The organism is Variovorax sp. 679, assembly GCF_003952185.1.
Lineage (GTDB): Bacteria > Pseudomonadota > Gammaproteobacteria > Burkholderiales > Burkholderiaceae_C > Variovorax.
Genome location: NZ_RXFS01000008.1, coordinates 390,377 through 447,283 on the forward strand (window position 1 = coordinate 390,377; position 56,907 = coordinate 447,283).

The 56,907-nt window shown below is 68.3% G+C and carries 48 protein-coding genes and 1 pseudogene (2 of these 49 only partly in view); 24 read left to right on the top strand and 25 right to left on the bottom strand.

Features of this window, described 5'->3' with window-relative positions; genetic code table 11:
- The 3 genes from EJO71_RS22755 to EJO71_RS22765 form a co-directional block, all read right to left on the bottom strand.
- A protein-coding gene (locus EJO71_RS22755; RefSeq protein ID WP_125950927.1) for an ABC transporter permease subunit crosses the window boundary here: on the bottom strand, positions 1–145 show its start. The gene continues 938 nt to the left of window position 1, outside the view; only the first 145 of its 1,083 coding nucleotides appear in the window; the start codon lies at positions 143–145; its stop codon lies off the left edge, out of view.
- On the bottom strand, positions 142–1,158 hold the full coding sequence (locus EJO71_RS22760; protein WP_125950928.1) for an ABC transporter substrate-binding protein: 1,017 nt from the start codon (positions 1,156–1,158) through the stop codon (positions 142–144). The genes EJO71_RS22755 and EJO71_RS22760 overlap by 4 nt, the downstream gene beginning before the upstream one ends.
- Before the next feature lie 95 nt (positions 1,159–1,253).
- Positions 1,254–2,192 (bottom strand): LysR family transcriptional regulator, encoded by a 939-nt coding sequence (locus EJO71_RS22765; RefSeq protein ID WP_125950929.1) that lies wholly within the window; start codon positions 2,190–2,192, stop codon positions 1,254–1,256.
- Between the two features lie 72 nt (positions 2,193–2,264).
- Here EJO71_RS22765 and EJO71_RS22770 point away from each other — a divergent pair, with 72 nt between their 5' ends.
- The 6 genes from EJO71_RS22770 (at position 2,265) to EJO71_RS22795 (ending at position 7,246) form a co-directional block, all read left to right on the top strand.
- Complete coding sequence (locus tag EJO71_RS22770) at positions 2,265–2,909, top strand: HAD-IA family hydrolase (RefSeq protein ID WP_125950930.1); 645 nt, start codon at positions 2,265–2,267, stop codon at positions 2,907–2,909.
- A 10-nt stretch (positions 2,910–2,919) separates the two neighbouring features.
- Complete coding sequence (locus EJO71_RS22775; RefSeq protein ID WP_125950931.1) at positions 2,920–4,056, top strand: DSD1 family PLP-dependent enzyme; 1,137 nt, start codon at positions 2,920–2,922, stop codon at positions 4,054–4,056.
- A 57-nt stretch (positions 4,057–4,113) separates the two neighbouring features.
- Positions 4,114–4,719: a TetR/AcrR family transcriptional regulator gene (locus EJO71_RS22780; RefSeq protein ID WP_125950932.1), complete on the top strand. Its 606-nt coding sequence runs from the start codon at positions 4,114–4,116 to the stop codon at positions 4,717–4,719.
- A 97-nt stretch (positions 4,720–4,816) separates the two neighbouring features.
- Positions 4,817–5,818, top strand: a complete 1,002-nt coding sequence (locus EJO71_RS22785; protein WP_125950933.1) for an NADP-dependent oxidoreductase — start codon at positions 4,817–4,819, stop codon at positions 5,816–5,818.
- A 39-nt stretch (positions 5,819–5,857) separates the two neighbouring features.
- Complete coding sequence (locus EJO71_RS22790; protein WP_125950934.1) at positions 5,858–6,562, top strand: SDR family oxidoreductase; 705 nt, start codon at positions 5,858–5,860, stop codon at positions 6,560–6,562.
- 402 nt (positions 6,563–6,964) lie between these two features.
- The gene (locus EJO71_RS22795; RefSeq protein WP_206169043.1) at positions 6,965–7,246 is read left to right on the top strand and encodes a hypothetical protein; all 282 of its coding nucleotides are present in this window, start codon (positions 6,965–6,967) and stop codon (positions 7,244–7,246) included.
- Positions 7,247–7,375: 129 nt separating this feature from the next.
- On the opposite strand, the gene EJO71_RS22800 is transcribed toward EJO71_RS22795, so the two are convergent.
- Positions 7,376–8,407, bottom strand: a complete 1,032-nt coding sequence (locus tag EJO71_RS22800; RefSeq protein WP_125950935.1) for a hypothetical protein — start codon at positions 8,405–8,407, stop codon at positions 7,376–7,378.
- Between the two features lie 225 nt (positions 8,408–8,632).
- Between EJO71_RS22800 and EJO71_RS22805 the strand changes: the two are divergent.
- Positions 8,633–8,869 (top strand): annotated as a pseudogene (locus EJO71_RS22805) (EthD family reductase); the annotation flags it as partial.
- Positions 8,870–9,040: 171 nt separating this feature from the next.
- Here the strand turns inward: EJO71_RS22805 and EJO71_RS22810 are convergent.
- The 3 genes from EJO71_RS22810 to EJO71_RS22820 all read right to left on the bottom strand — a co-directional run bounded on the left by EJO71_RS22810 (position 9,041) and on the right by EJO71_RS22820 (position 11,109).
- Positions 9,041–9,310, bottom strand: a complete 270-nt coding sequence (locus EJO71_RS22810) for a hypothetical protein (protein WP_125950937.1) — start codon at positions 9,308–9,310, stop codon at positions 9,041–9,043.
- 16 nt (positions 9,311–9,326) lie between these two features.
- Entirely contained in the window at positions 9,327–9,710 is a 384-nt protein-coding gene (locus EJO71_RS22815; RefSeq protein ID WP_125950938.1) for a DUF4345 domain-containing protein, read from the bottom strand.
- A gap of 61 nt (positions 9,711–9,771) precedes the next feature.
- Complete coding sequence (locus EJO71_RS22820; protein WP_125950939.1) at positions 9,772–11,109, bottom strand: PLP-dependent aminotransferase family protein; 1,338 nt, start codon at positions 11,107–11,109, stop codon at positions 9,772–9,774.
- Between the two features lie 96 nt (positions 11,110–11,205).
- On the opposite strand from EJO71_RS22820, the gene EJO71_RS22825 reads away from it, so the two are divergent.
- Positions 11,206–11,808, top strand: coding sequence for a DJ-1/PfpI family protein (locus EJO71_RS22825; RefSeq protein ID WP_125950940.1), 603 nt, complete (start codon positions 11,206–11,208; stop codon positions 11,806–11,808).
- On the opposite strand, the gene EJO71_RS22830 is transcribed toward EJO71_RS22825, so the two are convergent.
- The 18 genes from EJO71_RS22830 to EJO71_RS22915 form a co-directional block, all read right to left on the bottom strand.
- Positions 11,786–13,234: a mannose-1-phosphate guanylyltransferase/mannose-6-phosphate isomerase gene (locus EJO71_RS22830; protein ID WP_125950941.1), complete on the bottom strand. Its 1,449-nt coding sequence runs from the start codon at positions 13,232–13,234 to the stop codon at positions 11,786–11,788. The two genes, EJO71_RS22825 and EJO71_RS22830, sit on opposite strands and share 23 nt — an antisense overlap.
- A 44-nt stretch (positions 13,235–13,278) precedes the next feature.
- Positions 13,279–14,058 (bottom strand): response regulator transcription factor, encoded by a 780-nt coding sequence (locus EJO71_RS22835; protein WP_125950942.1) that lies wholly within the window; start codon positions 14,056–14,058, stop codon positions 13,279–13,281.
- Positions 14,051–15,172, bottom strand: a complete 1,122-nt coding sequence (galE, locus tag EJO71_RS22840; protein WP_125950943.1) for a UDP-glucose 4-epimerase GalE — start codon at positions 15,170–15,172, stop codon at positions 14,051–14,053. The genes EJO71_RS22835 and galE overlap by 8 nt, the downstream gene beginning before the upstream one ends.
- 18 nt (positions 15,173–15,190) lie before the next feature.
- Positions 15,191–16,438, bottom strand: coding sequence for a glycosyltransferase WbuB (locus EJO71_RS22845; RefSeq protein ID WP_125950944.1), 1,248 nt, complete (start codon positions 16,436–16,438; stop codon positions 15,191–15,193).
- Positions 16,435–17,694 carry a polysaccharide biosynthesis protein gene (locus EJO71_RS22850; protein WP_125950945.1) on the bottom strand — a complete coding sequence of 420 codons (1,260 nt, stop codon included), beginning with the start codon at positions 17,692–17,694 and terminating at the stop codon, positions 16,435–16,437. The genes EJO71_RS22845 and EJO71_RS22850 overlap by 4 nt, the downstream gene beginning before the upstream one ends.
- Before the next feature lie 32 nt (positions 17,695–17,726).
- Positions 17,727–18,659 (bottom strand): hypothetical protein, encoded by a 933-nt coding sequence (locus EJO71_RS22855; protein ID WP_125950946.1) that lies wholly within the window; start codon positions 18,657–18,659, stop codon positions 17,727–17,729.
- Positions 18,660–18,712: 53 nt separating this feature from the next.
- On the bottom strand, positions 18,713–19,666 hold the full coding sequence (locus EJO71_RS22860) for a hypothetical protein (RefSeq protein ID WP_125950947.1): 954 nt from the start codon (positions 19,664–19,666) through the stop codon (positions 18,713–18,715).
- Complete coding sequence (locus tag EJO71_RS22865; protein WP_125950948.1) at positions 19,663–20,739, bottom strand: glycosyltransferase; 1,077 nt, start codon at positions 20,737–20,739, stop codon at positions 19,663–19,665. Before EJO71_RS22865 ends, EJO71_RS22860 begins: the two co-directional genes overlap by 4 nt.
- A gap of 14 nt (positions 20,740–20,753) precedes the next feature.
- Positions 20,754–22,079, bottom strand: coding sequence for a hypothetical protein (locus EJO71_RS22870; RefSeq protein WP_125950949.1), 1,326 nt, complete (start codon positions 22,077–22,079; stop codon positions 20,754–20,756).
- A gap of 25 nt (positions 22,080–22,104) precedes the next feature.
- Positions 22,105–23,100, bottom strand: coding sequence for a GDP-L-fucose synthase (locus tag EJO71_RS22875; RefSeq protein ID WP_125950950.1), 996 nt, complete (start codon positions 23,098–23,100; stop codon positions 22,105–22,107).
- Between the two features lie 68 nt (positions 23,101–23,168).
- Positions 23,169–23,891 carry a sugar transferase gene (locus tag EJO71_RS22880; RefSeq protein ID WP_125950951.1) on the bottom strand — a complete coding sequence of 241 codons (723 nt, stop codon included), beginning with the start codon at positions 23,889–23,891 and terminating at the stop codon, positions 23,169–23,171.
- Positions 23,888–26,215 carry a polysaccharide biosynthesis tyrosine autokinase gene (locus EJO71_RS22885; protein ID WP_125950952.1) on the bottom strand — a complete coding sequence of 776 codons (2,328 nt, stop codon included), beginning with the start codon at positions 26,213–26,215 and terminating at the stop codon, positions 23,888–23,890. The genes EJO71_RS22880 and EJO71_RS22885 overlap by 4 nt, the downstream gene beginning before the upstream one ends.
- A gap of 47 nt (positions 26,216–26,262) precedes the next feature.
- On the bottom strand, positions 26,263–27,477 hold the full coding sequence (locus EJO71_RS22890; protein ID WP_125950953.1) for a polysaccharide biosynthesis/export family protein: 1,215 nt from the start codon (positions 27,475–27,477) through the stop codon (positions 26,263–26,265).
- Positions 27,478–27,541: 64 nt separating this feature from the next.
- Positions 27,542–28,477: a hypothetical protein gene (locus EJO71_RS22895; RefSeq protein WP_125950954.1), complete on the bottom strand. Its 936-nt coding sequence runs from the start codon at positions 28,475–28,477 to the stop codon at positions 27,542–27,544.
- Positions 28,470–29,294, bottom strand: a complete 825-nt coding sequence (locus EJO71_RS22900) for an alpha/beta hydrolase (RefSeq protein WP_125950955.1) — start codon at positions 29,292–29,294, stop codon at positions 28,470–28,472. Before EJO71_RS22900 ends, EJO71_RS22895 begins: the two co-directional genes overlap by 8 nt.
- Positions 29,291–30,070 carry a 4'-phosphopantetheinyl transferase superfamily protein gene (locus EJO71_RS22905; RefSeq protein WP_125950956.1) on the bottom strand — a complete coding sequence of 260 codons (780 nt, stop codon included), beginning with the start codon at positions 30,068–30,070 and terminating at the stop codon, positions 29,291–29,293. The genes EJO71_RS22900 and EJO71_RS22905 overlap by 4 nt, the downstream gene beginning before the upstream one ends.
- A gap of 5 nt (positions 30,071–30,075) precedes the next feature.
- Complete coding sequence (locus EJO71_RS22910; protein ID WP_125950957.1) at positions 30,076–35,073, bottom strand: non-ribosomal peptide synthetase; 4,998 nt, start codon at positions 35,071–35,073, stop codon at positions 30,076–30,078.
- Complete coding sequence (locus tag EJO71_RS22915) at positions 35,070–42,167, bottom strand: polyketide synthase (RefSeq protein ID WP_240651483.1); 7,098 nt, start codon at positions 42,165–42,167, stop codon at positions 35,070–35,072. The genes EJO71_RS22910 and EJO71_RS22915 overlap by 4 nt, the downstream gene beginning before the upstream one ends.
- 657 nt (positions 42,168–42,824) lie before the next feature.
- Between EJO71_RS22915 and EJO71_RS22920 the strand changes: the two genes are divergently transcribed.
- The 16 genes from EJO71_RS22920 to EJO71_RS22990 all read left to right on the top strand — a co-directional run.
- Positions 42,825–43,718 (top strand): class I SAM-dependent methyltransferase, encoded by an 894-nt coding sequence (locus EJO71_RS22920; RefSeq protein ID WP_125950959.1) that lies wholly within the window; start codon positions 42,825–42,827, stop codon positions 43,716–43,718.
- A 97-nt stretch (positions 43,719–43,815) separates the two neighbouring features.
- Positions 43,816–44,556 (top strand): peptidoglycan DD-metalloendopeptidase family protein, encoded by a 741-nt coding sequence (locus EJO71_RS22925; RefSeq protein ID WP_240651484.1) that lies wholly within the window; start codon positions 43,816–43,818, stop codon positions 44,554–44,556.
- A gap of 116 nt (positions 44,557–44,672) precedes the next feature.
- Entirely contained in the window at positions 44,673–44,855 is a 183-nt protein-coding gene (locus EJO71_RS22930) for a hypothetical protein (RefSeq protein WP_125950960.1), read from the top strand.
- Positions 44,856–44,971: 116 nt separating this feature from the next.
- A complete protein-coding gene (locus EJO71_RS22935) occupies positions 44,972–46,102 on the top strand; it encodes a DNA repair exonuclease (protein ID WP_125950961.1) in 1,131 nt (376 codons plus the stop codon).
- A complete protein-coding gene (locus EJO71_RS22940) occupies positions 46,099–48,735 on the top strand; it encodes an AAA family ATPase (RefSeq protein WP_240651485.1) in 2,637 nt (878 codons plus the stop codon). Before EJO71_RS22935 ends, EJO71_RS22940 begins: the two co-directional genes overlap by 4 nt.
- 246 nt (positions 48,736–48,981) lie before the next feature.
- Positions 48,982–49,128 carry a hypothetical protein gene (locus EJO71_RS34405; RefSeq protein WP_164546879.1) on the top strand — a complete coding sequence of 49 codons (147 nt, stop codon included), beginning with the start codon at positions 48,982–48,984 and terminating at the stop codon, positions 49,126–49,128.
- A gap of 16 nt (positions 49,129–49,144) precedes the next feature.
- On the top strand, positions 49,145–49,729 hold the full coding sequence (locus EJO71_RS22945; protein WP_125950990.1) for an A24 family peptidase: 585 nt from the start codon (positions 49,145–49,147) through the stop codon (positions 49,727–49,729).
- A gap of 36 nt (positions 49,730–49,765) precedes the next feature.
- On the top strand, positions 49,766–50,608 hold the full coding sequence (gene cpaB / locus EJO71_RS22950) for a Flp pilus assembly protein CpaB (RefSeq protein WP_125950962.1): 843 nt from the start codon (positions 49,766–49,768) through the stop codon (positions 50,606–50,608).
- A gap of 25 nt (positions 50,609–50,633) precedes the next feature.
- On the top strand, positions 50,634–52,196 hold the full coding sequence (locus EJO71_RS22955; protein WP_125950963.1) for a type II and III secretion system protein family protein: 1,563 nt from the start codon (positions 50,634–50,636) through the stop codon (positions 52,194–52,196).
- An 11-nt stretch (positions 52,197–52,207) separates the two neighbouring features.
- Positions 52,208–52,504 carry a hypothetical protein gene (locus EJO71_RS22960; RefSeq protein WP_125950964.1) on the top strand — a complete coding sequence of 99 codons (297 nt, stop codon included), beginning with the start codon at positions 52,208–52,210 and terminating at the stop codon, positions 52,502–52,504.
- A gap of 146 nt (positions 52,505–52,650) precedes the next feature.
- A complete protein-coding gene (locus EJO71_RS22965) occupies positions 52,651–52,860 on the top strand; it encodes a Flp family type IVb pilin (RefSeq protein ID WP_125950965.1) in 210 nt (69 codons plus the stop codon).
- Positions 52,861–52,951: 91 nt separating this feature from the next.
- Positions 52,952–53,128 (top strand): Flp family type IVb pilin, encoded by a 177-nt coding sequence (locus EJO71_RS22970; RefSeq protein WP_125950966.1) that lies wholly within the window; start codon positions 52,952–52,954, stop codon positions 53,126–53,128.
- An 81-nt stretch (positions 53,129–53,209) separates the two neighbouring features.
- A complete protein-coding gene (locus EJO71_RS22975; RefSeq protein ID WP_240651487.1) occupies positions 53,210–54,112 on the top strand; it encodes a pilus assembly protein TadG-related protein in 903 nt (300 codons plus the stop codon).
- A gap of 24 nt (positions 54,113–54,136) precedes the next feature.
- On the top strand, positions 54,137–55,288 hold the full coding sequence (locus EJO71_RS22980; protein ID WP_125950968.1) for an AAA family ATPase: 1,152 nt from the start codon (positions 54,137–54,139) through the stop codon (positions 55,286–55,288).
- A 43-nt stretch (positions 55,289–55,331) separates the two neighbouring features.
- A complete protein-coding gene (locus EJO71_RS22985) occupies positions 55,332–56,702 on the top strand; it encodes a CpaF family protein (RefSeq protein WP_125950969.1) in 1,371 nt (456 codons plus the stop codon).
- Between the two features lie 24 nt (positions 56,703–56,726).
- Positions 56,727–56,907 carry the 5' portion of a type II secretion system F family protein gene (locus tag EJO71_RS22990; protein WP_125950970.1) on the top strand. The gene runs 812 nt beyond the window's last position, so 181 of the gene's 993 nt are visible here — the first part of the coding sequence; its start codon is at positions 56,727–56,729; the stop codon falls past the right edge of the window.

Genomic DNA, 56,907 nt, shown 5'->3' on the forward strand with positions numbered 1-56,907 from the left:
CGGTGGGCCAGATGCCCGTGGGGGCGGCGGGGCGCAGCGTCGCCGCCTGCGGTGCGGCCGGTGCCTTCGGTACGCGAGGAGCCGGCGAGCGGACGTTGCCCTGCAGTCCGAGCGGTGCGTCCAGAGTCTGTTCAGCCGCGCTCATGCCAGGACGTCCAGCGATACGTGGTTGGCGAAGCGGACCACGTCGGTGCTCTTCTTCAGGATGCCCGCGTTGCGGAAGTCGGAAGCAAAGGCCTCGACCTCGTTGCGCAGCGCCTTGCCGGCCGGGTGGTGCTTGTAAGTGAGTTCGGCCAGCAGCTTCTGCAGGTCTTCGAGCGGCACCTTGGGCGCGTACTTCGAATAGATGCGCGCAGCCTCGTTCGGGTTTTCCGCCACGTAGTCGGAGGCTTGCGCCAGCGCGCGCACCACGGCGGCGGCGCGCGGCTTGTCGTTGCGCGCCAGTTCGCCGCGAGCGCCGACGATGCAGCACAGGCGCTCGGCGTATTCGCCCTTGGCGCTGTTGGCGATTTCGGTGAAGACGCCGGGGTTGCGCTTCTCGATGAGGAACACGTTGGGGTCGCCGTCGGCAATCGCGTGGATCTCGCCCTTCTTCACCGCCACGTCGAGCAGGTCGGCCGGGTAGACGCGCCAGTCGACGTCCTTGTCGATGTCGATGCCCTTCTTCGCGAGGTGAATGGCGTAGAACTGCCTGGCCGGGCTGTTCTGGTCCGACACGCCGATGGTCTTGCCCTTGAGGCTGGCCAGGTCGGTCGTCACGCCCGAAGCCCTGGCGCCCACCAGCCGCAGGCAGCCGCCGTGCACGCTGCCCACCACCTTGACGTCGAAGCCGGCTTCGAGCGGCTTCACCCAGCGGTGGATCAGACCCACGCCCAGGTCGGCCTTGCCGGTGGCCAGCGCCTCCAGCATCTGGTCGGACGAGCCGGCCCAGTTGAGCAGCTCGACGTCGAGCCCGTTCTTCTCGAAGAAACCGCGCTCCAGCGCCACCGGCACCGGCGCAAGGCAGAAGCCCGCCTGGCTCCACGCGAAGGTCAGCTTGCGCGGCTGCGACCAGGCCGAGGCGCCGAGCAGGCCCGCGGAACCGACCATGGCGGCAGCCGCCCCGGCCTGCAGCACGCTGCGGCGCGAGGGCGGTAAGTGATCGAGGGGAACGGTCATCGCAGGCTTCTCCACCGGAAATTTGGAAGCTGCGAGTGTTGGCGCGCGAGGCGTGCGCGGCCAACGAATGAATGCGGCTATGGATATGCGCGCAGCTACTTTCCCTTGGCGCTCTTGGTTCCCTTGGTGCCGAAGCTCTCGACGAGGAATTCGACGATGGCCTGCACGCGTGCCGTGCGCCCCTTGCGGCTGGGCACCAGCAGCGTGACCGGGGCGCTTTCGAACTGCCAGTCGGCCAGCACGCGCACCAGCGTGCCGCGCGCCACGGCGTCGGCCGCGTCCCATTCGGAGCGCAGCACGAGGCCCATGCCCTGTTCAGCCCACTGGCGGGCCACGCCGCCGTCGTTGGTGACGTAGGCGGGCGAGATGCGCAGCGTCTCCCGCCTGGCCTTTGCGGTAGCCGCCCGGCCGGCCGGGCGCAGGTGCCACAGGGTCACGTCCTCGTCGTTCTCACGGATGCAGATGCAGTCGTGCTGCATCACGTCGCGCGGCACTCGGGGCGTGCCGCGCTGGCGCAGGTAGTCGGGGCTGGCGCAAAGCCAGCGCTCGTTGGCGCTCAGGGTGCGCGCCACCCACGACGAATCGCGCACCGTGCCGATGTGGATCACCGCGTCGGCATCGTGCCGGTCGGGCCACGGGGTCTCGCGCAGGTCGAGCTGCACACCCAGCCCCGGATGCAGCCGGGCGAAGCGAGCCAGCATCGGCGCGATGTACTGCCGGCCGTAGCCGAAGGGCGCCGCGATGCGCAGCGTGCCGGTGAGCCGCTTGTCGTCGCGCTGCATCGACTCGCGCAGCCCCTCGATCTGGCCGAGCAGCGCGGCCGCCTCGCGCGCGAAGCGTTCGCCCTCTGGCGTGAGGCTCAGCTTGCGTGCGGTGCGGGTAGCGAGCGACAGGCCCAGCGCAGCCTCGAGCTTGCGCAGCCGCATCGAAAGCGCGGGCGGCGTCACGTCGAGCGCTCGTGCCGCCGCACTCAGAGAGGGCTCGCGCAGCAGGGCGGCGGCGAGCTGCATGTCTTCGATCTGGATCGTCGTCATTAACTTGTGCTTAACGATTGATGACGCTGCATTGAAGCACAGGCGTTGCTTTGAAACGTACAGTCGTCGTCCATGCAATCCCCGAACGCTTATCCCCGTGCCGTGCTGTTCGACCTGCTCACGGCGCTGCTCGACTCCTGGACCGTGTGGAACACGGCAGCCGGCTCCGAAGAAAAAGGCCGCACCTGGCGCGCCGAATATCTGAGGCTCACCTACGGCTGCGGCGCCTACGTGCCCTACGAACAACTGGTGAAAGACGCCGCGCGCAATACCGGCATGGCCGATTCCGCTCCCGATGTGCTCGAGGCGCAATGGGACACGCTGCCCGTATGGAGCGGCGCCCGCGAACTGCTGCTTGCGCTGAAGCCGCACTGCAGGCTGGCCGTCGTCACCAACTGCTCCAGGCGCCTCGGCCATCGCGCAGCGGCCCGGCTGGGCATCGACTGGGACGTGATCGTCACTTCGGAAGAAGCCGGCTTCTACAAGCCCGACCCGCGCCCGTACCGCATGGCGCTCGACCGGCTGGGCGTGAAGGCGGAAGACGCAGCCTTCGTCGCCGGCTCAGGCTACGACATGTTCGGCACCTCGGCGGTCGGGCTGCGCACGTTCTGGCACAACCGTGTCGGCCTTGCACTGCCGCAGGGTGCGCCGTCGCCCGAACTGCAGGCGGCGACGCTGGAGCCCGCGCTGCCATGGCTGCAATCCTTCGCCAAATGAAAGTCCGCTCATGAACGAAACCCTCGCCACCATCGACACGCCCGCGGCCTTGATCGAACGCACGCGCATGCAGCGCAACATCGGGCGCATGCAGCGGCACATGAACGAACTCGGCGTGCGCTTTCGCCCGCACGTGAAGACCAGCAAGTGCATCGAGGTCGCCAAGGCGCAGCGCGAGGCTGGCGCCCAGGGCATCACCGTCTCCACGCTGAAGGAGGCCGAGCAGTTCTTCGCCGAAGGCTTCACCGACATCCTCTACGCCGTCGGCATGGCGCCGCACCGGCTGCAGCACGCGCTGGAGCTGCGCCGGCGCGGCTGCGCGCTGGGCATCCTCACGGACAGCGCCGAATCGGCGCGCGCGATCGTCGCGTTCGGCAAGGCGAATGCAGAAGCCTTCGACGTGCTCATCGAGGTCGACACCGACGGCCACCGCAGCGGCATCCGGCCCGACGAAGACAGCCTGCTCGAAGTGGCCCGCGTGCTGCATGAGGGCGGGATGCGCCTCGGCGGCGTGATGACGCATGCCGGCTCCAGCTACGAACTCGATACCCCCGAAGCCCTGCGAGCCATGGCCGAGCAGGAACGCTCGGGTTGCGTGCGCGCCGCGCAGCGGTTGCGCGATGCGGGCCTGCCGTGCCCCGTGGTCAGCGTGGGCTCCACGCCGACTGCGCTGATGGCCGAAGCACTCGAAGGTGTGACGGAGGTGCGCGCCGGCGTGTACGTGTTCTTCGACCTCGTGATGCGCAACATCGGCGTGTGCAGCGAAGACGACATCGCCCTCAGCGTGCTCACCACGGTGATCGGCCACCAGGCGGAGAAGGGCTGGGCCATAGTCGACGCAGGCTGGATGGCGATGAGCCGCGACCGTGGCACGCAGAAGCAGAAGCGGGACTTCGGCTACGGGCAGGTCTGCGACGTCGGCGGCCGGGTGCTGGGCGGTTACGTGCTCGGCGGTGCCAACCAGGAGCACGGCATCCTCGCGCGCGAGGGCGAGCCGGATACGGACATCGTGGCGCGCTTTCCCATCGGCACGCGGCTGCGCGTCCTGCCGAACCATGCGTGTGCGACTGGAGCGCAGTTCCCCGAATATCACGCGCTGTCGGAAGACGGCGTGCTGCAGCCCTGGGGTCGATTCCACGGCTGGTGAGCTGCACGACGGAGAAGGGCGAAGGAGCCCAGGCGGCACGCCGTCTTCAAAATATGTATGATGCACGTCATGCGAAACATGAAGACAGGTGCCCGAGCTGCCGCCAAGGATGCCACGCACGATCGCATCGTGTCCGTGGCGGCCCGGGCCATCCGCCGCAGCGGCTACGACGGCACCGGGGTATCGGACATCATGAAGGAGGCAGGCCTGACGCACGGTGCCTTCTATGCCCACTTCGCGTCGCGTGAAGCCATGCTGGCCGAGGCAGCGGGGAGGGCGTGCGCGGAGTCCGCTGCTGCCGTAGCCAACGTGGTGGCCGACGTACCTCCCGGCGCCGCTCTGGCGGCCATGCTGGGCGCCTATCTCTCGAAGGAGCATCTGGAGCACGTCGACATTGGCTGTCCGTTGGTCGCTCTGGGCTGCGAAACCTCCCGCCAGGTTCCGGAAGTGCGCCGGGTCGCGACCCGGCACATCAAGGAAATGATCGACCTCATCGCCCGCCAGTTGCCTGACTGGGGACAGCCCGGCGCCCACGAACAGGCGCTCGTGACCATCTCCACGATGGTGGGCGCCTTGCTGCTGGCGCGTGCGGTCGATGAACCCGCGCTGTCCGACAGCCTGCGCGAGGCTGCGCTCAAGCACCTGACCTCTACCGGCGGTTGAAATCCTCGATGGACGGCCGCCGCTTTTTTTGGCCTTTATATATGACGATCATCATGCGATATGACAGGCCCAGATGCTTCAGGAACAGGGAAGCGTCATGAAAGCCTTCGTGCTGGAGCGCTACGGCAAAAAGCGCGCGTTGCGTTCAACCGAAGTGCCGACCCCGGAACTGCGCGACGACGAGGTTCTTGTCGAGGTCCATGCCGCCGGCGTGAACCTGCTCGACGCGAAGATCAGGAACGGGGAGTTCAAACTCATCCTTCCTTACCGGCTGCCCCTTGTGCTGGGTCACGACGTGGCCGGCGTCGTGGTCGAGGTGGGGCGGCGTGTACGGCAGTTCAGGCCGGGCGACGAGGTCTACGCGCGGCCGGACGATTTCCGTATCGGCACCTTTGCCGAATTCGTACCGGTCAAGGAAGCGTCGTTGGCGCTCAAGCCCAGGAACCTCACGATGGCGGAAGCCGCCTCCATTCCCCTGGTGGGCCTGACGGCGTGGCAGGCGCTCGTCGAGAAGGCTGATCTGAAGAAGGGGCAGAAGGTCTTCATTCAGGCCGGCTCCGGCGGCGTCGGCACCTTCGCCATCCAGCTGGCCAGGCACCTGGGCGCCACCGTCGCCACGACGACGAGCGCGGGCAACGCCGCGTTCGTGAAGAACCTGGGCGCGGACATCGTCGTCGACTACAGGTCGCAGGACTTCGAGGAAGTCCTGAGCGACTGCGACGTGGTGCTCAACAGCCAGGACGGCAAGACGCTCGACAAGTCGCTTCGCGTGCTCAGGCGCGGCGGAAAGCTCATTTCCATCTCCGGACCGCCAGACCCTGAATTCGGCAAGGAGATCGCAGCGCCCGGATTCGTGAAGCTGGTCATGCGGCTGCTGAGCTCTGGCATCAGGCGAAAGGCCCGTGGCCTGGGCATCGGCTACTCGTTCCTCTTCATGAAGGCGAACGGAAGCCAGTTGCGCGAGATCACCCGGCTCATCGAGGCCGGGGCCATCCGTCCCGTGATTGACAGCGTTTTTCCGTTCGAGTCCACCAACGAGGCCCTGGCTCATGTCGAAGCCGGCCGCGCGAAGGGCAAGGTCGTCATCAGCGTCAAGTGAACCCGTTTCCCACCCACTCGCACTTTTTTGGAGAGTCCTATGAAGATCGAAAACTCTGTCGCCCTCGTCACGGGGGCCAATCGCGGCATCGGCCTGGCATTCGCCCGCGAGCTGCTCGCCCGTGGTGCGCGCAAGGTCTACGCCGGTGCTCGCGACCCGGTCGCCGTCACGCAATCCGGCGTTCAGCCCATCCGGCTCGACGTCAACAAGCCGGACGACGTGGCGGCCGCTGCGGAGCTGGCGTCCGATGTCACGCTGGTCATCAACAACGCCGGCATCGCCCAGCCGGGAGGCTTTCTCGCAGCCGACAGCGAAGAAGTCGCGCGACGCATCTTCGAGACCAACTTCTTCGCCGTGCTGCGCACGAGCAAGGCCTTTGCGCCGATCCTCAAGGCCAACGGCGGCGGCGCCTTGCTCAACGTGCTGTCGGTCGCTTCATGGGTGAACGGCGGCGAGCTGGCGGCCTACTCGGCGAGCAAGTCGGCCGCATGGTCGCTCACCAATGGCCTGCGCAACGAACTGGCGGCGCAGAAGACGCAGGTGCTGGGGCTGCACATGGCTTACGTCGACACCGACCTGACGCGCGGGTTCGAAGTGCCGAAGTCCAGCGCCGAGGAGATCGTCAGGCGCGCACTCGACGGACTCGAATCGGGCCTCGACGAGGTGTTGGCCGACCAGGTCACCCAGCAAGTGAAGCAGGGCATGACCGCGGCGAGGCCGAGCTACCTGCCGCAGGCCTCCTGAAAGAACGCCGGGAGTGCGGACAGCCTCCGCGCTCGCAGCTTCTTTCGCGTTGATCGGGAGCCGAAAGCCGGCCTGCAGCGGCGCGATCGGCACATCGGCACGCAAGTGCCGAATGCTGCATTTGTTCGCAGAATCGAGACTTCCTCGCACATCAGGCGCCGCGCAGCGCCGCTCTTCTCTACAGTGAATGCCCCTGTCACTCAGCGCCCCACCCAGCGGGCAAGGACGGCATCACCAACAAGCAGCAACCAGAAACGAACAGACCGCCGCGCCTCGCGGCGGTCCATCGACGCACGCGCATCGATGCGAATGCGAGGCACAAAAGGCGACGGCCGGGGCGCGCAAACACCCCAGCCGTCTGACCAAGTGAAGTGCACTACCTCAGAAAGGACGCACGACAAAATGGCTGATCGAATTATGGCCCGGCCCAACACGCCGGTATCTCCCGAAGCCGCGGCTGCCACAGCACCCGCCGCCCCGGACCTCCTCGAAAACAAGCTGGAGCAACTGAAGTCCCTGCTATGGGCCTGCCACGGCGACGGCGCCCGATGGAGCGAAGACGAGGGGCTGCAGAACCTCGACAACGTCTTCTGGCTCGCGTGGGAGATGGCGCGGGATGCGACTGCGCTGCTTCAGCAATGCGCAGGGGCGCTGGGCAAGGAGTGGGTGGCGCCGGATCGATAGGCGTTGAGGGGGAGGGCTGGTGCATCGCGTTGCGGTGTGCCAGCGCCTTTGGGGTGTGCAGGGTAGCGATCCGCGTGTCAGCTATCTCTTTGTTAGCCACATAAACATCGAGCGGGCACAAAGGGCAAGTCATTTAGAACTGAGCCAAGGCAAGACCAACTCCTTTGTTTTGTAACCCAGCAAAGTCAGGATCAGGATGGTCACAGCAAGATGCGTGGTCGCACGAGTTGCGCGCAGCAGGTAGCCGCTAAGCGGTCTGCTGGTCCCTGGATAGAGCTGAGGCATGAGAATCGACGCCTCCGGTCCCGCGACTGGGTTCTCTTCGGAGATATAGATGTGATTCCCCAAGGCAGTGGGCCCCAAGAACACGTTCCCTACGATGGTCGTGGTTGGAGGTCCTCGGCGACCACCACCAGTCCGAACTAGCGGGTATGTCGTAAAGTTTTCACCCCACACACTGCTGACGATGGATGTCTCCACAGACAGAGTTGGCTGAGCGAAATTGTGCCCATTCAGCCAGCCAATGAAGTAGGCGATCAGATCGAATTGTCCGCGCTGAAGTCGAGGCGCCAGTGCCCGCCCGAGTTTGTTGTCTGTTGCTCCATGTCCGACGCGCAAGTTGGACACGGAGTTGGAAAGCAGAGTGGCCAGCCTCGTTCCGTGTACAGCTTGCGCTGCGGGCAATTGCGCACGAGCCTGAGAGGTCAGAACAATGAACGCGGCAATAAGAGCTCTGCCCCACTGCGCATAGATCGTAAAGATGCGCGGTGTCAAAAGAACATCGATCCAGCTGGTGAGGTAGAGCGAGCCGATGCGATCCATCAGCATCGGCAGGGAAATGTATTCGTTCATGTAGTCGCAAACCATCTGCTGAATGCGACTGTCTGCGACGTGATGCGCGCGCATCGTTCCTTGGCCGCCAGCTCCTTGATGCGGCCGGCTCGCGTCGTAGCCACGCTCGACCGGACCAAGAGGATCCCGGCCTACCGCGGCAAAGCCACGGGTGACAAGCTGCAAGGCACTCGTTCCCCGGTCGACGGCCATTCTGGTGAACGGCGCGAATGGGTCACGATCGTCAACGATGAATCTAGGGGTTGCCCTGCCGTGTGCCGCGGCTTGGTGGCCTGGTTGACCAAAAGGTGGGTTGACGATGATAGGCATGAAAGGATGCTTTCGATGTACACGTCGATCGTTGACAAGCCTGGAAGGTCAGCTTGCCCTTGAAGAGCGATCAAGTTACTGGCAGCACCCTCCGCATGCAACCACATGAACTCGGGATGTGCTCGGCCGACATGCCCAGTCAATAAGGCAGTTCCATATGCATTTCTGTTGCCCTGGCGCCAGGTTGCGACGTTGCGGAACTCACTGGCAAAAGAGGTGAATCCGCGACTGCTCGGCGCTGCGTGTCTCTACTACATGGTGGACAAGGGCATATCAGGACGTGGTCTGGGCACTGACCCTGTTTACGCAGCCAAGTGCGAATTCGTCTGCACTTCTGTCGAAGCCTACCGGGCAGCCTCTGGCCAGCACCAGCAGGAGATCAGGGGCGACATCGCCAATTACACGGACATTCAACCCATGGTGAAGATCAATGAGGTGGTAGTGGAGCGTTCAGAAGTCTGACCAAGGTGCGAATGTCGCTAAGCGCCGCATCTGCGCATGGCGAATGCCTGGGGCAATGCGGCGTTACTGCGAATGCTCCAGCGCTCCGTCATTTCAACGACTCAAGCAATTGCAGGTGGCAAGACCAAGCGGCGCAATGTCTGCCTCTGGCCGCTTGAGGTCCATTGCTGATCAAGCGTCTTCAAGGGCCGCGATGTACGGCAAGACTCGGGGATGGGCTTGAACCCACTGCTCACCCAAAAACGTCGATACGGAACCCGAGCCGATAACGCCAGCAATGGACCCTGACTTGGCTGCGGCCTGTAGCAAGCCGTGCGCCGCATGCATCACCTTCTCGCTCTCGGCAGACCCCGGCTCGCCGGCTTCGATTCCCCACTCCTTTTGAATCGCCGCGATGAGCTTGCCAGCGGCGGCTTCGAGAGGTGTTCGTGAACGTGTCATTGCTTCGATCCAACTCCTACGCACGCCCCCGCCGCTGCCCAGCCCAATGAGCAAGCACGATGACGACGGGAAACACCAGCTCCGAAACAAGGTACGCCACCCAAAGCCCCGCAGGCTCAGGCAGCCCGACCTTGCCCATCGACACAAGCCGCCCGACCGCCGCCATGAAGATGGAGAGGGCGATCAGATAGACGAGGGTTCCCTGTTGCCTGATGGTCACCGCAGCCCAGAAGCTGATGACTCCCATCGACAGATACACGCCGCCCATGAAGCGGTGCAGGTTGTCCAGCCGTGGCGTGGTCTCGGGCTGCCCGAGGATCAGTTGGACCGTGCCGCCGAACAGCGCGATTGCGGCGACGAGAAAAAGGCAGGCTTGCACGATGCGCTGGGTTGCGGGCATGGACGTACCTCGTTGCGGAACGGCTTTCGCGAGGCCGCGATTGTCGCCTGCGCAGGCGCTTTCAGATTGCCTGTTCTTCGACCACCCGCCGCACCGTCCGCAACGCACTGCGCAATCCGTCCAGTCCCACGGACCCCAGCGCCAGCCGCAGCGCATGCGGTACGTGCTTCGACGTGGCGAAGGGCTCGGCGGTGGACACGGAGACGCCTTCGCGCATGAGCGCCGTGGCAACGCGGTCGGCGCGCGTCTCCTCGGGCAGGGGCAGCCAGGCGAAGTACGACGACGGGTGCCGCACGCATCGCAGGCCGGCGAGCGCTTCGCCGGCAATGATCTGCCTCGCTGCCGCGTCCTGTCGCTTCTCCGACTCGAGGCGGTCGACCGTGCCGTCTTCGAGCCAGGTGCAGGCAATGGCCGTGGTCACGCCCGGCGTGCACCAGGTGGTGGCGCGTATCGCCCGTTCGAGCTTCGGCACGCAGTCTTCCGGCGCGACGACGAAGCCGACGCGAAGCCCGGTCGCCACGCTCTTGGAGAGGCCCGAGACGTACACCGTGCTCTCGGGCGCCAGCGAAGCCAGCGGCGGAGGCGGGTCGGCGGCCAGGAAGGCATAGGCCGCGTCCTCGATGATGAGCAGGCCATGTCGCCTCGCGATGGCCGCGAGGCGTCGACGGCGGCTCGCGCTCATCACCCAGCCCAGCGGGTTGTGCATCGTCGGCATGGCGTAGACGGCGCGCACCCGGCGCCGCGCGCACAGGCGCTCCAGCGCGTCAAGGTCCGGGCCCTGGCCTGACGCGGGAATTGGTGCCAGCTCCAGCCGATGCGCCTCGGCGAGCACCTTGAATCCGGGATAGGTGAGGGCGTCGACCGCGACCACCTCGCCCGGCTGCAGCAGCGCCATCACCGTCACCGCGAGGCCGTGCTGCGCGCCGTCGACCAGCAGCACTCTCGACGGCTCGACCGCCAGTTCGCGCGACGCGGCGAGATGCCGGGCGAAGCAGGCGCGCTCGTGCATGCGTCCGCCATGCGGTGCATAGCGCAGCATCGCTTCCAGCTCGCCGCCGGATGCAAGTTGTCGCAGCGCGCCGCGCAGCAGTTCGGCCTGTCCGGGCAGGGCGGGATGGTTGAAGTTCAGGTCGACCATGTCGGCGGGCAGCGCCCGCTGGTCGGCTGCCGTGCCGATGGGCATGGCGGCCTCGCGTACGAAGGTGCCGCGGCCGACTTCCCCGCTGACAAGGCCCATGGCCTCCAGCTCCGCATAGACACGCGAGGCCGTGACCAGGGCCAGCCCGTGGCGCTCGGCCAGCCGCCGGTGCGTGGGCAGGCGGGTGCCCGGCAGCAGGCGCCCTGTGCGGATCTCGGCGGCGAGTTCATCGACCAGTTGCTTGTAGCGTGCTTCGGCCATAGGGGTCCGGATGTATGCATGACAATTTTTTGATTGTATTGGTCATCCTGACTACGATGAGCGCATCCATCCCCGCATCCCCACGAACCCGACACCATGCACATCGCGATCCTCACCTTCGACGGCTTCAACGAACTCGACTCGCTCATCGCGCTGGGCGTGCTCAACCGCATCAAGAAGCCGGACTGGCGCGTCACCCTCTGCTGCCCGACACCGGAGGTCACCTCTATGAACGGCGTGACCGTGCGCGCGCAGTCGTTGCTGGAAGAAGCGCGCCTTGCCCATGCCGTCATCGTCGGCAGCGGTGTGAAGACGCGGGATGTCGTCGCCAGCCCCGAGCTGATGGGGCGCCTGTCTCTCGACCCGGCACGGCAGCTGATCGCGGCGCAGTGCTCCGGCACGCTGGTTCTCGCGAAGCTCGGCCTCGTGGGCGACGTGCCGGCCTGCACCGACCTGACCACCAAGCCCTGGGTGCAGGAGGCCGGCGTGGAGGTGCTGAACCAGCCCTTCTTCGCGCGAGGCAACGTTGCCACGGCGGGTGGCTGCTTTGCCTCGCCGTATCTCGCGGGCTGGATCATCGCCCGCACCGAAGGCATCGAGGCGGCGACAGCGGCGCTGCACTATGTGGCGCCGGTGGGCGAGAAGGAGGCCTACGTGGCCAACGCGCTGAAGAACATCACGCCGTATCTGCCGCAATGACCTGCTGTCCCGCGGACGGGCAGCGCCCGTAGGTGTCGTCGAAGCGCACGATGTCGTCCTCGCCGAGGTAGCCGCCGGTCTGCACCTCGATCACTTCGAGCACCGTCCGGCCAGGGTTCTCGAGCCGGTGAATGGCGCCGGAGGGCAGGTAGATCGATTCGTTCTCGTGCACCAGCGTGACTTCGCCGTTGCAAGTAGCGCGTGCCGTGCCTTTCACGACCACCCAGTGCTCGGCGCGGTGGTGATGCATCTGCAGCGACAGCTTGGCGCCGGGCTTGACGGTCAGCCGCTTCACCTGGAAGCGCTCGCCCAGGTCGATGCTGTCGTAGGCGCCCCATGGCCGCACCACGCGGCGGTGCTCGGTGGCCTGGGCACAGCCTTCCTGGGAGAGCTTGCGCACTACGTCCGCCACCTGCTCGGCGCAGCCCACGCCGGCCACCAGCACCGCGTCGGGCGTGTCCACGATGATGAGGTTCTCGGTGCCCAGCGCCACCACCGGCCGGTGCGGTGCATGCACGAAGGTGTTGCGCGAATTCAGCGCACTGGCCTTGCCGCTGAGCCGGTTGCCGGCGGCGTCCGCCGGAAGCAGGCTGGCCACCGCGTTCCAGCTGCCGACGTCGCTCCACAGGCCCTCGAACTTCACGACGGCGATGTGCTTGTGTTTCTCGAGCACGGCGTAGTCGATGCTTTCGGCGCGGCACGCGGCGAAGGCGGCATTGTCCAGCCGCATGAAGCTGCCGTCGCGCGTCGCGCCGACGGTGGCCCGCTCGCAGGCCTGCAGGATTTCGGGAGCATGCTCACGCAGCGCGGCGATCAGCGTGCGAGCCTGCACGAGGAAGATGCCCGCGTTCCAGCTGTAGCCGCCCTGCAGGATCAGCATCTCGGCCACGGGCGCCGTCGGTTTTTCCACGAAGCGCACCACGGCCTGGCTGTGCCCGTCGGGAAGCGGCGCCCCGGCCTCGATGTAGCCGTAGGCCGTGCTCGGAAAGCTCGGCGCCACGCCGAAGGTGACGATCTTGCCGGCCAGCGCGGCATCGATGCCCGAGCGCACCGTGCGGGCGAACAGCGGGGCATCGGGAATGTGATGGTCGGAGGGCGCGAACAGCAGCAGGTCGTCGGCGTCGGCCACCAGCGCGGCCGATGCCATGGCGGCGGCCGTGTTGCGCGCCACCGGTTCCAGGATCTGCAGGCCCGTGGCGCAGGCGTTGTCCACCGTTTCCTTCACCAGGAAGCGATGGTCCTCCGAGGTGACGCAGGTGATTTCGGAGTTCAGCAGCGCCAGCCGTTCGAGCGTGAGATGCAGCAGGCTCTTTCCGCCGACCAGCGGCGCGAACTGCTTGGGCAGGGCCTTGCGCGACAGCGGCCACAGCCGCGTACCACTGCCGCCGCACAGGACCACGGGATGGATGGGAAGAAGGTTGTTCATGATCGCCAGCGTTGGGTGTGGAGAAACCGTGTGTGGAGCAGGGCTCAGATCAGCCCCGAGTACGCCGCGTAGCTCACGGCCTGGGCGCGCGAATGCACGTGCAATTTCTTGTAGATGTTCTTGATGTGGGCGTTGACGGTCTGCCCCGAGATGCCCAGCTTGTTGCCGATCTCCTCGGTGACGTGGCCGCGCGCCACGAAGCGCAGGATCTCGCACTCGCGCGCAGTGAGCGTCGCTTCGCGCGGCAGCGTTTCCGCCGGCGGCAGCGCACCGAGAGGACGGTGGCTCAGCCGCGAAAGCAGCCTGCGCGCCAGCCGGGGCGTGATGGCCGCGCCGCCGTTCACCACCTGCAGCACGGCTTGGGCAAAGCTCTGCAGCCATGCATCCTTCAGCAGGTAGCCGGTGGCGCCCAGCTCGAAGGCGTGCAGCACGTGCGACTCGTCTTCCAGTGCCGAGATCACGATGATCTCGCCGGCTCGGTGATGCTCGCGCGCTTCCTGGATCAGGTCGAAGCCGGAGCCGTCGCCCAGCCGCAGGTCGACCATCAGCACGTCGAACTCGTGCGTGGCCAGCAGCCGCCTGCCGTCGCGCAGGCTGCCCGCCTGGCCTTCGAGCTGTATGCGCAGGTCCGACAGCAGCTCCTGGGCGATCACGCGGCGCATGAACTCGTCGTCTTCCACGAGCAGCACGCGCACCGGCGAATCTTCCTGCCCGGTCAGGAAGCCGGGCCACAGCGGCGTGGCGGGTGCGCAGACGCCAGGTGGTGGATACCCCGGTCGGCCGGCGCCCTGCTCGCCGGGCGGGGGAGAAGCGTTGTCAGGCATGGCTGTGTCCCAGGTTGGAGTTGATGTTGGCGGCGATGTCGACATCGTTGTTGTTCTGGAAACGCGGGAGATTCGCGGCGAAGGCCGGCGCCGGGTCGTCGAAGCCGTGCGGGTTGGCAGCCTGCCAGCGCCAGCTGTCGGCGCACATCTGGTCGAGGTCGCGGCGCGCGCGCCAGCCGAGCGCGAGGAATGCGCCGTGCGCGTCGGCCCAGTAGGCAGGTGCGTCGCCGGGGCGGCGCGGCCCGATGCGCAGCGCGATGCGGCGGCCGCTCGCGCGCTCGAAGGCAGCCACTACCTCCAGCACCGAGGCGCCATGGCCGGTGCCGAGGTTGGTCATGAGAATGCCCGGCCGGCGCGCCGCATGTCGCAGCGCCGCCACATGGCCCTCGGCCACGTCCATCACGTGCACGTAGTCGCGCACGCCGGTGCCGTCGGCGGTGTCGTAGTCGGCTCCGTGCACCACCAGGCACTCGCGCTCGCCGGCCGCGACCTGCGCGACGTAGGGCATGAGGTTGTTGGGCGGCCCGTGCGGCCGCTCGCCGAGCAGGCCGCTCTCGTGCGCGCCCACGGGGTTGAAGTAGCGCAGGCAGGCGATGCCCCAGCGCCCGTCGGAGTGCGAGAGGTCGGCCAGCATGCTCTCCACCATCGCCTTGGTGCGGCCGTAGGGGTTGACCGCGCTGCAGGGCGCCGTCTCCGCGATGGGCGAGGGCTGCGAGTCGCCGTACACCGTGGCCGACGACGAGAACACCAGCGTGCGCACCCCGGCGCGCCCCATCGCCTGCACCAGCGAGAGGGTGCCGCCCATGTTGACGTCGTAGTAGCCCAGCGGATCGGCCACCGACTCGCCGACCGCCTTCAGCCCCGCCAGGTGCACCACCGCGCGGATCCGGTGCGCGGCGAACGTGCGGTCGAGCGCCGCCGCGTCGCGCACGTCGGCGCGCACGAGTACGGGCTCGACGCCCGTGATGCAGGCCACCCGTTTCAGCGAGCGCGCGTCACTGTTGACCAGCGTGTCGAGCACCACGGGAAGATAGCCCGCGGCGATCAGCGCCACGCAGGTGTGGCTGCCGATGAAACCGGCGCCGCCTGTGACGAGGATCCTGGGGGCGGGCATGGTGGAGCGTCCTTTCGGCTATGCAACGGCGCAGCGCTGCAGTTCCTTTTCGAGGCGCTGCAGGATCACGTTGCGGTCCAGCTCGGCCTCGGCGAAGCGCCGGCCGATCGACCCCATCAGCTCGCGCGTGGCGGGTGACATGGAAAGCTGCTCGATGGCATCGGCCAGCGCGGCGGCGTCGCCGGGCTCGACCACCACGCCACGGCCCCACACGGCCTCGCTGAGCGCGGTGCCTGCGTGCGCGGTCACGATCACCGCGCGCCCGCTGGCGAGCATGCCGCCCAGTTTCGACGGCATGACCAGGTCGGCCGCATCGGCGCGCTGCGGCAGCACATGGATGTCGGCCATGCCCAGCAGTTCGCTCAGCCGCCCGGCTGGCTGCAGGTCGAGGAAATGCGCGTTGTCGAGCCGCAGGCAGGCATCCATCAGCGAGGCGCGGCTCGGGCCGTTGCCGCAGAACACGAAGTGGATGTTGTGGGAGCACACCAGCAGTCGCGCCGCATCGGCCAGCAGCTCGATGCCCTGCTTGCTGCCGAGGCTGCCGGCATAGAGCACCACCACCGCGTCGGCCGGAATGCCGAGTTCGGCCCGGTAGCCCTGCGCGGACGCGCCCGCGGCCAGCGCACCGCGCTTGACGGGCCGGATGGCTTCCACGTCGACCCAGTTCGGGAACAGCACCAGCCGGGACTCGTCCACGCCCTTGTCCCTGGCCTTGGCGAGCATCGTGGAGGAAATGGTCGATACGCGGTCGAACTTGCGCATCAGCCAGCGCTCGGCCGCCAGCGCGAAGCGGCGCACCCGTTCGCCGCGCACCCAACCAAGGCCGAAGGCCGCGTCCACCTCGTAGTCCTGGATGTGCAGCCACGACCTCGTGCCCAGCAGCTTGGCAAGGCACAACGCGGCCGGCGCGCAGGAAATGGGTGGCTCCACCACGAACACCACGTCGGGCTTCCAGCGCAGCTGCGCCAGCAGCAGCGGAATGCTCGACAGCGTGAACGACAGCAGGTGCCCGATGCGCCCCAGCGCGCGCGGCTTCTGCGGCACCCAGGTGGGCGCGCGCCAGACAGTGATGCCGTTCCAGTCGTCCTTGCGATAGGCCCATGCCGAGTACCCCTCGGACACGGCCCACTGCGGGAAGAAGGGCGGCGACGCGATCACCCGCACCTCGTGCCCGCGCGACTGCAGCCACTCGGCCATCTCGCCCGAATACTTGCCGATGCCGGCCAGCTCTGGCGCGAAGTTCATCGAGTAGACGAGGATCTTCATGACACCCGCCCCCGCGCCAGCAGGCGCACGATGGGGAAGAAACCGAAGTGCAGGCGCATGCGCGTCTCGCACAGCACGAAGTCGGTCACGCAGGCAATGAAGAACACGTAGTGCGGCTTGCCCGGGAAGAGCACCGCCACCACGCCGTAGGACGCGAGCCGCAGCACCACCTCCAACAGCGCCCAGCGGCCGAGCGAGCCCATCGAGGTCTGCAGCGAGAGCACCATCTCGTGGTGGATCGTGTAGGTGCGCAGCAGGAAGTACGGCGCGATGCACAGGAAGATGGCGCGCGCCTCGTTGCCCAGCTTGAGCAGCGGCGCGGCGACCGTGATGAGTGCTGCCAGCCCGACGAAGAGTGCGCAGCCCAGCAGGAAGGAATGCCTTGCGAGGCGCAGCTTCGCCGCGGTGAAGTTGCCGGCGTCGGTCTGCAGCATCGCGGGCGTCTTCGTGACCAGGAAGGACTGGACGAACTGCGAGGGCGCCTCCGCCAGCAGGAAGGCCAGCTTGAAGGCTCCCACATAGCCCAGCGGCATGAAGTACGCCACGATGAGCAGGTCCGACTTGCGCAGCAGGAACATGAGCAGCGAGTACACCGTCGCGCTGGCCTGCGAGCCCAGGCCGAGCGCGGCCCGGCCTACCGGCGGCGCAGCCCCGTTGGCCGGCAGGCCCACCGCCAGGCATACGACCACGACGGCGATCAGGTTGATGAGCAGCAGGTGCGGCAGGCCGAGGTCGAAGCGCACCGCCACGCACAGGCCCACGCCGGCGACCAGGATGGTCGAGCGGATGCCGGCCTCCAGGTTGAGCAGCCCCGCATGGCCCAGGCCCCGGCTGAAGGACAGGCGCAGGCTGTTGAACGCGAACACGGCCAGCGTCGCCACCAGGATGGCGAACGGCGCATCGCCCACGGGCAGGCGCTGCATCGTGAGGATCACGGTGACCAGCACCGTGGCCAGCGGCAGGCCGATGGCCAGCGTGCGCACCACGTCGCCGCGCGTCACGCCCGGCGGCACCGTGGCCGCATGGCGCGAGAACAGCAGCGAGCTGCCCAGCGTGCCCACCACCAGCGCCACTTCCATGACCGATTGATAGATCGAGTATTCGCCGAAGCGCGCCGGCGAGATGCTGGCCGCCATCAGGAAGATGGCCACGAAGCCCGACAGGTACACGTAGAACCGGGAGGCCAGCGCGCCCAGCCCCGACAGCCAGGCCATGCGCCCGCCGGGCAGCGTGAGTGGCGGGCTGAAGTGCTTCATGGCGTCGGCTCGCTTCGCGTTCGCTTGTTCGTCTACTTGCCGGCCGGCACGCGGTGCACGCGGCGCGTATCGAACAGCCGGCGCGTGAACGCACCGGCGCGGAAGGCGTTGTTCTTCGCGCGGCGGGCCATCTGCAGCGCGTAGGTCACGGCCGCCACGGTGAGCATGTGGCCGCGCAGCGCGTAGGGCATGGCCATCTTGGCGCTGCCCTGGAAGTGCAGCGCCACCACGCGCGTCATGTCTCCCGAGGTGCTCGTCAGCCAGGCCTTGCCCTCGCGCCAGGCGATGCGCTTGGCGCCGCCCAGCACCTTGAATTCGTGGCGGTGCAGGTTGTGCATGCCGTTGATGTTGTGGTCGACGACGGTGCCGTCGAGCACCCGGTTGATCGGGTCGTCGTTGCCAGTGGCATTCGCCCAGAGGTAGAGCAGCGTCATGTCGGACACGCCGCCGCGCACGCCCCGCGCGGCGAAGCGCGCCGCGATGTCGCGCAGCTTCCTGCGGCCCGAGGGCGTGGCGTAGCTGTCGAGCACGTAGGCCACGAAGCGGCGCAGGCCGTTCGCAGTCCAGTAGCTCACGTGCGGCGAGACCTGGCAGGGGTTCCAGCCGTCGGCCGACTGCATGCGCGATCCCGAGAAGTCGGCCCTGCCCGCGAGCCGCCTGATGTGGGGCCCGGCGCCCTGGAAGAGCAGCACATCGCTGTCGATCAGCACGAAGTCGCGCACTTCCGGATGGGATTCCAGAAACCGCGCTAGGAGAAAGTAGCGACGAAAACAGATCTTCTCGAACTCCGGCGTATTGCTCGACAGGTGAACGTACGACCGGCAGAAGCGTTCGTAGGCCGGGCCCGCGTCGGTGTCCGACAGCACGAACAGCGACTCGCCGGCCAGCGCCGCCGATTCGCGGCACAGCGCGAGGGTCTTGTTCTGGCGGTCTTCGACCACGATGAAGGGCAGGGAGGAGTTCATGGTGCCTGGTGAAGGGTTGATGGGATGTGACAGCGATTCGTTGGTCCGGTACTTCAGGGCTTGCCGCGCGCCGTGACGCTCTTCATCAGCGTGACGTGCGCGGGAAGAAAGCGGCCGGCGGCATCGATGGGCATGTCCAGCGTGAAAAGGCCGCGCGCGGCGGCGGCTTCGGCGATCCAGCCGCGCAACTGCGCGGCCGTGAAGCGTGCCGGCGCCTCCCGGCCCCACGAGGCGCTCAGCGGCGTCAGCACGTGGAGCGTCAGCTCCGACGGGGAGGCAGTGAGATGCGCAGGCGGCTGCATGTATTCGCCGGCCATCAGGTTCTGGCAGGGCGCCGACTTGGCGCTGAAGCGCTCCGCGCCTTCGCCCGCGTTGAAGGCGAGCAGGCGGCTGGCCGCGCCGGCGCGCGCCGCGGAGCAGAGCATTTCCCAGCCGGCGGGCGTGATGCCCTTGGTGTTGTAGGTGCCGTCGAACCACCAGCCGCTCGCGAGCGCGCCGTAGCGCTCCGACCAGTCCCGGATCACGCTCGACCATGCGGCGACGAAGCGCGCGGGCGGCGGCTCCTGCTCCGACACGTCGCCCAGGCATTCCATCAGCGCCGGGTCGGCCTGCGGCGCGCGGAACGGCAGGTACAGGATCAGCGCGATGCCGCGGCTGCGCAGGGCCCGGCCGATTTCCAGCGGCAGGTCGCGCGGCGGACGATTCGCGGCGCTGGAGGGGCAGAGCACTTCGAGCGCGGCGTTGGGTGCGATGTATTGGCCGCTGTTCTGCCCGAGCGTCAGGATCAGGTGCGAGGCGCGCATTTCCGCCAGTGACGCAGCGAAGGACTCGACGTCGAAGCGCCTGATTTCGCCGATTGACTGCTTGTCGGGCAGGTAATGCACCATCACGCCGAAGCCCGGCACCGGAAGGGGGGCCGGCTGTGCAAGGACCGCCAGCGGCAGCGCCGTCAGCAACAGAAGCGCCGCGAGAAGACGCGCGACTGACGGCAGGCGCTTCGTCGTCATGGCATGGCTCCCGCCAGCGACAGCACGCCGCGCTTGAGCATGAGATAGCGCCCCGCGACGTTGGCGGGCGCGCAGGTGGCGGCGTGCATCCATGCCGGGCGAGTGCGCTCGTGGTGTTCGAGGTACTGGGCGAGCGGATGCGGGTCGCCGTCGTCCGGACCCACGAAGAAGGCGTAGTCGGAAAAGAGCTCCCGGTGCACCGGGATGTCCGACAGCAGCAGCGGCACGCCCAGCGTCGCCGCCTCGGCCGCCGACAGATTGAAGCCCTCGAAGGTGGACAGCGAAATGAACGCGGTGGCGCCCTGGTACAGCCGCAGCAGTTCGTCGCGCGACACCAGCCCCCGGTGCCGGACGCAGTCGCGTATCTCCGGCGCGAGGACCGACACCATGCGCTCGACCGCGTCCGCGCCGTTGCCGGTGATGTCGAGGTAGTCGACCAGGCCGGCGCTCTTCATGCGCTCGAAGAGGGCCAGGATGCCGCCGAAGTTCTTGTGCGGGTAGTAGTGGTAGGCCGCGATGAGGTAGCGTCCGCCGGATGCGGGGACTGGTGTCGTCGTTGGGCGAGGCGCGTCCACCGGGTTGAAGATCACTGTCGAATGCCCGCAGCGGCCGAAGTGGCGCTCGAAGTCCCGCTGGCTGCTGCGGCTGATGAAGACCACGTCCGCCGCGCTGCGCGCCGCGCGCCACAGGTTCCAGTCGAGGAACAGGCGCTTGCCGCGCCCGAAGTACTGCGGATGCGCCTTGTACTGCAGGTCATGGACGATGACGATCGAATCGCGGTGCCGCCCCAGCGGCGTGAGCGGCAGGTAGTAGTTGGGAAACACCGAGAACAGCTGCTCGCCCGCCAGCAGCGCGCGCAGGCGATGGAAGTTGTAGAGCAGCGTGTCGAGCACGAAGCGGCTGATGTTCAGGCGCTGCGCCAGCGCGAACAGGCGCGGATGTCGCTCGCTCACCGGCTCGACCCGGTCGTCGGGCGACAGCCGCATGTGGCGCAGCAGCGCCTCCGACACGTTGAGCACGCCGCCGGCCGCCCTGTTGAGGCGGATGGTGTCGTAGTAGAGGTAGGTGGGCATGTTCGCGTTCTTTCTCAGGCGCTCGGCAGGCCTTGCCGCACGATGCGCGCGGGTGAGCGGCGGGCGCGCGAGCTCAGTGCTCCGGCGACGGCCGCGGCCAGCAGGCCCGAAACCATGAAAGGCCCCCAGCCCAGGATCGGCCCGCGCATGAAAGGTACGTACGCGGCCAGCAGCACCAGCGCCGACAGGTAGGCTCCCGACACCGGGCGGTTCGGATCGACGGCACGGTCGACCACCCGGAACCCGGCCGAGATCGCGAAACCGAAGAGTGCCGGCCCCGCCAGTCCGAAGTCGAAATACGCGGTCGTGAACGGCGGCAGCGACAGGTTGCTCTGCGAGAAGTTGCCGAGGATGGCCGACCAGCCGAGGGGGTCGAACTCGGGAAACATCTTCAGGTCGCGCGGCAGGAAGAAGGAGAACGCCGAGAGCAGGTAGCGGCCCCAGCCCAGGTCCGGAATGGGCGCGCGCTCCAGGATGCCCGCGACCACGAACATGGCGTCGAAGTCCTGGCTGAAGGGGAAGGTCCGCAGTTCTTCTCCCCACATGCTGCCGCGCGACAGCAGGTTCAGCACCGGCCCCAGTCCCGCGATGGCGCCGAAGATCGTCCCCGCGAGCAACCAGCGCCGGCTGCGCCCCAGCGCGTGGATGAGCAGCGGCAGCAGCCCGATCAGCAGGACCTGCCGAGCCGTGTTCACCGGGTTGGCCGCCGCGATCGCCAGGCCGAAGGCCAGGCAGGCCGCGCACCAGGACCATGGCGTCCTGCGGCGCGCCGCGTGGATGGCCAGCGCCACGAAGCACATCAGGACCACGAGCTTGGGCAGCGTGGAATAGAAGATGAAGTCGATCGGCACGTTGTCCTCGCCTCCCGCCATGCCCACGACGCCGCGCGCCACGAAGTTGAGCTCGGGCTTGATGAACAGCGAGGCGAAGGCCGCGAGCGAGCAGCTCAGCAGCAGGAGAAGAGGGTGGGCCACGCCGACCAGCTGCCTGTCGTGGCGCCCCGGCAGGTGCTCGGGAGCGTCGGGCACGCCGAGCCGCGCGGCCTCGATGCCCGCCATGTACAGCAGCAGGAGCATCAGCGCCTGCGTGTGCGACTCCGTGCGCATGACGCCCGCGTCCCAGAACTCCAGGTCGTGCGCGATCTGCATTGCCGGCGCGATCGAGAAGTAGGTGAGGATCGCCGCGTAGTGGATCAGCAGGAACACGCTGCCGCCGGAGCCGCCCAGCATCGAGAGCTGGACCAGCGACAGCACGGCCACCGCCGCGTAGCCCCACACGGGGTCGACGAAGCCGCACAGCATGGCGCAGACGATGCCGGACCAGAAGGAGAGGGGGCGCATGGCGGGCCTGCTTTGCGTGGGCGATTCAGGCGTGAACGTGCGGCTGCACCGGATCTGCTTCCTCGACCGGACGGATCGCCCGCTGGTAGTCGGCGTAGGTGCGGCGCAGTCCTTCGGCCAGCGGAACCGTCGCGTGCCAGCCGAAGCTGTTGGCGCGCGAGACGTCCAGCAGCTTCCGGGGGGCGCCGTCGGGCTGGGCGAGGTCGTAGCGGATGGTGCCGGTGTAGCCCACCACGTCGCGGATCAGTTCGGTGAGCTCGGCGATGGACACGTCCTCGCCGGTGCCGAGGTTGATGTGGCCGCGCATCGCATCGGTCTGGCGGTCGTACTCGGCACGCGACAGGTTCATCACGGCCAGGCAGCCTTCCACCATGTCGTCGACGTAGAGGAACTCGCGCCGCGCGCGGCCGCTGCCCCAGATGAGCACGCTGGGTGAATTGCCGATCTTCGCCAGGTGAAAGCGCTGGATCAGCGCCGGCACCACGTGGCTGTTCTCGATGTGATAGTTGTCGCCGGGGCCGTACAGGTTGGTCGGCATCACGCTGCGGTAGTCGATGCCGTGCGTGGCGCCGTACTGGCGGTTGTAGCTCTCGCACAGCTTGAGCCCCGCGATCTTGGCGATCGCGTAGGGCTCGTTGGTGGGCTCGAGCTTGCCGTTGAGCAGGTATTCCTCGCGGATCGGCTGTTCGGCCATGCGCGGGTAGATGCAGCTGGAGCCGAGGAACAGCAGCCGCTTCACGCCGGAAACAAAGGCCTGGTGCGTCACGTTGGTGGCGATCGCGAGGTTCTCGTAGATGAACTGGGCCGGATAGGTCATGTTGGCGTGGATGCCGCCGACCCTTGCCGCCGCCAGGTAGACCTGGTCGATCTGCTCCGTCGCGAAGAAGCGGGCTACGGCCGCCTGGTCGAGGAGATCGAGCTCGGAGTGGGTTCGCGTCACCACGTCGTGGCCCAGTTCGCGCAGGCGCCGTGCCGTCGCCTGACCCACCATGCCGCGATGACCTGCAACAAAGATTCGCATATGAGCTTTCGGTGAAGAGGTTGATGAAGTCCGAGGAAAACGAAGCCGGAGGAAGAAGAGCGGGTCCGCTAGCGCGACCCGCGCGCGCCCGTCACCACGCCGAAGGTCTTCAGCAGGATCAGGAAGTCCCGCCACAGCGACAGGTGCGCGACGTACTCCGCATCCATCGCGGCGCGGCGGCGGTAGCTGATCTCGTTGCGTCCGCTGATTTGCCACAGGCCGGTGATGCCCGGGCGCACGGCGCAGTAGTGGTCCCAGTAGTCGCCGTACAGCTCCTTCTGCGCGAACATGCAGGGGCGCGGGCCGACCATGCTCATGTCGCCCTTGAGCACGTTCCAGAACTGCGGGAACTCGTCGATGCTGTACTTGCGCAGGAAGGCGCCGAAGCGGGTGATGCGCGGGTCGTGCTCCAGCTTCTGGTAGACGGCCCACTCGCGCCGCGCGGCTTCGTTCTGGCGCAGGTGGCGCGCGAGCACCGCGTCGGCGTCGGCCACCATCGAGCGGAACTTGTAGAACTTGAAGACGCGGCCGTTCCTGCCGTAGCGCGGCTGCATGTAGATGGCCGGTCCGCCCGAGGTGTAGAGCACGCCCAGCCAGATGAGCAGATAGGCCCAGCCGAAGAAGACGAAGAAGGAGCCGGCCATCAGGACGTCGGCAGTGCGCTTGGCGCGGCGCAGCCAGGGCGCGCCGCCCAGCGGCATATACGGGGCCGTGTTGGCGGCGGCGCCGATGCCCGAGTTGCCGGGGCCCCGCCCCGTTCCCGTGGAGGAGGTGGATCGCAGCGTGTTCATGATTCGGCGTGCTCCGGCAGGATGCGCTTGGGCATGACGGTGTCGGCCGTGTCCAGCGCGAATGGCGGTTCGCGGCGCGCCACGGGGGCGTAGCCGTAGTAGCCGTAGCTGTAGCTGCGGTTGTGGCGGCGGGAGGTGTCTACCGCGTTGAACACCACGCCGTGGAAGGCCGCGCCCACATGGGCCAGGCGCTTGCTGGCTTCCAGCAGTTCACCCATCTCGCTGTTGTCGGCGCGGGCCACCATCAGCAGGGTGCCCATGCTCGGCGCCATCGCGGCAGTCTCGGAGGCGAGCAGCGTGGGAGGCGCGTCGACCACCACCACGTCGTAGCGCGCCGAGAGCGTCGACAGCGCATGCGCGAAGGCGTCGCTGGTCATCAGGCCGGCCGGGTCCGGGTGCAGCGTGCCGGCGGACATCACGTCCAGGTAGGGCAGCACGTGGTGGTGAATGGCCTGCTCCAGCGGCACGCCGCCGGCGATGGCGTCGGACAGCCCGTCCTTGCGCTGCAGTCCGAATTCCTCGCTCAGGCTGCCGCGGCGCAGGTCGGCGTCGATCAGCAGCACGCGCTTGCCGGAGGCGGCCAGCAGCGTCGCGAAGTTCGACGACACGAAGGTCTTGCCCGCGCCGGCCGTGGCGCTGGAGATCAGCACGCGGTTGTTGGGCGCGCCCATCATCACGAACTTCAGCGCGGTGCGCAGCCGCCGCAGGCCCTCGAGCGCCGGGTCTTCCACGTGCAGCGCGGCCAGCACCTTGATGCCGGGCTTGCCGTCGCGCACGGCGCGGTCGAGCACGCGCTGCTGCGTGCTCAGCGGGATGGTGGTGTAGACGTTCAGCCCCGTGACGGCCTCGATGTGGTCGGGGCTGCCGATGGAGCGCTTGAGGTTCTTGCGCGCCAGCGCCGCCGCACCGCCGGCGAACAGGCCACCGGCCAGCGCCAGCGCGACCACGATCAGCGACTTCGGCCGCACCGGCTTCTCGGCCACCAGCGCCTGGTCGAGCACGCGCACGTTCGCCACCTTGCCTTCCTTGGCCAGCCGCATCTGCAGCGAGCTGTTCAGCAGCGTCGCGTAGAGCTCCGTGTTGACCTTGATGTCGCGCTGCATGCGCAATGCGTTCTGCTGCAGCATCGGCATGCGGCGGATGCGTCCGTCGACCATGCCCAGCTCCCGCTTCAGCGAGGCGATCTGCGCGTCCAGCGTCTTCACCATCGGATGCTCGGCGGTGAAGCGGCCCACCAGGTCCAGCCGCTTCTGCTTGGCTTCGAACAGCTTGGCCTGCAGGTCCACGTTCTGCGACAGCGCATTACGGGCCTCGTCGTCCAGGTTGACGGTGCCGTTCTGGTTGCGGTACTGGTTGTAGGCGTCCTCGGATTGCTCCAGCTGCTGCTTGAACTTGGGCAGCTCGGTGCCCAGGAAGGCCAGCGCGCGTTCGGCCTGCACCGTCTTCTGCTCGATGTTCTGCCGCACGTACAGGCCCGCGATCTCGTTGAGCACGGCCGCGAGCTGGTTGCGGTTGCCGGACTGGAGGCTGACGTCCATCACGCCCGACTGCTTGCCCCGCTCGACCACGCGCAGGTCCTTCTGCAGGCCCAGCAGCGTGAGCTGCTTCGAATTGCGCACCAGCTCGAAGGCGGCGCCGGGCCGGGCCTCGATCGAGCCCACCAGCAGGTGCAGCGCGCCGCCGGGCACGGTGGCGTCCAGCGGTGTGCCGACCTTGCCGTGCAGCGGAGACTCGATGCCCGGGTTGGTCAACACGTAGTTGCCGTCGGCCCCGGCGATCAGCGTGAACTTCTTGCCCTCGAGCGCAGGCGGCACGTCCATCCGTGCGACGGCGATGTTCTCGGTGCCCGAGACGTAGTTGCCGTAGCCGAAGATGCCGGGCGAGGAGAGCTGGCTCGAATGCCGCGAGAGGAACTCGCCCACCACCGGGATGTAGCGCGGCTTCGCGTCGATGTAGAGCAGGGTGTTCTCCATCGCCTGGCCCAGCACCATGCGCGAGCGGAGGATCTCGGTCTCTCCGGCGGTCGGCGTCTTCACGCTGATGCCGCCGCCCCCGTTGGCGTCGCCGGGAAAGTTGCCGCCCGAGCGGTCCGGGTCTTCCACCTGGATCAGGATGTTGGCTTCGTACACGCGGGTGCCGAACAGCGCGTAGCCCACGCCCGCCAGCAGCGCCAGCGCGGCGATGCCGGCAATCAGCCAGCGGCTGTCGATCAGGATGTCGAGGTACTCGTGGAACCGGGATTCCCGGGCCCATGCGGTGGTTTCCACCACAGTCACGGGAGCCGCCGCGGGGGCGGGAAGCGTAGGTTGCCAGCGCGCGTTCATGAGTGTCACCTTTTGCTGTTGCTTTCCTGGTCCGGACGCGCGGTCGCCTAGCGGCGGGCGGTGTCGCGGGCGAGGTTGACGACCTGGGCGGCAGGCAGGATCAGGCTGAACACGCGGCTCCAGCTCACCAGCGGCACGCGGTCGACGTACACCACGTCGCGCGGCTGCAGCTCGAAGCGGTCGGCCAGCGCGAGCGCCACCGGGTTCTTCGCGTTGAGGGCGAAGACCTGCTGCACGTCGAGGTTGTCGGGCGCGTTGCGCACCACGTAGATCTGGCCGGGATCGGAGGTGGCCAGGTCGGGCCCGCCCGCGTCGCCCAGCGCCTCGTTCAGGCTCAGCCGGCCGTTGTTGCGCATCTGCAGTGCGGACGGCGCCCGCACTTCGCCCATCACGTAGACCCGGCTGTCCTCGCGGGTGCCGACGTTCACCACGTCGCCGTTGCGCAGCGGGATGCTGTTGCCGTCGACGCCCAGCGACTGCAGCATCGGCAGGTTGATCTCGGTGGAGACGCCGCCGCGCGTCAGCGTGATGCGCGCGCGGTCGCCGGCCTGGGTGAAGCTGCCGGCGCGGCTGATGGCCTCCGAGAGCGTCATCGGCACGTCGGTGAAGATCTGCAGGCCCGGCGTGCGCACCTCGCCCTGCACGTAGGCGCGCTGGCTGCGGAACGACTGGATGCGCACCGTCACCTGCGGGTCCTTGATGAAGGCCTTGATGCGCCGCGCGATCAGCTCCGACGCGCCGCTCTCGGTCAGGCCCTGCACCTTGGCGCGCCCGATGTAGGGAAAGAAGATCTCGCCCTTGGCGTCGACGATGAAGCCGGGCGCCACGGTCACGCCGGTCGGGTCGGACTGCTGCGCGATCACCGCGCCGGCGTTCGGCAGCAGTTCCGGATGGTCGTACACGATGATGCCGACCACGTCCCCCGGCCCGATGGTGTAGACCGGCGCCGCGGCGAAGAGGCGCTTGATGTTGTCCGGCGGGCTCTTCGGCTTCTGCGCGAGCTGCGCGCGGATCAGGTCGGGCGTGATCGTGATGATCTTTCCGCTGTCCGCGGAGGCCGTGCTGTCGCCCGTGTTCTTGCCGTAGCCCAGCGGCCCCACCGAGCCGAAGCCCGGCGCGCAACCCGTCAGCGCCACCAGCCCGATCGACAGCAGCAGCGCCAGGCCCAGCCATCGCAGGCGGGACTCGGCCTCCAAACGGGCCAGGACTGCTGCGAGAGGGCGCGTTCCGCTTGATTGCGTCGCTGGATCATGGCGTTGCATGGTGAGCTCCTTGACGGCTGGTTGAGTTCGGGTTGATGAATGGGGCGAGGCCGGATGCCTCGCTTCAGGGCGCGGCCCAGGTGGTGGGCATGGCCGTTTCCACGCCGGCCGGCGCCCGGTTTTCCTGGCTGCGTCGTTCGGTAGCGGCGCCGAAGCAGCGCTCGGCGACCCAGTCGCCCACCGAGCGCAGGAACAGCTGCTGTCCCTTCTCCGTGCAGACGGTGTGGTCGACCTCGCCGATGAATTCGTACTGCACCCCTTGCGTGAAGGGCTTGCGCGCGAAGGCGCCGAGCTGGTCGCGACCCCGGTCGCAGACATGCAGGGAGCCCGAGTACAGGAGCTGCACGGCCACCTTGCGCTCGACGAGCCGCTCCAGCGCCGCGCCGAACCAGATCGCATTCGTCTCGGGCGCGCGCCTTTCGGCGAAGAAGCCGGGCAGCGGCACGGTCGAATGGCTGCTCAGGAAGCGGCGCTGCAGCCAGCGTCGGGCCTTGCCCGGGAAGGACGGATGCGCCGGTGCAGCCAGTGCGCGGCGCAGGTTGCGCTCCAGGCGTGCGCGAAGTTCGGGAAAGGCGAAGCCGTCGAACAGCGACACCGCCACCACGCGCTTGTCGGACAGGGCCGCCGACATCGCGTGCTGCACGCCCGAGCACATGCCGACGATCACGAACTGGCGCGCACCCAGCATGCGTTCGGCGGCATCCATGGCCGCCTTCAGGCTGTGCACGGCGCGGATCTGCAGGTCGGACGAGGTGTCGAGCGCGTCGCTGTCGCCGATGCCGCCGAGGTCGAAGCGCAGGCTGCCCACGCCGCGCGCGGCCAGCAGGTGCGCCAGCTTCACGTTGATGCGGCGCGGCCCCACGCGGTGGTTGGCGCCCATGTTGAACATCAGGCAGGCAATGCCGCCCGGCGCCGGCCGCTCGGGGATGGTGAGCATGCCCATCAGCGCGTCGCCGGGGCCGAACAGCAACGGCTTCTGCGTCGTCTTCGTGTCATTCATGGAGAGCCCCCTGGAGGCGGTTGAGTGCATCGGCCGGGACCATCGCGCTGTTGGGATAGGGGTCGGAGGTCCAGTCGAGCTGGTGGCTGAAGTACGCGAGGCGCACCGGCATGTGGCGCGACTGCTGGTCGGCGGCCCACTGCGCCGTGCGTTCGTCGTCGGGCCCGGCCAGCACCAGCGTGTCGTGCAGCGCGGTGAGCGGCAGCGACTCGGGCACCAGCGCCGCCAGCTGTGCGCGCAGCGCGGGCGAGAGCACGGTGCCGAGGGCTTCCTCGGGCATGGTCTCGGGCTCCTGCACGAGGCTGCGGCGCCAGGCCAGGTCGGGAATGCAGAAGGTGGTGTCGATGGCGACCACGTGCTGCTCGCGCAGCAGCCGCGCATAGCGGCGCCCGTCGATCACCGGCTCCCACAGCACCAGCCGCACCGGGTCGCAGCGCCCGCCGCGCGCGGCCAGCACGGCCACGGTGGCGCCGAGCCGCGCACCGATCCACACGATGGAGGCCGCGGGCGCGCGCCGCCGGAGTTCTTCGTGCGCCGAGCACAGGTCGCGGCGCCAGCCGTCGAGCTCGCCCTCGATCTCCTCGCCCGGCGAATCGCCCGAGCCGTAGAAGTCGAAGCGCAGCGTGGCGACGCCAGAGCGCGAGAGGCGTTCGGCCAGCACCTTGAAGAAGCGGTGCGTGCGCAGCCCCTCCTGCCCGAAGGGCGGGCACAGCAGCACGGCGGTGTCGTTTCCGCCACGGTCTTCCTCGGCGGGATGGAACACGCCGAAGACCTGGCGCGAGGCCGGCCCGAACATGATCGGTTCGAGGCGGGTCATGGAGCGATCTCCACGCTGCGCGCCCGGGCGCCAGCCTTCGGAGGGAGCGATGGGTCGCCCGTGTACCCGCCCGTGCCCGCTGCTCCCAGGCGGTTGGCGCGCGCCTCGGTCTGGCGCCATTCGGCGAGCGAGCCGACGCAATCCATCCGCGCGGGCGCCGGCCCGAGCACCAGCCACAGGATGCGGCCGGCCACGGACAGCTCGACGCTGCGGCGGTCGGGCTCCAGTCCCACTTCGAAGCTCTGCGACGACAGCAGCAGGCCCACGCCGACGGCCTTCAGGCAGGCTTCCTTGCGGGTCCAGCAGGTCAGGAAGGCGTGGTCGCGCTCATGGGCGGGCAAGGCGGCCAGCGCTTCCTGCTCGCGCCGCGTGAAATGCTCGGCCGCGAGGATCGCCGCGTCCGGCACCGGTCGAAGCAGTTCGATGTCGGCGCCCAGCGGGCCGCGCCCGCCGATGGCGATCAGCGCCAGCCCCTGGCTGTGGCTCAGCGAGAACTGGGTGCGCGCGTGGCCCGTGAGGGAAGGCTTGCCGAAGGAACCCCTGGACATGTGCAGCTCGGCGTGATGCAGGCCGGTGTATTCGCTCAACGCCTGCCGCAGCGCGACATGCGAGGCCACGTAGCGCTGCCGGTCCAGCTCGAAGCGGAAGCCCTCGGCACGGGCGCGCTCCTCCTCGGAGAGAAGCTCTTCGGCCGGGAGGTCGGTGAAGCTGTCCAGGTCGACGTACCGGCAGACCGGTGCGTCGATGGAGAGCGCATAGGGGGAGTCGCCGGTCATGATGTTCACCCCTTGCGCAGCCAGCCGCCGAGGGCGCCGAGCAGTCCGCCGCGCGGAGCCTGTGCGGCAGTGCCGGCGGCCAGCTCCGCGAGATCCGAAGGCACGCCCTCGCTGGCACCGTGCGCCGACGAGGCGATCTGCCCGAGGTTCTCGAACAGGTAACGGCGCGGCTCCACGCGGTGCCCCAGGGTCTGCGCCGCCTGCTGCACCGCGCGCAGCACGAGCAGCGAGTCGCCGCCGAGGTCGAAGAAGTTGTCGCTGGCGCGGATCTCGCTCAGGTCGATGCCGATCACGTCGGCCCAGATGCGAGCGAGCTGCGCCTGCTCGGGGTCGAGCTGGCTCTGCCTCGCCTTGCCTGCGCTGCCGTTGGGAGCGCCGTCCGCGGCGGCCTTGCCCGCATCGTTCGCCGCCAGCTTGCGCAGGTAGGCCGCGCTGGTGGAGGTTTCGGTGTCGGTGATCCGCTCGAGCGTGGCGCCCGGCTCGTCGGCCACGCGGCGCAGCACTTCGAGGTAGCGCTCGCGCAGCTGGGCGCCGGTCTCGCGCAGGTACACGTCGGCGTTGTAGATGAGCGCGCCTTCCAGGCCGTGCGGCTTGTCCATCAGCCACACGCCGATGTCGTCGGTGGCGCCGTGCTGCATCACGTGCATCTGGCGGGTCTGCAGGCTGCCGACGGAACGTGCGCGTTCGCGCGCGTCCTGGAAGGAGAACATCGACTGGTAGGGCCCCGAGGTCTTGATCTGCCCTGCATAGCCCGGCTCGGCCATCAGGCGCTCGAAGGGCACCTGCTGGTTGTTCATCATCGACAGCAGCTCCTGCTTCACGTAGCGCATGAAGGCGGGCAGGGTGAGCGCGCGGTCGACCGTGAGCGAGACCGGCAGCACGTTGTTGAAGAAGCCCATAACGTCTTCCGTCTCGGCCTGCTGCCGCCCGCGCACCGGATTGGCGATGACGATGGCGTCGTTGCCCGTCACCTGCGCCATGGTCAGCGCGTACACGCCGAAGGTGAGCATGCTGAGCGTCACGTCCATGTCGCGCGCGATCTCGCGCAGCCGCTGCGTGCTCTGCAGGTCGATGTGGATCCAGTGCGCGCCGCCCTGGCCGCTCTTGCCGGCGCGCCGGGGCATGTCGGTCACGGGCGGCCGCACGGCCTTCGCGCCTTCGAGGCGGCCGCGCCAGAACGCGAGCTGCTCCTCGCAGGCGGGCTCGGTCAGCCACTTCTCGAGCCACTGGGCGTAGTCGCCCTGGGTGGTCATGAGCGTGGGCAGGTTGTGCGGGCGGCCTCGTTCGGCGGCGTCGTAGAGCGCGGCCAGCTCGCGCTGCATCAGGTCGAAGGACCAGCCGTCCCAGATCAGATGGTGCGGAACGAAGAGGAACACATGCTCGTTGTCGTCGAGCTGGAACAGCGTCGCGTGCATCATCGGCGCGGCGTGGATGTCGATCGGCCGGTCCGCCAGCTCCTGCATGCGCTCGGCCAGTTCGGCTTCGCGCTGGTCGGCGGGCAGGCTGCGCAGGTCCACCAGCGGCAGCGTGAATTCCGCGGACTCCGAAATCATCTGGACCGGCTTCCCGCTTTGCGGATCGATGTCGATGCGCGTGCGCAGCGAGGGCTGGCGGCGGATGATCTCGCGCCACACGTTCTCGAAGCGCGCGGCGTCGAGCTGACCCGTGAGCCGCTGCGCCGAGGGCGCGTTGTAGACCGAGCGACCCGGATGCAGCTGCTCCATGAAGCGGATGCGCTCCTGCGCGAGCGTGAGCGGCGCGGTGGTGCGGCCGATGCTGCGGCCGATCGGTGCCTGCAGCCCGACGCCCGCGCCCTGCAGCGCCTGGATGGCCGCGGCCAGCTTCCCGGCCGTGGGCGACTCGAACAGCGAGCGCAGCGGCAGCGTCACCTGGAACTCGCGGCTCAGCAGCGTGGTGAGTCGCGCGGCCAGCAGCGAATGGCCGCCCATGGTGAAGAAGTCGTCGTGCATGTCGAGGCCGGGCAGGCTCAGCACCTTCTCCATGAGCGCGAGCACCTTGCGCTCGTGCTCGTTGGCCGGGGCCGAACCGCGCCGCACGCCGTCGCGCGCCACCGCCTGCGGCGGCGGCAGCGAGACGCGGTCGACCTTGCCGTTGCCCAGCGTGGGCAGGGCGTCGAGCGTCACCACGTGCTGCGGCAGCATGAAGGCGGGCAGGTGCTTGCGCAGGTGCACCATCAGCGCGTCGAGGTCGAAGCCCGCGCCGGGCTTCAGCGCGAGGTAGGCCACCAGGCGCACGTCGCCGGGGTTGTCCTCGCGCGCCACCACCACGCTGCGCGAGACACCGGCCACTTCGCAGCAGCGCACCTCGATCTCGCCGGGCTCGATGCGGTAGCCGCGAACCTTCACCTGGAAGTCGAGCCGCCCGAGGTGGTCGAGCAGCCCGTCGTTGCGCCAACGGCCCCGGTCGCCCGAGCGGTACATCTTCTTCGGGGTGCCGAAGATGCGCACGGTGACGAAGCGCTCGGCCGTCAGCTCGGGGCGGTCGAGATAGCCCAGCGAAACGCCTTCGCCCGCGATGCAGATTTCTCCGGGCACGCCGATGGGGCAGGGCTGCAGATCGGCGTCGAGGATCCAGATTTCCGTGTTGTCGACGGGCCTGCCGATGGACACGCCGCGCGAGGCGATCTCATCCGGGCGCACGTGCCAGGCCGTGGAATACACGGTCGTCTCCGTCGGCCCGTAGCCGTTCCACAGGCCCTCCATGCGCTCGCACAGCGCCAGCGCCATGCTCGGGCGCAGCGCCTCGCCGCCGGTCCAGCCACGGAAGCCCGGGGCGCCGCCGGCCCACTGGGCGTCGAGCAGCAGCTGCCACATGCCGGGGGTGGCCTGCAGCAAGGTGATCTGTTCCTCGTCCAGCGCCTTGGACAGTCGGTTGCCGTCCATCGCGACCTCGCGCTTCACCATCACCAGCTCGGCGCCGGCAGCCAGCGGCAGCAGCAGGTCGGGCACGGCCATGTCGAAGGACAGCGTGGTCACGGCGGCGATGCGGTCGGCCGGGCCAATGCCCGATTCGCGCCGCATCCACTGCAGCAGGTGCGCCACGCCACGGTGATGGGCGATCACGCCCTTGGGCAGGCCGGTCGAGCCGGAGGTGTAGATCACGTAGGCGGCGTCTTCCGACTCCGGGTCGTCGGCGCTCGGCGGCAGTGCTTCGCCGGAGAGTTGTCGCCATGCGGTGTCGCGGTCGATCTCGAAGATGCGCTGGCCCGCGTCGCCGCGCCAGTCGCGCGGGGCGACCGCGATGTCCGACGAGGTCAGCATCAGGCTGAGCTTCGCGTCGCTGGCGTAGTGGTCCAGCCGCGCCTGCGGGAATGCGGTGTCCAGAGGCACGTAGGACGCGCCGGCCTTCAGCACGCCCAGCATCGCGACGACCATCTCGAGGCTGCGCTCCAGGCACAGGCCCACGCGCTGGCCACGGCCCACGCCGCGTGCGCGCAGGGCACGGGCGAGGCGGTTGGAGAGCGCCTCGAGCTCGCCATAGCTGCAGCTGCGGGCGCCGTCGCGCACCGCGGGGCTGTCGGGTTGCAGCGGCACCCGCGCCACGAAGCCGGCGTGCGCCAGCGGCGCACCCACCAGCGGAACGCGCGCGGGCTGCAGCGCGACCAGCGAGCGCGCGGCGTCGGCCGACAGCACTTCGAGCCGGCCGATGGTCTCGTCGGGCTTGTGCGAGGCCGACTGCAGCACGCACTCGAACATGTCGAGCCAGCGCTGAACGCTGACTTCGTCGAAGAGGTCGGTGTTGTACTGCGCCTCCACCATCAGGCCGCCGTCGAGCGGGCGCAGGTTCACGAACAGCTCGAAGTTCTCGTAGCGGCGAGCGATGGTGTCCTGCACCACGTCGAGGCTGGTGAAGGCCTGCGCGCTGCTGGCCACGTCGGGGTCGACGTTGAACGCCACGCTCACCAGCGGCAGCCGGCTCGGATCGCGCTCAAGCGAGAGCTGGCCCAGCAGTGCGCCGTAGGTGAGCGCCTGGTGGTCGAAGGCGTCGAGCACGGCGGTGCTGCATTCGTCCATCAGCGCGTCGAAGCGCATGCCCGGGTGAGCGGCCAGGCGCAGCGGCAGCAGGTTCACGCAGTGGCCGACCAGGCCGGGCATGTCGTGCGCGAGCTGGCCCGAGGCCGGAATGCCGACCACGATGTCTTCATGGCCCGTGAGGCGGTGCAGCGTCGCGACGAAGCCGCTGAGCAGGCCGGTGAACAGGCTGATGCCGGCCTTGGTGCTGGTCGAGCGCACGGCACCGACCAGGCGCTTGTCGAGCAGGCGTTCGGCCCGGAGCGAATTGAAGGTGCGCGCAGCCGGGCGCGGCCGGTCCAGCGGGAGGTCGAGCACTGGCAGGGTGTTGCCCGAGAAGCGGCCCAGCCAGTAGTCCACGTGCAGCTGCATGTCCGGGTGCGCCGCCGCTGCGGCTTCCTCTGCAGCGAAGTCGGCGAAGAGCGGTGCCGCCTTGAGCTTCAGCCCGGTGCCGGTTTCCTCGGCATACAGGTGGCCCAGCTGCTCGGTGATGACCGCCCACGACCAGCCGTCGCAGACGACGTGATGCGCCGACATCACGAGCTCGTGCTCGGCCCTGCCAAGGCGATACAGCACTGCCCTGAACAACGGGCCGTGCTCCAGCGGGAAGGGCGTGCAGACGGCGTCTTCGTGCGCGTCGCGCAGTGCCTGGGCGCGGGCTTCGGGCTCGAGCGCGGACAGGTCGTGCTCGACGAGGACGTTCGCGCCGGGCTGGCTCACCAGCATGCAGGTGCCGTCGGGCGAGATGGTGGAGCGCAGCGCCTGGTGGCGCGCGAGCAGCCGGTCCATGGCCCTCGAGAGGGCCGCCTGGTCGAGTTCGCCGCGCAGGCGCAGCACGACGGATTCGTTGTAGGCCATGGAGGCCTCGGTGCCCAGCGTTGCGCCGAGCCAGACTTCGCGCTGCGATTCCGTGGTCGGAATGATGCAATCGACGACGCCACCGCTCACGGTGGGCTTCAGAACGGCGTTCATGCTGCAACCTTTCCATTGACGAGGTGGTGGCTGGTGGGGGACGCCGCGTCGGGTACGTACCAGAAGGGCTGGCCGTCGATGTCGCGGGCCAGCACGGAGCCTTCTTCGGTCGGCTTGTGGATGTCGAAGCCGGTAACGGGTACGGCGCGGCGCGGCAGGAAGCCGGATTCCTGCATCTCGGCGACCGACTCCTTGAAGGCGCGCTGGATGAAGGCGATGTCCTCGGCGCTGTGGGCGCTGGTGAGGAAGCACGGGAAGTTGTCTAGGATGTGGATGCCGCGGCTGCGCATCATGGCGAACAGCAGGTCCTGCAGCGGGTGGTCCTCGAGCCAGCTCACGCGCCACAGCGATGCGAAGTGGCGCACCTCGATGGGCGCGCCGATCTCCTTGCACCAGCCCGTGAGTTCGGCGGCCATGGCGGTGGTGCTGGCGTTGAGCCCGGCCTGCAGCGCCGGCCCGGCCTCCTTCAGGTGCGTGAGCGATGCCTTCGCCGCGGCGAGCGCGAGCGGGTGGCGCACGAAGGTGCCGGCGAAGTAGGTCACGCCCACGCCGGGGATCGAGTCGTCTCCGTACTGCCAGGCACCGCCGTCGAGTGCGTCCATGAATTCGCGCTTGCCGGCGATCACGCCCACCGGGAAGCCGCCGCCGATCACCTTGCCGTAAGTCGCGAGGTCGGCGCGCACGCCGAACAGCTCCTGCGCGCCGCCCAGCGCGGTGCGGAAGCCGGTGATGACCTCGTCGAAGATCAGGCAGCAGCCGTTCTTCGCTGTGATCTCGCGCACTTCGTGCAGGAACTCGCGCGGCTGGAAGTCGGGGCGGCGGCTCTGCACCGGCTCGGCCAGCACGGCGGCGAGGTCGTCGGCGTTCTCGCGGATGAAGGCCAGCGCCTCGGGCGTGCCGTAGTCGAGCACGCGGATGTCGCCGAACATGCCGCTCATCACGCCGGGCGCGGCCGACAGGCCCTTGCCGCCCTTGCCGGCGCGCACCAGCACCTCGTCGAAGGTGCCATGGTAGGAGCCGGTGAACACCACCACCGTGCTGCGGCCGGTGACGGTGCGCGCGATGCGCAGCGCCGCCATCACCGCCTCGGAACCTGTGTTGCACAGGCCCGCGCGGTCGTTGCCCGTGAGTTCGCAGACCAGCGCCGTGACCTCGGCCGCCAGCGGGTGCTGCGGGCCGATCTCGTAGCCGTCGTCGAGCTGCTTGCGCACGGCCTCCTGAACGAAGTCGGGCTGCCAGCCGAACATGTTCATGCCGAAGCCGTTGAGTGCGTCGACATACTCGTTGCCGTCGAGATCCCACATCTTCGAGCCCTTGGAGCGCTCGATGACGATCTGGTAGGTGATCTCCTTCGTGATCGGCCTGAAGCCGTTGACCACGCGCGGGTCGGCCATGTGCGCACGGTTGGCCTGGGTGAATTCCTTGCTCTTGCGCGTGCGCTCCACGTAGCGGCGGACGAAGGCCGCGAGCCGCGCCTTCTGCCGGCCGCTGGGCTCGGCGGTGCGCTGCGTGTGGATGCGGGCGATGGCGCCGAAGGCCTTGCTCACGTCGTAACGCACGGGCTGTGCGGGCTCCTCGGCGGGCACGGCGACCGCTGCCGGCGCCACCTGGGCCGGCACAGCCTGGAGCGTGACGGCCGGCGCGGCGGGAATCGCGCCCGACAGCAGCGCGAGTTGCTGTCGCATCAATTCCATCTGCTGCGAAATCAGCTGAGGCAACTGGGCCTCGCCCGAAATGGCGCCTTGTGCGGGCATGTACACGGGCATCGGCCGGGCTTGCAGCAGGGTGACGCCGCTTTCGACGGGAGCCGTGGTGACGACCGGCGCGGCAACCGCCGCGGGCGCCGCTTCGGGCGGCAGGCTTTCCCGCAGGAAGGCGGAGAGCGAGTCGAAGCTGCGGTAGTTCTCCATCAGCTGGCGGAAGCTGAGGTTGACCTTGAAGTGCTTCTTGATCTGCGTGGCCGCCTGGGTCAGCGTGAGGGAGTCCAGCCCCAGTTCGCCGAAGGGCGCCTGCCCCTCGGCCTGGGCCATGTCGAGGCCGGAGATGTCCTCGAACAGGGCACGCAGGCGCGTGTCGACGGACGAACCGCCGGAAGAAGGAGGAAGAGGCGAGGGCGTAGCAGCAGTCACGATCGGCTCCAGGAAAACGGGTGGAACGAAGGGCGCAGGGGGTGCGACAGCGGTGGCGACGGGCGCGGTCGCTGTCGCGGCGGATGGGGCAATGGCAGGGGCGATGTCGACCCAGCAGCGCTTGCGCTCGAACGGCGTGGTGGGCAGGCGCACGCGCTGGGCACCGGCACGGGCGCTCAGGCGCGAGAGTTCGACCTCAGCGCCACAGGTCCAGAGGCGGCCTAGCGCCAGGCGCAGGGTGCGGGCCTCGTCGGCGGGGCCGCCGGGCTCCGTGTGCAGCAGCGAGACGACACTGCCTGCGCCGTGCTGGCGTACCAGCGTGGCGAGCATGTTGCGCGGGCCGGCTTCGACGAACAACGGGCTCTCCGTCTGCGCCATCGCGCAGCGCACCGCGGGCGAGAAGCGCACGGTGCCGCGCAGGTGCCGGGCCCAGTAGGCCGGGCTGGTGGCCTCGGCGTCTTCGAGCGGCTTGCCGGTGAGCGTCGAATAGATCGGAGTCTGCGGCGCGCGCAGCGCCACCTTGTCGACCAGCGCCTCGAAGGGCGCGATGGCCGCGTCCATCATGGCCGAGTGGAAAGCGTGCGAGGTCTGCAGCGGGCGGCTCGGAATGCCGTCGGCCTCCAGCGCCGACTGCAGCGCCGCGATGGCGTCGAAGGGGCCGGCCGCGACGCAGGCCGTGGGGCCGTTCTCGGCGGCGAGGGAAAGCTGCGGGCCGAGCCTGTCGAGCAACTGGGCCGCGCCCATGCGCACCGACAGCATCGCGCCGGCAGGCTGGGCCTGCATGAGCGCGCCGCGGCGGGCTACCAGCCGGGCCGCGTCTTCGAGGCGCATCACGCCTGCGATCACTGCCGCGACGAACTCGCCGACGCTGTGGCCGATCAGCGCATGCGGCCGCGCGCCCAGCGCCAGCAGCCGCCGCGCGAGGGCGTATTCGAGCGTGAAGATCGCGGGCTGCGTTGCGGCCGTGGGCGCCAGCGATTGCGGGTCGTCCGAAAACATGCGCTCGCGCAGGTCGAAATCCGTTGCGCCTTCGAAGGCGGCCATGCAGTCGTCGAAGGCGGCGGCGAACACCGGGTCGTTCGCGTGGAGGTTGCGGCCCATGCCGGCGTACTGCGCGCCCTGTCCGGGGAACATCAGCACGAGTTGCGGCGCGCGCGAGCTCGTGCGGCCGCTGGTGCTGCAGGAAGAGCCGGCATCACGCAGGGCTGCAATCGCCTCGGCTGCGTTGTCGGCCACCACTGCGCGGCGGAATGCGTGAGCCTTGCGGCCGACCGCCAGGGTGTGGGCCACGTCGGCCAGCGGAAGCCCGGGATGGGCTTCGAGGTGCGATGCGAGCTGCGCGGCGGCCACTGCGAGCGCGGCTTCGGAGCGCGCCGACAGCGGCAGCACCTGGTCGCCCGTCGCGGCCAGAGATGCAGGCCGGGGCGGCGCCTCCTCGACGATGACGTGCGCATTGGTGCCGCCGACGCCGAAGGAGCTGACGCCCGCGCGGCGCGGCTGATCGGCGCGCAGCCACGGCTGCAGGCTCGCCGTGACGTGGAAGGGCGTGCGCGCGAAGTCGATCGACGGGTTCGGCGCGCTGAAATGCACGGTCGGCGGAATCTGCTCGTGGTACAGCGCCAGCGCCGTCTTGATGAGCCCGGCCGCGCCCGCCGCCGTGACCATGTGGCCGACGTTGCTCTTGACCGAGCCGAGCGTGCAGTAGCCGAGCGCGTCCGTGTGCTCGGCATAGGCGACGGCCAGCGCCTCGACCTCGATCGGGTCGCCCATCGGCGTGGCCGTGCCATGCGCCTCCACGTACGAGATGCTGCGCGCGTCCACGTCGGCCGCCGCCAGCGCGGCGCGGATCACCGCCGCCTGCCCGTCGACGCTGGGTGCCGTGAAGCTGGCCTTGGCGCCGCCGTCGTTGTTCACGCAGGCGCTGCGCAGCACGGCGTAGATGGTGTCGCCGTCGGCCTGCGCATCGGCCAGCCGCTTGAGCAGCACCACGGCCGCGCCGTCGCTGAAGACCGTGCCGCGGGCCTGCGCGTCGAAGCTGCGCGTGTGGCCGTCGGGCGAGAGCATCGAGCCCTCGTTGTAGAGATAGCCGCTGCGCGGCGGGCAGGTGACCGACGCGCCGCCCGCCAGCGCCATGTAGCACTGGCCCGTGCGCAGCGCGTGGAAGGCATGGGCCACGGCCACCAGCGAGGTCGAGCAGGCGGTGTGCACGCTGACGGCCGGACCGGTGAGGTTGAGCCGGTTCGCCACCCGCGTGGTGATGTAGTCCTTCTCGTTGGCCAGCATCACCTGGAATTCGCCGACCGGCTCCACCAGGTCAGGCCGCGTGCTCACGTGGCGCTGGTGGTAGGTGGCGTTGTACATGCCGGCGTACACGCCCACCGGGCCCGGCGCGGCGTCGGGCACGTAGCCGGCGCGCTCCAGGCATTCCCAGCAGATCTCGAGGAACACGCGCTGCTGCGGGTCCATGAGTTGCGCCTCTTTCGGGCCGATGCCGAAGAAGGCTGCGTCGAAGTCCTCGATGCCGTCGATCACGCCGCGTGCGCGCACGTAGGCCGGGTCGCTGCGCAGGGCTTCGCCGATGCCGGCGTCGAGCGTGGCGTCGTCGAAGAAGCTGATGGTGTCGCGGCCGGCGACGAGGTTGTCCCAGAACTGCTCGACGTCGGCCGCGCCGGGGAAGCGGCCGGCGGTGCCGATCAGGGCGACCGCGTCATGAAGAGGGGTGGCCGCCGCGGCCGGCCGATCCTTGAGACCGGCCGCGGCGGCCGTGGCGGGCTGATCGCTCGCCGGCTGCATCCGCGCACCCATTGCTTTTGGCGTGGGATTGCGGAAAAAAAGATTGGTCGACAGCTGCATGCCGGTGCCGCGCCGCAACTCGGCAAGCACCTGCAGCACCAGCAGCGAATCGCCACCGAGGTCGAAGAAGTTGTCGTTGCGCCCGACCTTCGAGATGCGCAGCGCACGCGCGAAGGCCTCGCACACCTGCTGTTCGATGGCGCCCTGAGCCTCCTCGAAGGGCTGCGCGAGTTCGGGGCGTTCGCCGACCGGCTCGGGCAGCGCCTTGCGATCGAGCTTGCCGTTGGGGGTGACTGGAAGCTGTTCGAGCCAGACCTGCGCGGCCGGCACCATCGCGGCGGGCAGGCGCTCGGCGAGGTGGGCGCGCAGGGTGTCCCACGAGACCTTTTCTTCTCCAGAGTGCGAAACCAGATAGGCAACGAGGCGCAGTTGCCCGCCGCCGTCGGGCCGCGCAACCACCGCGCAGGACTGCACGCCGGGGTGCGCGAGGATCGCAGCCTCCACCTCGCCGGTCTCGACGCGGTGGCCGTGGATCTTCACCTGGCCATCGCGCCGGCCGATGAACTCGATGGTGCCGTCGGGCAGCCAGCGCGCGAGGTCGCCGGTGCGGTAGAGCCGGTCGCCAGGGCCGCCGAAGGGGTCGGGCACGAAGCGCTCGGCGCTGAGTTCCGGTTGCCGCAGATAGCCGCGAGCCAGCCCATGGCCACCGATGCAGAGCTCGCCCACGAAGCCGGTCGGCAGCAGCGCCATCGAGGGGCTCAGCACGCGCAGCACGGTGTCATTGATGGGGCGGCCGAGCGGAACCGAGCGCAGGTCTTCTGGCAGCGGCAATTCGATGCGATGCGTGGCCGCGAAGGTGGTGCATTCGGTCGGGCCGTAGCCGTTGCTCAGAACAAGCCCGGGCAGCGCGGCCAGTGCGCGACGCACATGCGCCACCGACAGCGCTTCGCCGCCGGTGAAGAGATGCCGCAGGCCCGAAAGATGCGCCGGGTCGTCGTCGACGACTGCGTTGAAGAGCGCGGCCGTGAGCCAGGCGGTGTGCACGCCATGGCGCGCGATGGTGCGGGCAAGGCCGGCGCCCGTCGGTACGCGTTCATCGTGGACCACGCAGCAGCCGCCATTGAGCAGCGGGCCCCAGATTTCGAGCGTGGCCGCATCGAAACCCAGCGGTGCCGCATGCAGCACGGCCAGGCCGGGCACGAGCGATACGTAGTCCACGCCCACGACGAGCCGCAGGATCGAGCGATGGCAGATCTCGATGCCCTTGGGCGTGCCTGTCGAGCCCGAGGTGTACATGACGTAGGCCACCGATTCCGCATCGATGGCCGGTGGATTCCATGAACTCCGGTTTTCATTGTCTGCATGCTCGTCGACCAGAAAAACGCCGTGATGAGGGGGGATGAGGTGGCGGTGCTCCCGCGCCGTCAGCACCTGGTGCGCGCCTGCCTCTTCGAGCATGTAGGCGATGCGCTCGGGCGGATAGTCCGTCGGCACCGGTACATAAGCCGCGCCGGCCTTGAGGATGCCCAGCTGCGCGACGATGGCCGACATCGAACGGTCGAGCAGCATGCCGACGCTGTCGCCGGCGCGAACGCCCAGGGACTGGAGGCGCTGCGCGAGATCGCCGGAGCGGCGGTCGAGTTCGCCGTAGCTCATCCGCGTGTCGCCTTGCGCAAGAGCGACGGCGTCGGGCGACGCCGCGGCCTGCCGGCTGAACATGGCGGGCACTGTGAGAGCGAGGTCGATCGGGGAGAGGACTGAGTTCCAGGCGTCGAGCTGATCGGAGCGGTCGGCGAGCGGCAGCGTGCGGATATCGCCCAGTGCGGCGCCGGGATGAGCGAGCAGGTCTTCGGCGGTGTCCGCGATGGCCGCGAGCAGCCGGTCGAGCCCGGCTGCGTCCAGCAGGCCCGGGGCCGCCTCCATATATAGAGAAGCCGATGCGGCATCGAAGCTCAACTGCAGCAGGGCGTCGTGTGTCGCCTGCGGTGCCGAACGGCAGCTCAGGTCCAGGTCGGCAAGCCAGGCGCCTGCCTCGAGGGGGGCAGGCAAGGGCGTTCCGAGCCAGCGCGACTGCAGCAGCAGCCATGCGCCCGCGAAGAGGGTGTCGGGCAACTGGCCGCTGGTGGCGAACCAGCGGGTCCAGTCCTGGGCGAATCGGGGGGCCAGCGTCAACGATGCGGCGTGGGGGTTGGCCGACCCCTTCGAATTGGATCGCCGCACGAACAGGTCTTCCAGGGCGAGCCCTGGAGCGCCTTGCATTGCCTGCGAAACAGTTTGAATTTCCACGTAAGTATCCCAAAAGAAATACAGCGAAAGTAATTGGACGAGTGAAAATTCCACTCGTCCAATTAATATTGAGAAAGCCGGTGCCTGTTTTTTCGTGTCTTCATCCTAGGGTGTTTCCCGCAGGCGTTGTGCGTACTTTAGGCCCAAGTTACAACTGGATAAGGTTATTTCTGAAACGTACTACCCGAATCGTCCAGTACGAGGTAGCTGATGCGCGATCCGCAGGGAAAAAGAGGCCGGACAACCCGCCGCAAGGGCTTACGAAGGCCGGTCGAAGCGGGGTACTCCTGGGGATATCCGGGGCACGCGCGAGGGAAAGGCACCCGACCGGCCGTTCCGGAGGAGCTGCCCGCCGCCGGATCGTCTTGCCCGGGAGTCATGCGGAAAGTGCGCTCCAAAAGATGTCGAAAAATGAAACATCCTCCCGGCGCCGACTGTTATGAATTGGCAGGGCTTGTAACCTAACAAAAAATATCTGTACAAAACCTGCAAATGGAAAAAACTGGGGAGGACACGGTTCTTTTGCCGAAAGAAATTTTCCAGATGCCAAAAACACTCGGCGACATCCTATTACCCGATGTAGTTCTCGTGCGCCAGGGCAGCTATCTGGAATCAATTCTTCCGGGCAATTCGGATGCATTGATCGCAAACGCGATGTACTTCGGCAATGAGGCGTGGGCGCGGGAATATCTGGCTTCCTGCCACCGGGACGGGTATTTCCGCAGCCGCTGGCTGGCCGCCACGGGCGAGTGGACGGACAAGGTCGTCATCGACCTGGGTTGCGGGCCGGGCAATGTCTTCGCGACGCTGGGTGGCAGTCCGAAATTGCTCGTAGGCGTCGACGTGGCCGCGGCCTCGCTCGAACTTGCCGCTGTCGTGGGCTACATCCCGGTGCTGGCGGACGTGGCGCACACCCCGTTCCGCCCGCAGGTGGCGGACATCGTGGCGATCAATGCCACCTTGCACCATTGCGACGACATGCAGGCGGTGCTGCGCGAGGGGGCCCGTCTGGTGAAGCCGGGTGGCTTGCTGGTCACCGACCACGATCCGCAACTGGCGGCGTGGAACTACAAGGGGCTGGCCCGCCTGCTCTGGAATGCGCGGCTGTGGGTCTACCGCGTGCTGGGGCGCGGCTTCCACAGGAGCGGCAGCCAGCAGTCATGGAGGCTGCGCAGCGAGGTACGTCACCGGCCCGGCGACGGCGTGACGAAGGAGTTCTTCGAGTCCACGCTGGCGCCGCTGGGCTTCGAGGTCCGGGTGCATCCGCACAACCACTGGATCGGAGCCCGGGCCCTGGACGGCGAGGCCGGCCCGGTGCAATGGAAATACCGCATGGGCAACCGGCTGTCGGGCCGCGACCCCGATGCGCCCTCGAGCGCGCTCTCGCTGATGTGCGTCGCGAGGCGCACGGGCGTCAAAAACCCCGAGGCCCGCTGAACGCCCGGCCACTGCTGGTAGCCTTCGCGGATTCTTCGAGCGCGGCCCAGTACGACCGGGCGCGCGAGATTCAGGTCATCCAGGAAGGAATCCGGTAGTGGTTGTTGTGACAGGAAGGAACTGGCGCGCGGGCCTGGTGCTGAGCGCGGCATTGTTGGTGGCGGCGTGCTCCACCTCACCCAAGGCGCCGGTGGCCGGGCCTGGCGAGTACGTCGTCCAGCCGGGCGACACGCTCTATCGCATCGCGTCGAAGGCCGGCCGCTCGCCGGGCGACATCGCGCGATGGAACAACCTGCAGGACCCCGACAAGCTCGAGGCGGGGCAGGTGCTGCGGGTCGTGCCGCCGGGCGGAGCGGCTTCCTCGTCCGACGCACCGCCTCCGAGAAGCACGGGCGCCGAGCGTCCGGAGCGCCCCGAACGCGCAAGGCCTCCGCGCGCCTCGGCACCGGAGCCGGTCGCACCGCCCGCATCGCGGCGCAGCGACTGGGCCTGGCCGGCGCCGGGCCAGGTGATCGCGGGCTTCAACGGCACCAGCAGCAAGGGCATCGACATCGGCGGCAACGCCGGCGACCCGGTGGCTTCCATCGGCGCGGGCAAGGTGGCAGTGACCGAGACACTGCGCGGCTACGGCAGCGTGGTGATGGTCGACCACGGCGGCTCCTACATGTCGGTCTACACCAACCTGCGCACGGTGCTGGTCAAGCAGGGCCAGCAGGTGAAGCAGGGCCAGAAGATCGCGGAGATCGGCAATTCGGACGGCGGACGCGCAAGGCTTCACTTCGAGATCCGCTACCGCGGCAACGCCGTCGATCCGCGCCAGTATCTGCCGGCGAGGTAAGCAGGCGAGCGGGGCGCCGTGCCTGCTCTGGCGAACGGCATCCCCCGAATTGGCGATACCGCGGCGCCCGCGAAGTGCTCAGACTTTTGCCCTTGGCTCTATACAGGGAAGCAGAAATGGAAGTCATGCACTGGGTGTTCATCATTCTCGGCAGCGCGCTGGCCTTGACCACGCAATGGTTCCTCCTGGCGCCATTCGGCCTCGACTGGAAGCCGATGCGCGAGCAGATCGCCGAGCAGGTCACGCAGGCAGCCGCGCTGTTGGAAGAGTGCGCGTCCACGGCCGACTCCACGGCCTAGCCCGCCCGCGCCCGCATGGGGCGGAGATCGACGTCGCAGCGGAGCGCGCCCTCTAAGATGCGCACTCTTTTGGAATGACGTATGCAGACGCGGTAGGCAAAGGGGGCCCACGACGCATGATTTCTTTGCTCCACACCGCGGACTGGCAGATCGGCCGCGTTTTCTCTCAATTCGAACCCGACGATGCCGCCGCGCTGTTCGAGGCGCGCTTCAAGGCGGTGGAGCGGCTGGCCGCCGTCGCGGCCGAACGCAAGGTCGATGCCGTGCTGGTCGCGGGCGACGTGTTCGACCTGCAGACCGTGTCGGACAAGACCATCCGGCGCATGTTCAACGCCATGCAGGGCTTTGCGGGGCCCTGGCTGCTGATCCCGGGCAATCACGATTCGGCGCTGAGCGAATCGGTCTGGAGCCGCGCGCAGCGGCTGGGCGCCATCGCGCCGAACGTCGTCTGCTGCCTGGAGCCCAGCCCGCACACCGTGGCGGGCAAGTTCACGCTGCTGCCCGCGCCGCTCACGCAGCGCCACACCTACGGCGACCTCACCGAATGGTTTGCCGCGGCACCCGGCGCAGAAGGGCTGCCTCGCATCGGGCTGGCTCACGGCTGCGTGCAGGGCATCCTGTCCGAGGACATCGACTCGGCCAACCCCATCGCCGCCGGGCGCGCGGCGCAGGCCCGGCTCGACTACCTCGCGCTCGGCGACTGGCACGGCACGCGGCAGATCGACGGGCGCACCTGGTACGCGGGCACGCCCGAGACCGACCGTTTCAGGGCCAACGACTCGGGCCAGGCGCTGCTGGTCGGCATCGCCGGCATTGGAGCGGAGCCGGTGGTCGAGCCCGTTCGCATCGGCCAGTTCGACTGGCAGCAGTGGGAGCCACGGCTCACGGTGCCTTCCGACATCGACGAGCTGGTGCACAAGATGGAGCAGATCGGCGGCGGCGACGTGCTGCAGCTGCGCGCGCAGGGCACCTGCGATCTCGCCGGCCACAACCGGCTGCGCGCAGCACTCGATGCCGCCCGTGCACGGGCCCGCGCGCTGGTGTGGGAAGGCGAGGCGCTGCGGCTCGAGCCGACGGAGGACGACATCCAGGCGCTGCACGCGGACGGCTTCGTCGGCGAGGCGCTCCAGGCATTGCGCGAGCAGCAGGGCGACGCCGATGCCGAACTGGCCCGCGACGCGCTGCTCACGCTGGCGCGCATCCTCGGCGCGCAGCAGGGCTCTTCGAATGCGGGGGCTGGCGCATGAGCATGAAGCTGCAGCGGCTTCGCATCGAGAACTTCAAGCTGTTTCGCGCGCCGTTCGAAATCGACGGCCTCACGGACGGGCTGAACCTCTTCGCGGCGCCCAACGAATCGGGCAAGTCCACCGTCGCCGAGGCGATACGCGCCGCCTTCTTCGAGCGGCATCGCTCCAGCGCGGTCGAGCACCTGCGGCCCTGGGGCGAAAGCTCGGCCACGCCCACGGTGGAAGTCGACTTCGAACTCGACGGCAAGCCTTGCCGGCTCACCAAGGCCTTCCTCGGCAAGAAGCGCTGTGAACTGGTGATCGACGGCAAGCCCATGGACGGAGCGGTGGCCGAAGACCATCTCGCGGCGCTGCTGGGCTTCCGGTTCCCGGGCAAGGGCGCCAGCACGCCGGAGCACATGGGCATTCCGGGTTTGCTGTGGATCAAGCAGGGCACCTCGCACGACATTGCCAGTGCGGTGGGTTTCGCCAGCGATCACCTGCGCAACGCGCTCGGCGAGTCGCTCGGTGAGCTGGCTTCGAGCAACGGCGATGCCGTGCTGAAGGCGGTAGAGGCCGAGCGCAACGAGCTGCTCACGCCTTCCGCCGGCACGCCGCGCGGCGCCTACGCCGACGCCAACAGGCTGCGCGCGGAGCTCGAAGAGAAGTTGGAAGAGCTGCTTGCCGACGTCGAGTCCTATCGCTCGGGCGTGGACCGGCTGTCCGGCCTGCGCCGCGACCATCTGCGCGACGAGGCTGCGAAGCCGTGGGCGGCGTTGCGGGAACAGCTCGTCGTTGCGCAGCAGCGGTTGGGCGAGGCCAGGGGCCTCGACGAAAAGAAGAGCGTGCAGGACGCCGCGCTCAGGCAGGCCGTCGCGCAGGTGAGTTCGTGGCGCAACCAGCTTCAGTCGATGGAGCGCGAGGAGGCGACGGTCGCCCTTCGCGAAAAGAACCTGCAGGCGGCGCAGGAAGGCCTGGCCAGGGCGCAGGGCGAACTGCGGGCCTGGGAGCCGCGCCACGCGGCGGCGGTGCAGTCGGACGCCAGCGCCCGAGAAAACCTCCGCCTCGCGCGGCAGGCGGCTTCGCGCATCGCGCAGGAAAAAGCCGTCGAAAGCCTGGCCGAGCAGCTCGCGGCGCTCGCGCAGAGCCATGAGAAGGCAAAGAGCGAGCAGGACAAGGTCACGCGCCTGCAGGCCGAAGCACAGGCACTCGCCGTGCCGGAAGGCGAACTCAAGCGGCTACAGCGCTGCGCCGACGCGCAACGCACGGCGCAAGCGCGGCTCGACGCGGTCGCGACGGCCCTGGAGTTCGAGCTGCAGCCCGCAGCCAAGGTCCGGGTCGCCGGTACCGAGCTTTCCGGGTCGAAGCGCCAGACCGTCATTGCGCGGACCGACATCGAGATCGAAGGCATCGGCCGCATCACGGTGCTGCCGGGCGGGGCCGACCTCGAAAGCCTCGCCATCGAACGCGACCGCGCGCGCGACGAGCTGGCCTCGCTGCTGCAGGCGCTGCGCGCGGAGAGCGTGGCGGCCGTCGAGGAACGCATGCGGCAGCAGGCGCTGCGCAAGGGTGAAGCCGGCGCCGCGGCAGCCGTGCTGGCCGCGCTGGCACCGAAGGGATTGAGTGCGCTGGTGGCCGATATCGCCGTGCGCGAGGCCCGGCTTGCGGAGGCAAGACAGATCCTGCAAGGCATGCCGCCGGCCGGCACGGCGATGCCGTCGAGCGCGCAACAAGCGGAGTCGGAGGAAGGCGCCGCGCGCGCGATGCTGGAAGACGCATCCGTGGCGCTCAACGATGCAAAGGTTGCCGCGGGCAACGCGCGGGAGCAGGTCAAGGCGGCCGAAGACGAACTCGCGGCGGCGAAGGCCACGCTGGACGATCCGGCGCGCGCCAGTCGCAAGACGGAGGCCGGTGCCGCGCTGACCGACGCGCTGGCGCAGCAGTCGGCCATCCAGGACAAGGTCGCCGAGCTGGCGCAGCGGTTGCAGACCGTCAATCTGCCGGTGCTCGCGCAGGACGTCGAACGGCTGGCACGCAGCGTCGAACAGGTCGAGGCCGCGCACAACCAGCGGGCCAACGAGATCACGCGGCTCGAGGCCGAGCTCGAAGCGCGAGGCGCGCTGGGCCAGGAAGAAGCCGCCTCGGAGAAACGGCGCGAACTCGAGCACGCCACGCGCCGTTGCGCCGAGCTCGAACGACGGGCGAGGGCGCTCGACCACCTGCTGAAGCTGTTGCGCGAGAAGCGCTCGGCCCTGGCTCAGCGCCTGCGCGCGCCGCTGCAGAAGCACCTCGACCACTACCTGCAGATTCTCTTTCCCGGTGCGCAGGTCGAAGTCGGCGACGACCTTTCTCCGGGCCGCATCACGCGGCAGGGCCTGCGCGGTGCCCAGAGCGGCGCGTTCGAGGAGCTCAGCGTGGGCGCGCGGGAGCAGATGGGCGTCGTCGCCCGGCTGGCCTATGCGGACCTCCTGCAGGAAGCGCGCAAGCCGACCCTGCTCATCCTCGACGACGCGCTGGTGAACACCGACGAGGAACGGCTGGGGCAGATGAAGCGGGTGCTGTACGACGCGGCGGCCCGCCACCAGATACTGATCTTCAGCTGCCATCCCGAGGCCTGGCGCGACCTCGGCGTGGTCGCGCGCAGCATTCCCTGACCGCCTTCCCGCGGCACCGCAACGGGCGATAGGCCATTCGGCCATCGGCCGCTTGTCACGCCGTTTTCCGGGTGCTTTGTCATGCCCGCGAGCCCGTGCGCACGGGGGATTTGACTCCCTCACAAAAGGGCGCCTTGCTCATGTGCGGAAGCGGCGCGATTCCTACAGTCATCCCCATGGCCCAACGCCTCTGCCCATGCCGGGCAACAGGTGCTCCAGGCCGGTCACGACAACCGGGGGACTTGCATGGAACCGCTCGCACTGCTGCCGACGACCTTCATGAACCTGCTGCGGGAAGACGCAGGCATGTCGTTCATGGAGTCCGCGCTGATCGGAGCGCTGGTGATGGTCGTGTGCCTGCTCCTGCTGCTCGCCCTCCGGCGCAGCGCCTGACTTCGTGGAACGCACCATGCAGGAACTCGACGCCGTTCTCGAACTGCTGGCGATGCTGGCTTCGGACATCCGCACGCCCGTGCTGTTCGCATTGCTCGGAACCGCCGCCGTCAGCGACTGGCGCTCCTACCGCATTCCCAACTGGCTGACCTTCAGCGGCGCGCTCTTCGCGCTGGTCTACGGAACGCTGGCCGCTCGCACGCCCATGGCGGGGGCAGCGAGCGCCTTCGGCGGACTGGGCGTCGGCTTCGCGGCGATGGTGCCGTTCTACGTCATCGGCGTCATGGGCGCCGGCGACGTCAAGCTGATGGCCATGGCGGGCGCCTTCATCGGGCCCGAGCAGACGCTGATGGCCGTGCTCTTCACCTTCATCGCGGGCGGCGTGGCGGCCATGGCCTTCGCCATCCACCGCCGCCGCGTCGGACACATGCTGGCCAACGTCAAGGATGCCGCCCAGGGCGTGATGTTCTCCAGCATCGCCGGAATCCGCCCCTCGGGGCGCATCGAGCCCAGCCAGTCCGTGGGGAAGCTGCCCTACGGCATCTGCATCGCGGTGGGCACCGCAATCGAGGTGCTCGCGCATCAGCTTGGCTACGTCTAGCTCCCTCATCCCTTCTTACCTGCGACGGAGGTTCACATGAAGAACATCAAGGCGATCGGGCTGATCCTGCTGGCCCTGCTGACGGGGCTGGCGGCCGCCATCTACGCGGCCGGCTGGATCTCCAGGCAAGGCGGCATCGCGTCCAACAAGGTCGTGGTCGCGGCTGTCGACATCGAACTGGGCAGCCGCGTCAACCCGCAGATGCTCACCACGGTCGACTGGCCCAGCGGCTCGGTGCCGAACGGCTCGTTCAGCGAAATCAAGGCATTGGACGAACGCGTGGTGAAGGTCGGCGTGCTGCGCGGCGAGGCGCTCATCGAAGGCAAGCTGGCGCCGGTGGGCACGCAGGGCGGGCTGTCGGCGGTGATCGCCAGCGGCAAGCGGGCCATGACGGTGCGCGTCAACGACGTGGTGGGCGTGGCAGGCTTCGCGCTGCCGGGCAATTACGTCGACGTGATGGTCAATGCCCAGCAGGACAGGGGCCGGGGTGAAGAGGCGCTGCAGATCAGCAAGACCGTGCTCGAGAAGGTGCTGGTGCTGGCGGTGGCGCAGGAGGCGAACCGCGACGACACCAAGCCAAAGGTCGTGAGCGCCGTCACGCTCGAGCTCTCGCTGGAAGACTCCGAAAAGCTCGACCTGGCCCGCAGCGTGGGAACCCTGTCGCTGGTGCTTCGCAACCAGATGGACAAGACCACGGTCGCCACCGACGGCATCACCAAGGGCCAGCTCTTCGGCGCGAAGGAGATCGTGCAGGTCTCCACCACCGCCGCACCGGCTCCCGCCCGCCCGCGTACCCATCGCGCAGGCCCCGCCGCCCAGCCGGCTTCCCAGTGCGTGGAGGTCATCCAGCACTCGGGCAGCTCGCTCACCTGCTTCTGACCCCAAACGACAGGAGGAACACCAAGTGCGCCATATCTCCACAACACTCGCCAGCCTGCTGGCGACCCTCGCGACCGCGGCGACTCCCGCCATGGCCGCGGAGGTCGCGGCAACCGCCTCGGCCACGGCCGCCACCATGCCCGCGGCAGCATCCGCCTCGACGTCCGCCGCCGCGGCGGTAGCGTCGGGCAACACCGGCCCCGGCAGCAGCCGGCGCTGCACGGCCATCATTCCCGACGACCAGCCGACCCAGGCCGTGCTGGGCAAGTCGGTGGTCATTCCGCTGAAGGCGCGCGTGGTGCGCATCGTGGTCAGCGGCCAGCCGCCGAGCCGGGCTCCGGTGCCGGCAGCCGCGGCAGCAGCCGTGCCGGCGGGCATGCAGCCCGCACCGGGCATGGCAGCCAATGCGAACACCGGCGATGGCATCGCGGACGTCGACGTGACGCTGCTGAGCCCCACCGACCTGTTCTTCCGCGGCCGCCAGGCAGGCTCTATGAACGTCGTGCTGCAGAGCGCCGACGGCACCTGCTACATCAAGGACGTGATCGTCACCATCGATCCGCTGGCGCTGCAGGCCAAGCTGGCCGAGCTGATGCCCGACGAGCGCCGCATCCGTGTTCGCAGCGCAGAGAAATCCATCGTGCTCACCGGCGAGATCAGCGACGCGCTGAAGCTCGACGACGTGATGAGCCTGGCCTCGGCCTACGGCGCGGACGGCAAGAAGGTGGTGAACCTGCTGCGCGTTGCGACACCGCAGCAGGTGATGCTCGAGGTGAAGATCGCCGAGGTCAGCAAGACGCTGCTCGACCGGCTGGGCGCGCGGGTCGGGCTCGCTCGCTCGGGCAACGGCGGCCTGAACAACTATTCGCTGATCTCCAATTTCCTGAGCACCGGCGCGGGCCTGGCCCAGGCGCTGCGCATCGGCCGCACCTCGGTGACCATCGACGGCCAGAAGGACGACGGGCTGGTGCGCGTACTCGCGGAGCCCAACATCATGGCCATCAGCGGCCAGCAGGCCAGCTTCCTGTCGGGCGGCAAGATATTCATTCCGGTGGCGCAGAACGCGGCCGGCGGTGGTGGAACGAACATCACGCTGGAAGAGAAAGAGTTCGGCATCGGCGTCAAGTTCACCCCGACCGTGCTCAACGGCGACCGGGTCAACCTCAAGATGGTGTCGGAAGTGTCGGACCTCTCGCAGACCGGCTCTCCCTTCACCACCGTCTCGGGCGTCACCGCCGTGCTTCCCTCGCTGACGGTGCGGCGCGCCGACACCACCGTGCAGCTGAACGACGGGCAGAGCTTCGTCATCGCCGGGCTCATCAAGGCCAACGTGACGGAGACGATCAAGCGCTTCCCCGGGCTCGGCGAGGTGCCGGTGATGGGCGCGCTGTTCCGCAGCACCGAGTTCCAGAACGAGCAGACCGAGCTGATGTTCGTCATCACGCCGCGCCTGGTGCGTCCGCTGGCCGAGTCGCCGCGGGTGCCGACCGACAACCACGTCGTTCCCAGCCGCGCCGAGGTCTACCTCAACGGCGCGCTCGAAAGCTCGACCCCGGCCCCGGCCGCCCCCGCCAGCGAAACCCCGTGAGGAGCACCGTCATGTTCATCATCAGATCGACCACCGTTGCGCTCATCTGCCTTCTTGGCTCCAGCTGCTCGACCGTCACGCCGAACTACGACGCGCGCTTCGGCGACGCGGTGCGCGACGCCAGGAAAAAGATGACTCTGAACCCCAACGCCGGCAAGAACGGCGACCCGGTCGCGGGCATGGACGGCCGCGCCTCGCGCGAGGCAATGCATCAGTACCAGGATTCTTACAAGGCACCACCACCGGCGGTCAACGTCATCAACATCGGCGGCCAGATCGGTGGCCAGGGTGCCGGCAACTCGAAGTGATGCGCTCGCGCATTGCGTTTAGCCAAGCCCGCTTCCTCGGGACTCAGCGGAAAGGAGAGTGACACGAATCGAAACGAACTTTCTTCCCTCATCCATGTTTTCTCGAACCCGATCTCCAACCGTTCAAACCTCGAAAGGAACGAACCATGAAGAACTTTCTCAAGGCCATCGGCCAATCGACCCAAGGCTTCCTGCGCGAAGAAGAGGGCGCCCAGGTCGTCGAGTACGCACTGATCATCGCTGTCGTCTCGATCGCGCTGGTCGTTGCGCTGAAGGCGCTCACCGCCAGCGGCGGCGGCTTCTCGAGCTTCATCACCCGTGTAAGCAACTGCCTGACCACGTCGACCTGCACGTGAGCGGCTTGGCAGGCGAGCCGGGCCTGGCCTCGGTTCGCCTGCCAGACGCCGCCGCGTCTGCGTTCTTCCTGACACGGAAAAGGAGCAACCCATGTTCAAGTCATTTCTGAAAGACGAAAGCGGTGCCCAGGTCGTCGAGTACGCACTGATCATCGCTGTCATCTCCATCGCGCTGGTGATCGCGCTGCAGGTGCTCACGACGGGCACCAGCTTCAGCTCGTTCATCTCCCGCGTCGCCACCTGCCTCGGTGGCACGAGCTGTTCCTGAGCTCGCGCCTGCCGGACCACCGCGGTTGCACAGGAGCCGATCATGCGTGTCCACCGTCCTCACCGCCGCCGGCGCGGCGCGATGATTGTCACAGTCACGCTGATCCTGCTGTTCCTGATGGGGTTCATGGGCATCGCCCCGGACCTCAGGCACCTGTTGATGGTCAAGACCGAGCCGCAGACCGCAGTCGACAGCTGCGCCCTGTCCGCCGCGCGAGAGTTCGACGGGCAGGGCGCGGCTATCACCCGCGCGGTGAGCGCGGGCCGGAGCGCCGGCAACACGAACCGCGTGAACATGCAGTCGAGCACCTGGAGCGGCCAGGGCCGGGCCGCCGCAACCGGCTTCACCTTCCGCGAGGCCTCGCATGCCGCCACCACTTCGGCCACGGCGGCGTGCCATGCCCGATGCGTGCATACGCAGGCCAACGCCAACATTTGGCTCATGAAGGCGATGGGCGCCTTCCTGGGCGACACGGCCGGTAATCCGGCGACGCACAGCGTCTCCGCGAGAGCCGTTGCCACTCGTGCGAGCGCACAGACCGCGTGCCCCATTTCGGTTGCGGCGAAGCCCGAGGCGGGTGGCACGGCGCCGAACTGCGGCTTCGCAGCTGGCGAATGGGTGAGGCTCTTCCAGATGCAGAACACGGCCCAGGGCGGCCAGATCGGCTGGGCCAACCTCGACGGCAGCAAGAGTGCTTCTGATACCGAGGCCGAACGCAACGGCCGCCGCAGCGCCAAAGTAGGCGACACGACAGGCGTACCCGCGAGCGCGCAGAACTTCATGACCAAGCGCGCAACGTTCGCGTCGTACGCCGGCATCGGCACGAAGGTGAAAGGCGTGAACAGCTGCGAATCGATCACCGGGCTCAGATACCGATGGATCTCTCCGATCGCGAGCGTGACCGCCCCGCTGATCCCGATGCCGGGTTTCTCCACGCACGAGGTCATGCGCAAGGACCCGAACAGCGCGGCCATCTGCTTCTAGCCACTCAACGCAACGGACACGACCATGAAGATAGCCATCATTTCCCCCAACCCCAACCACCTGCAGGACATGCGCAAGGTGCTGGAGGCGCGCTCGCACACCGTGTCGCAGTTCGAAGGTGGAAAGAGCCGGATGCAATGGGCCGTCGAGAAAGCCTCGCCCGACCTTTTGCTGGTCGACGGCATGTGCTGCGACCCCCAGGAGCTGGTGCTGATCGAGAAGCTCACGCTGCGGCATCCGACGATCGCGGTGGTGTTGCTGTGCGTGATGCAGACGCCGGAATTCCTGATCCACGCGATGCGCGCCGGCGTGCGCGAGGTCTTGCCGTCGCCCGCGGAGGCCTCCGCGCTGGAGGCCGCCATCGAGCGTATCGCCCTCAAGATGGCTGGAACCCAGGCGCGCAGCCCCGGGCAGGTAGTGGCGTTCATGCCCTGCAAGGGAGGAAGCGGATCGACCTTTCTCGCGACGAACATCGCCTACCAGCTCTCCAGGGAGCGCTCCGTGCTGTTGATAGACCTGAATCTGCAGTTCGGAGATGCGCTCTCGTATGTGAGCGACCTGCGGCCGAGTTCCACGATGGCGGACGTTGCCCGCGACATCGGCCGCCTGGATGCCTCGCTGCTCGCGGCGAGCGTGGTGGCGGTATCGCCGGGCTTCAGCATTCTTCCGGCGCCGGAGGATCTTTCGCGCGCGATGGACGTGAAGGCCGAGCACATCGACGCGATCCTGCAGGTTGCGCTGGGCGTGTACGACTTCGTGCTGTTCGATCTCGGCACGCGCATCGACACGCTCTCGATCCGCGTGCTCGACCGAGCCGACCGCATCTTCCCCGTGCTGCAGCCGAGCCTGCCACACATCCGCAACGTGACGCGGCTGATGCAGGTGTTCAAGTCGCTGGGCTATCCGCCCGGCAAGGTCGAGCTGCTGGTGAACCGCAGCGCCGGCGGCGGCGAGATCGGCCTGTCGGACATGCGCCGCTCGCTGGTGGGCGCGACGCTCACGATCGTGCCCGACGGCGGCAAGGACGTGGATGCGTCCATCAACCGCGGCGTGCCGCTGGCGGAGATGTCGCGCGGCAGCGCGCTCGCCAGGCGCCTCGCCGAAATCGCGCACACGCTCAGTCCGCATCAGGAAGCGGCGCCAGGCTTCATCGGGCGGCTGTTCCGCCGCGCGTGAGCAGGCACCGGATCAACCCATTCAACAGCAAGGCAGGTTCCCCATGTCATTCAGAGAACAGCTCAATGCCATCGAAGCCGACACCACCGAGCGGCCGGGAGGCCAGGCCGTCGAGCAGGCCGTGTCGCCCTACGCCTCGGACGCCTACAAGTTGCTGAAGGAGCGCATGCACCTGAGGCTGCTCGAACGCTTCGATCTCGCGGCGCTCGAAACCCTGAAGCCCGACGTGCTGCGCCAGGAAATCTCCACCATGACCACGCGGCTCTTGCAGGAGGAGCCCGAGGCGCTCAACGACATCGAGCGGCGCACGCTCATCCGCGACATCCAGCACGAGATGCTCGGCTTCGGACCGATCGAGCTGCTGATGGCCGACCCGTCGGTGTCGGACATCCTGGTCAACTCGCACGAGAAGATCTACGTGGAGCGCCGGGGCCGGCTGGAGCTGACCAACGTCAGCTTCACCGACGAGAAGCACCTGCTGCGCATCATCGACAAGATCGTCTCGCTGGTGGGGCGGCGCATCGACGAGTCGAGCCCGATGGTCGACGCGCGGCTGCCAGACGGCTCGCGCGTCAACGCGGTCATCGCGCCGGTGGCGCTGGACGGGCCGATGATGTCGATCCGCCGTTTCGCGAAGATCCCGCTGCACATGGAGAACCTGGTGAACGAGCTCAAGACGCTGACGCCGCAGATGGCGCAGATGCTCGAGGGGCTGGCGCAGGCGAAGGTCAACATGCTGATCTCCGGCGGCACGGGCGCAGGAAAGACCACGCTGCTGAACATCCTGTCGGGCTTCATTCCGCCCAGCGAACGCATCATCACCATCGAGGACGCGGCGGAACTGCAGCTGCAGCAGCCGCACGTGGCGCGCATGGAGACGCGACCGATGAACATCGAGGGCAAGGGCGAGATCACGCAGCGCGCGCTGGTGCGCAACGCGCTGCGCATGCGGCCCGACCGCATCGTGATCGGCGAAGTGCGCGGCGCCGAGGCGGTCGACATGCTTCAAGCCATGAACACCGGCCACGAAGGCTCGCTCACCACCATCCACGCCAACACGCCGCGCGACGCGCTGGCGCGGCTGGAGAACATGATCGGCATGGCCAACCTGAACCTGCCGCACCGCACGGTGCGCCAGCAGATCGCGTCGGCCATCACGGTGATCGTGCAGGTGCTGCGGCTGGTGGACGGGCGGCGCAAGGTCACCAGCATCCAGGAGATCACCGGCATGGAAGGCGAGGTGGTGACCATGCAGGAGATCTTCTGTTTCCACCAGACCGGCATGGGCCCTGACGGCTATGTGCGCGGTCATTTCCACGCGACGGGCGTCAGGCCTAAATTCACGGAGCGGCTGCATGCCTACGGCGTGGACCTGCCGGACTCGATCTTCGACCCCGACAGGCACTACGAATAGCCAGAGAGCGAACAGGAGGCCGCCATGCTCAACAACCTGGGGGGCAATACCCTCATCACCGTCACCGTGCTGGTGTTCGTGACCGTGCTGCTCATGCTGGAGGGCCTGTACATGCTCTGGCGGTCCTACAAGGGGCCCGAAGCGCGCAAGATCGAGAAGCGGCTGCAGGCGTTTTCCGCGGCGATCGACCGCACGCCGCAGGCCC

Excerpts from the sequence above, each read along its gene's own strand:
- EJO71_RS22760 (WP_125950928.1), bottom strand. The coding sequence starts at position 1,158 with ATGACCGTTCCCCTCGATCACTTACCGCCCTCGCGCCGCAGCGTGCTG.
- EJO71_RS22765 (WP_125950929.1), bottom strand. The coding sequence starts at position 2,192 with ATGACGACGATCCAGATCGAAGACATGCAGCTCGCCGCCGCCCTGCTG.
- EJO71_RS22770 (WP_125950930.1), top strand. The coding sequence starts at position 2,265 with ATGCAATCCCCGAACGCTTATCCCCGTGCCGTGCTGTTCGACCTGCTC.
- EJO71_RS22775 (WP_125950931.1), top strand. The coding sequence starts at position 2,920 with ATGAACGAAACCCTCGCCACCATCGACACGCCCGCGGCCTTGATCGAA.
- EJO71_RS22780 (WP_125950932.1), top strand. The coding sequence starts at position 4,114 with ATGATGCACGTCATGCGAAACATGAAGACAGGTGCCCGAGCTGCCGCC.
- EJO71_RS22785 (WP_125950933.1), top strand. The coding sequence starts at position 4,817 with ATGAAAGCCTTCGTGCTGGAGCGCTACGGCAAAAAGCGCGCGTTGCGT.
- EJO71_RS22790 (WP_125950934.1), top strand. The coding sequence starts at position 5,858 with ATGAAGATCGAAAACTCTGTCGCCCTCGTCACGGGGGCCAATCGCGGC.
- EJO71_RS22795 (WP_206169043.1), top strand. The coding sequence starts at position 6,965 with ATGGCTGATCGAATTATGGCCCGGCCCAACACGCCGGTATCTCCCGAA.
- EJO71_RS22800 (WP_125950935.1), bottom strand. The coding sequence starts at position 8,407 with ATGCCTATCATCGTCAACCCACCTTTTGGTCAACCAGGCCACCAAGCC.
- EJO71_RS22810 (WP_125950937.1), bottom strand. The coding sequence starts at position 9,310 with ATGACACGTTCACGAACACCTCTCGAAGCCGCCGCTGGCAAGCTCATC.
- EJO71_RS22815 (WP_125950938.1), bottom strand. The coding sequence starts at position 9,710 with ATGCCCGCAACCCAGCGCATCGTGCAAGCCTGCCTTTTTCTCGTCGCC.
- EJO71_RS22820 (WP_125950939.1), bottom strand. The coding sequence starts at position 11,109 with ATGGCCGAAGCACGCTACAAGCAACTGGTCGATGAACTCGCCGCCGAG.
- EJO71_RS22825 (WP_125950940.1), top strand. The coding sequence starts at position 11,206 with ATGCACATCGCGATCCTCACCTTCGACGGCTTCAACGAACTCGACTCG.
- EJO71_RS22830 (WP_125950941.1), bottom strand. The coding sequence starts at position 13,234 with ATGAACAACCTTCTTCCCATCCATCCCGTGGTCCTGTGCGGCGGCAGT.
- EJO71_RS22835 (WP_125950942.1), bottom strand. The coding sequence starts at position 14,058 with ATGCCTGACAACGCTTCTCCCCCGCCCGGCGAGCAGGGCGCCGGCCGA.
- galE (WP_125950943.1), bottom strand. The coding sequence starts at position 15,172 with ATGCCCGCCCCCAGGATCCTCGTCACAGGCGGCGCCGGTTTCATCGGC.
- EJO71_RS22845 (WP_125950944.1), bottom strand. The coding sequence starts at position 16,438 with ATGAAGATCCTCGTCTACTCGATGAACTTCGCGCCAGAGCTGGCCGGC.
- EJO71_RS22850 (WP_125950945.1), bottom strand. The coding sequence starts at position 17,694 with ATGAAGCACTTCAGCCCGCCACTCACGCTGCCCGGCGGGCGCATGGCC.
- EJO71_RS22855 (WP_125950946.1), bottom strand. The coding sequence starts at position 18,659 with ATGAACTCCTCCCTGCCCTTCATCGTGGTCGAAGACCGCCAGAACAAG.
- EJO71_RS22860 (WP_125950947.1), bottom strand. The coding sequence starts at position 19,666 with ATGACGACGAAGCGCCTGCCGTCAGTCGCGCGTCTTCTCGCGGCGCTT.
- EJO71_RS22865 (WP_125950948.1), bottom strand. The coding sequence starts at position 20,739 with ATGCCCACCTACCTCTACTACGACACCATCCGCCTCAACAGGGCGGCC.
- EJO71_RS22870 (WP_125950949.1), bottom strand. The coding sequence starts at position 22,079 with ATGCGCCCCCTCTCCTTCTGGTCCGGCATCGTCTGCGCCATGCTGTGC.
- EJO71_RS22875 (WP_125950950.1), bottom strand. The coding sequence starts at position 23,100 with ATGCGAATCTTTGTTGCAGGTCATCGCGGCATGGTGGGTCAGGCGACG.
- EJO71_RS22880 (WP_125950951.1), bottom strand. The coding sequence starts at position 23,891 with ATGAACACGCTGCGATCCACCTCCTCCACGGGAACGGGGCGGGGCCCC.
- EJO71_RS22885 (WP_125950952.1), bottom strand. The coding sequence starts at position 26,215 with ATGAACGCGCGCTGGCAACCTACGCTTCCCGCCCCCGCGGCGGCTCCC.
- EJO71_RS22890 (WP_125950953.1), bottom strand. The coding sequence starts at position 27,477 with ATGCAACGCCATGATCCAGCGACGCAATCAAGCGGAACGCGCCCTCTC.
- EJO71_RS22895 (WP_125950954.1), bottom strand. The coding sequence starts at position 28,477 with ATGAATGACACGAAGACGACGCAGAAGCCGTTGCTGTTCGGCCCCGGC.
- EJO71_RS22900 (WP_125950955.1), bottom strand. The coding sequence starts at position 29,294 with ATGACCCGCCTCGAACCGATCATGTTCGGGCCGGCCTCGCGCCAGGTC.
- EJO71_RS22905 (WP_125950956.1), bottom strand. The coding sequence starts at position 30,070 with ATGACCGGCGACTCCCCCTATGCGCTCTCCATCGACGCACCGGTCTGC.
- EJO71_RS22910 (WP_125950957.1), bottom strand. The coding sequence starts at position 35,073 with ATGAACGCCGTTCTGAAGCCCACCGTGAGCGGTGGCGTCGTCGATTGC.
- EJO71_RS22920 (WP_125950959.1), top strand. The coding sequence starts at position 42,825 with ATGCCAAAAACACTCGGCGACATCCTATTACCCGATGTAGTTCTCGTG.
- EJO71_RS22930 (WP_125950960.1), top strand. The coding sequence starts at position 44,673 with ATGGAAGTCATGCACTGGGTGTTCATCATTCTCGGCAGCGCGCTGGCC.
- EJO71_RS22935 (WP_125950961.1), top strand. The coding sequence starts at position 44,972 with ATGATTTCTTTGCTCCACACCGCGGACTGGCAGATCGGCCGCGTTTTC.
- EJO71_RS22940 (WP_240651485.1), top strand. The coding sequence starts at position 46,099 with ATGAGCATGAAGCTGCAGCGGCTTCGCATCGAGAACTTCAAGCTGTTT.
- EJO71_RS34405 (WP_164546879.1), top strand. The coding sequence starts at position 48,982 with ATGGAACCGCTCGCACTGCTGCCGACGACCTTCATGAACCTGCTGCGG.
- EJO71_RS22945 (WP_125950990.1), top strand. The coding sequence starts at position 49,145 with ATGCAGGAACTCGACGCCGTTCTCGAACTGCTGGCGATGCTGGCTTCG.
- cpaB (WP_125950962.1), top strand. The coding sequence starts at position 49,766 with ATGAAGAACATCAAGGCGATCGGGCTGATCCTGCTGGCCCTGCTGACG.
- EJO71_RS22960 (WP_125950964.1), top strand. The coding sequence starts at position 52,208 with ATGTTCATCATCAGATCGACCACCGTTGCGCTCATCTGCCTTCTTGGC.
- EJO71_RS22965 (WP_125950965.1), top strand. The coding sequence starts at position 52,651 with ATGAAGAACTTTCTCAAGGCCATCGGCCAATCGACCCAAGGCTTCCTG.
- EJO71_RS22970 (WP_125950966.1), top strand. The coding sequence starts at position 52,952 with ATGTTCAAGTCATTTCTGAAAGACGAAAGCGGTGCCCAGGTCGTCGAG.
- EJO71_RS22975 (WP_240651487.1), top strand. The coding sequence starts at position 53,210 with ATGATTGTCACAGTCACGCTGATCCTGCTGTTCCTGATGGGGTTCATG.
- EJO71_RS22980 (WP_125950968.1), top strand. The coding sequence starts at position 54,137 with ATGAAGATAGCCATCATTTCCCCCAACCCCAACCACCTGCAGGACATG.
- EJO71_RS22985 (WP_125950969.1), top strand. The coding sequence starts at position 55,332 with ATGTCATTCAGAGAACAGCTCAATGCCATCGAAGCCGACACCACCGAG.